Annotated in this window: 62 protein-coding genes (1 of these 62 only partly in view); 32 read left to right on the forward strand and 30 right to left on the reverse strand. The window is 41.4% G+C overall.

The features are described 5' to 3' along the window. Positions 1–35 precede the first annotated feature (35 nt). Genes J3P37_RS16945 through J3P37_RS16955 form a run of 3 tightly spaced genes read left to right on the forward strand, consistent with a single transcriptional unit; the run spans position 36 to position 2,024 of the window. The gene (locus J3P37_RS16945; protein WP_256012541.1) at positions 36–467 is read left to right on the forward strand and encodes a nuclear transport factor 2 family protein; all 432 of its coding nucleotides are present in this window, start codon (positions 36–38) and stop codon (positions 465–467) included. 6 nt (positions 468–473) lie between these two features. Beyond that, a complete protein-coding gene (locus J3P37_RS16950) occupies positions 474–1,424 on the forward strand; it encodes a D-2-hydroxyacid dehydrogenase (RefSeq protein ID WP_256012542.1) in 951 nt (316 codons plus the stop codon). A gap of 51 nt (positions 1,425–1,475) precedes the next feature. Then, a complete protein-coding gene (locus J3P37_RS16955; protein ID WP_256012543.1) occupies positions 1,476–2,024 on the forward strand; it encodes an acyl-CoA thioesterase in 549 nt (182 codons plus the stop codon). 144 nt (positions 2,025–2,168) lie between these two features. On the opposite strand, the gene J3P37_RS16960 is transcribed toward J3P37_RS16955, so the two are convergent. Then, entirely contained in the window at positions 2,169–3,506 is a 1,338-nt protein-coding gene (locus tag J3P37_RS16960) for a dihydroorotase (protein ID WP_256012544.1), read from the reverse strand. Between the two features lie 87 nt (positions 3,507–3,593). Here J3P37_RS16960 and J3P37_RS16965 point away from each other — a divergent pair, with 87 nt between their 5' ends. Genes J3P37_RS16965 through J3P37_RS16980 form a run of 4 tightly spaced genes read left to right on the forward strand, consistent with a single transcriptional unit; the run spans position 3,594 to position 6,031 of the window. After that, the gene (locus tag J3P37_RS16965) at positions 3,594–4,973 is read left to right on the forward strand and encodes a DEAD/DEAH box helicase (protein ID WP_256012545.1); all 1,380 of its coding nucleotides are present in this window, start codon (positions 3,594–3,596) and stop codon (positions 4,971–4,973) included. 38 nt (positions 4,974–5,011) lie between these two features. Beyond that, entirely contained in the window at positions 5,012–5,266 is a 255-nt protein-coding gene (locus J3P37_RS16970; protein WP_256012546.1) for a hypothetical protein, read from the forward strand. Between the two features lie 4 nt (positions 5,267–5,270). Further along, positions 5,271–5,606, forward strand: coding sequence for a gliding motility protein GldC (gldC, locus tag J3P37_RS16975; RefSeq protein ID WP_256012547.1), 336 nt, complete (start codon positions 5,271–5,273; stop codon positions 5,604–5,606). 2 nt (positions 5,607–5,608) lie between these two features. Further along, positions 5,609–6,031 carry a hypothetical protein gene (locus J3P37_RS16980; RefSeq protein WP_256012548.1) on the forward strand — a complete coding sequence of 141 codons (423 nt, stop codon included), beginning with the start codon at positions 5,609–5,611 and terminating at the stop codon, positions 6,029–6,031. Here the strand turns inward: J3P37_RS16980 and J3P37_RS16985 are convergent. Beyond that, complete coding sequence (locus J3P37_RS16985) at positions 6,021–6,500, reverse strand: methylated-DNA--[protein]-cysteine S-methyltransferase (protein ID WP_256012549.1); 480 nt, start codon at positions 6,498–6,500, stop codon at positions 6,021–6,023. The two genes, J3P37_RS16980 and J3P37_RS16985, sit on opposite strands and share 11 nt — an antisense overlap. A 75-nt stretch (positions 6,501–6,575) precedes the next feature. Here J3P37_RS16985 and J3P37_RS16990 point away from each other — a divergent pair, with 75 nt between their 5' ends. From J3P37_RS16990 to J3P37_RS17010, 5 genes are all read left to right on the forward strand, one after another. Further along, entirely contained in the window at positions 6,576–7,235 is a 660-nt protein-coding gene (locus J3P37_RS16990) for a heme exporter protein CcmB (RefSeq protein WP_256012550.1), read from the forward strand. A gap of 336 nt (positions 7,236–7,571) precedes the next feature. Beyond that, positions 7,572–9,221 (forward strand): L,D-transpeptidase family protein, encoded by a 1,650-nt coding sequence (locus J3P37_RS16995; RefSeq protein WP_256012551.1) that lies wholly within the window; start codon positions 7,572–7,574, stop codon positions 9,219–9,221. Between the two features lie 7 nt (positions 9,222–9,228). Next, entirely contained in the window at positions 9,229–9,960 is a 732-nt protein-coding gene (locus J3P37_RS17000; protein WP_256012552.1) for an FRG domain-containing protein, read from the forward strand. Next, positions 9,957–10,679 carry a phosphatase PAP2 family protein gene (locus tag J3P37_RS17005; protein WP_256012553.1) on the forward strand — a complete coding sequence of 241 codons (723 nt, stop codon included), beginning with the start codon at positions 9,957–9,959 and terminating at the stop codon, positions 10,677–10,679. The genes J3P37_RS17000 and J3P37_RS17005 overlap by 4 nt, the downstream gene beginning before the upstream one ends. 37 nt (positions 10,680–10,716) lie before the next feature. Continuing rightward, the gene (locus tag J3P37_RS17010) at positions 10,717–10,872 is read left to right on the forward strand and encodes a hypothetical protein (protein WP_256012554.1); all 156 of its coding nucleotides are present in this window, start codon (positions 10,717–10,719) and stop codon (positions 10,870–10,872) included. An 85-nt stretch (positions 10,873–10,957) separates the two neighbouring features. On the opposite strand, the gene J3P37_RS17015 is transcribed toward J3P37_RS17010, so the two are convergent. Next, positions 10,958–11,902: a Smr/MutS family protein gene (locus tag J3P37_RS17015; RefSeq protein WP_256012555.1), complete on the reverse strand. Its 945-nt coding sequence runs from the start codon at positions 11,900–11,902 to the stop codon at positions 10,958–10,960. Positions 11,903–12,109: 207 nt separating this feature from the next. Between J3P37_RS17015 and J3P37_RS17020 the strand changes: the two genes are divergently transcribed. Next, entirely contained in the window at positions 12,110–13,921 is a 1,812-nt protein-coding gene (locus tag J3P37_RS17020; RefSeq protein ID WP_256012556.1) for a MutS-related protein, read from the forward strand. Between the two features lie 182 nt (positions 13,922–14,103). Here the strand turns inward: J3P37_RS17020 and queG are convergent, their stop codons facing one another. Further along, positions 14,104–15,039 (reverse strand): tRNA epoxyqueuosine(34) reductase QueG, encoded by a 936-nt coding sequence (gene queG / locus J3P37_RS17025; RefSeq protein ID WP_256012557.1) that lies wholly within the window; start codon positions 15,037–15,039, stop codon positions 14,104–14,106. 128 nt (positions 15,040–15,167) lie between these two features. Here queG and J3P37_RS17030 point away from each other — a divergent pair, with 128 nt between their 5' ends. Further along, positions 15,168–15,842 (forward strand): lipid-binding SYLF domain-containing protein, encoded by a 675-nt coding sequence (locus J3P37_RS17030; protein ID WP_256012558.1) that lies wholly within the window; start codon positions 15,168–15,170, stop codon positions 15,840–15,842. A gap of 100 nt (positions 15,843–15,942) precedes the next feature. Here J3P37_RS17030 and J3P37_RS17035 read toward each other — a convergent pair whose 3' ends face one another. Together J3P37_RS17035 and J3P37_RS17040 are read right to left on the reverse strand one after the other, a co-directional pair. Continuing rightward, the gene (locus J3P37_RS17035) at positions 15,943–16,272 is read right to left on the reverse strand and encodes an RNA recognition motif domain-containing protein (protein ID WP_256012559.1); all 330 of its coding nucleotides are present in this window, start codon (positions 16,270–16,272) and stop codon (positions 15,943–15,945) included. Between the two features lie 233 nt (positions 16,273–16,505). Continuing rightward, positions 16,506–16,721 carry a hypothetical protein gene (locus J3P37_RS17040; RefSeq protein ID WP_256012560.1) on the reverse strand — a complete coding sequence of 72 codons (216 nt, stop codon included), beginning with the start codon at positions 16,719–16,721 and terminating at the stop codon, positions 16,506–16,508. A 235-nt stretch (positions 16,722–16,956) separates the two neighbouring features. Here J3P37_RS17040 and J3P37_RS17045 point away from each other — a divergent pair, with 235 nt between their 5' ends. Further along, positions 16,957–17,748 carry a TIGR00266 family protein gene (locus J3P37_RS17045; RefSeq protein ID WP_305121181.1) on the forward strand — a complete coding sequence of 264 codons (792 nt, stop codon included), beginning with the start codon at positions 16,957–16,959 and terminating at the stop codon, positions 17,746–17,748. Between the two features lie 260 nt (positions 17,749–18,008). On the opposite strand, the gene J3P37_RS17050 is transcribed toward J3P37_RS17045, so the two are convergent. The 3 genes from J3P37_RS17050 to J3P37_RS17060 are packed head-to-tail and all read right to left on the reverse strand — an operon-like array spanning position 18,009 to position 20,327. After that, positions 18,009–18,665, reverse strand: coding sequence for a uridine kinase family protein (locus tag J3P37_RS17050; RefSeq protein ID WP_256012561.1), 657 nt, complete (start codon positions 18,663–18,665; stop codon positions 18,009–18,011). Next, on the reverse strand, positions 18,658–19,545 hold the full coding sequence (locus J3P37_RS17055; protein ID WP_256012562.1) for a septal ring lytic transglycosylase RlpA family protein: 888 nt from the start codon (positions 19,543–19,545) through the stop codon (positions 18,658–18,660). Before J3P37_RS17055 ends, J3P37_RS17050 begins: the two co-directional genes overlap by 8 nt. Positions 19,546–19,556: 11 nt before the next feature. Further along, positions 19,557–20,327 carry a DUF4905 domain-containing protein gene (locus tag J3P37_RS17060; protein ID WP_256012563.1) on the reverse strand — a complete coding sequence of 257 codons (771 nt, stop codon included), beginning with the start codon at positions 20,325–20,327 and terminating at the stop codon, positions 19,557–19,559. 51 nt (positions 20,328–20,378) lie between these two features. Between J3P37_RS17060 and J3P37_RS17065 the strand changes: the two genes are divergently transcribed. After that, entirely contained in the window at positions 20,379–21,716 is a 1,338-nt protein-coding gene (locus J3P37_RS17065; protein WP_256012564.1) for an NfeD family protein, read from the forward strand. 55 nt (positions 21,717–21,771) lie between these two features. Beyond that, complete coding sequence (locus J3P37_RS17070; RefSeq protein WP_256012565.1) at positions 21,772–22,251, forward strand: Dps family protein; 480 nt, start codon at positions 21,772–21,774, stop codon at positions 22,249–22,251. Positions 22,252–22,253: 2 nt separating this feature from the next. On the opposite strand, the gene J3P37_RS17075 is transcribed toward J3P37_RS17070, so the two are convergent. After that, complete coding sequence (locus tag J3P37_RS17075) at positions 22,254–23,726, reverse strand: tetratricopeptide repeat protein (protein ID WP_256012566.1); 1,473 nt, start codon at positions 23,724–23,726, stop codon at positions 22,254–22,256. A gap of 96 nt (positions 23,727–23,822) precedes the next feature. Here J3P37_RS17075 and J3P37_RS17080 point away from each other — a divergent pair, with 96 nt between their 5' ends. Together J3P37_RS17080 and J3P37_RS17085 are read left to right on the forward strand one after the other, a co-directional pair. Beyond that, positions 23,823–23,981 carry a hypothetical protein gene (locus J3P37_RS17080; RefSeq protein ID WP_256012567.1) on the forward strand — a complete coding sequence of 53 codons (159 nt, stop codon included), beginning with the start codon at positions 23,823–23,825 and terminating at the stop codon, positions 23,979–23,981. Positions 23,982–24,042: 61 nt separating this feature from the next. Beyond that, entirely contained in the window at positions 24,043–25,416 is a 1,374-nt protein-coding gene (locus tag J3P37_RS17085; RefSeq protein ID WP_256012568.1) for a dipeptidase, read from the forward strand. 50 nt (positions 25,417–25,466) lie between these two features. Here J3P37_RS17085 and J3P37_RS17090 read toward each other — a convergent pair whose 3' ends face one another. Beyond that, positions 25,467–25,859, reverse strand: a complete 393-nt coding sequence (locus J3P37_RS17090) for a hypothetical protein (protein ID WP_256012569.1) — start codon at positions 25,857–25,859, stop codon at positions 25,467–25,469. 97 nt (positions 25,860–25,956) lie between these two features. Here J3P37_RS17090 and J3P37_RS17095 point away from each other — a divergent pair, with 97 nt between their 5' ends. The 3 genes from J3P37_RS17095 to J3P37_RS17105 all read left to right on the forward strand — a co-directional run bounded on the left by J3P37_RS17095 (position 25,957) and on the right by J3P37_RS17105 (position 29,607). Further along, positions 25,957–28,443, forward strand: coding sequence for an AsmA family protein (locus J3P37_RS17095; protein ID WP_256012570.1), 2,487 nt, complete (start codon positions 25,957–25,959; stop codon positions 28,441–28,443). An 89-nt stretch (positions 28,444–28,532) separates the two neighbouring features. Next, entirely contained in the window at positions 28,533–28,856 is a 324-nt protein-coding gene (locus tag J3P37_RS17100; protein ID WP_256012571.1) for a hypothetical protein, read from the forward strand. Between the two features lie 67 nt (positions 28,857–28,923). Beyond that, positions 28,924–29,607: a DUF421 domain-containing protein gene (locus J3P37_RS17105; protein ID WP_256012572.1), complete on the forward strand. Its 684-nt coding sequence runs from the start codon at positions 28,924–28,926 to the stop codon at positions 29,605–29,607. Positions 29,608–29,622: 15 nt separating this feature from the next. On the opposite strand, the gene J3P37_RS17110 is transcribed toward J3P37_RS17105, so the two are convergent. The 4 genes from J3P37_RS17110 to J3P37_RS17125 form a co-directional block, all read right to left on the reverse strand. After that, the gene (locus J3P37_RS17110; protein ID WP_256012573.1) at positions 29,623–30,771 is read right to left on the reverse strand and encodes a M28 family metallopeptidase; all 1,149 of its coding nucleotides are present in this window, start codon (positions 30,769–30,771) and stop codon (positions 29,623–29,625) included. 16 nt (positions 30,772–30,787) lie between these two features. Next, positions 30,788–31,369: an HPP family protein gene (locus tag J3P37_RS17115; protein WP_256012574.1), complete on the reverse strand. Its 582-nt coding sequence runs from the start codon at positions 31,367–31,369 to the stop codon at positions 30,788–30,790. Between the two features lie 103 nt (positions 31,370–31,472). Then, positions 31,473–31,922 carry a hypothetical protein gene (locus J3P37_RS17120; protein WP_256012575.1) on the reverse strand — a complete coding sequence of 150 codons (450 nt, stop codon included), beginning with the start codon at positions 31,920–31,922 and terminating at the stop codon, positions 31,473–31,475. A gap of 128 nt (positions 31,923–32,050) precedes the next feature. Further along, on the reverse strand, positions 32,051–34,333 hold the full coding sequence (locus tag J3P37_RS17125) for an ATP-dependent helicase (protein WP_256012576.1): 2,283 nt from the start codon (positions 34,331–34,333) through the stop codon (positions 32,051–32,053). A gap of 135 nt (positions 34,334–34,468) precedes the next feature. On the opposite strand from J3P37_RS17125, the gene J3P37_RS17130 reads away from it, so the two are divergent. Then, complete coding sequence (locus J3P37_RS17130; protein ID WP_256012577.1) at positions 34,469–35,908, forward strand: M48 family metalloprotease; 1,440 nt, start codon at positions 34,469–34,471, stop codon at positions 35,906–35,908. 16 nt (positions 35,909–35,924) lie between these two features. On the opposite strand, the gene J3P37_RS17135 is transcribed toward J3P37_RS17130, so the two are convergent. After that, complete coding sequence (locus J3P37_RS17135; RefSeq protein WP_256012578.1) at positions 35,925–36,566, reverse strand: AlbA family DNA-binding domain-containing protein; 642 nt, start codon at positions 36,564–36,566, stop codon at positions 35,925–35,927. A gap of 35 nt (positions 36,567–36,601) precedes the next feature. Then, entirely contained in the window at positions 36,602–37,066 is a 465-nt protein-coding gene (locus tag J3P37_RS17140) for a DUF4442 domain-containing protein (RefSeq protein WP_256012579.1), read from the reverse strand. Positions 37,067–37,192: 126 nt separating this feature from the next. Between J3P37_RS17140 and J3P37_RS17145 the strand changes: the two genes are divergently transcribed. The 5 genes from J3P37_RS17145 (at position 37,193) to J3P37_RS17165 (ending at position 40,980) form a co-directional block, all read left to right on the forward strand. Further along, a complete protein-coding gene (locus J3P37_RS17145; RefSeq protein ID WP_256012580.1) occupies positions 37,193–37,471 on the forward strand; it encodes a hypothetical protein in 279 nt (92 codons plus the stop codon). Positions 37,472–37,596: 125 nt separating this feature from the next. Then, positions 37,597–38,823 carry an MFS transporter gene (locus J3P37_RS17150; RefSeq protein WP_256012581.1) on the forward strand — a complete coding sequence of 409 codons (1,227 nt, stop codon included), beginning with the start codon at positions 37,597–37,599 and terminating at the stop codon, positions 38,821–38,823. Between the two features lie 55 nt (positions 38,824–38,878). Continuing rightward, positions 38,879–39,775 carry an oxygen-dependent coproporphyrinogen oxidase gene (gene hemF, locus J3P37_RS17155; RefSeq protein ID WP_256012582.1) on the forward strand — a complete coding sequence of 299 codons (897 nt, stop codon included), beginning with the start codon at positions 38,879–38,881 and terminating at the stop codon, positions 39,773–39,775. Between the two features lie 197 nt (positions 39,776–39,972). Next, positions 39,973–40,386 (forward strand): EVE domain-containing protein, encoded by a 414-nt coding sequence (locus J3P37_RS17160; protein ID WP_256012583.1) that lies wholly within the window; start codon positions 39,973–39,975, stop codon positions 40,384–40,386. Between the two features lie 105 nt (positions 40,387–40,491). Then, positions 40,492–40,980 (forward strand): hypothetical protein, encoded by a 489-nt coding sequence (locus J3P37_RS17165; RefSeq protein ID WP_256012584.1) that lies wholly within the window; start codon positions 40,492–40,494, stop codon positions 40,978–40,980. A gap of 42 nt (positions 40,981–41,022) precedes the next feature. On the opposite strand, the gene J3P37_RS17170 is transcribed toward J3P37_RS17165, so the two are convergent. Continuing rightward, entirely contained in the window at positions 41,023–41,505 is a 483-nt protein-coding gene (locus J3P37_RS17170) for an acyl-CoA thioesterase (RefSeq protein ID WP_439648974.1), read from the reverse strand. 198 nt (positions 41,506–41,703) lie between these two features. Between J3P37_RS17170 and J3P37_RS17175 the strand changes: the two genes are divergently transcribed. After that, on the forward strand, positions 41,704–42,261 hold the full coding sequence (locus J3P37_RS17175; RefSeq protein ID WP_256012586.1) for a hypothetical protein: 558 nt from the start codon (positions 41,704–41,706) through the stop codon (positions 42,259–42,261). On the opposite strand, the gene J3P37_RS17180 is transcribed toward J3P37_RS17175, so the two are convergent. Continuing rightward, entirely contained in the window at positions 42,236–43,183 is a 948-nt protein-coding gene (locus J3P37_RS17180; RefSeq protein ID WP_256012587.1) for a sterol desaturase family protein, read from the reverse strand. The two genes, J3P37_RS17175 and J3P37_RS17180, sit on opposite strands and share 26 nt — an antisense overlap. An 84-nt stretch (positions 43,184–43,267) precedes the next feature. Beyond that, positions 43,268–43,735 (reverse strand): universal stress protein, encoded by a 468-nt coding sequence (locus J3P37_RS17185; protein WP_256012588.1) that lies wholly within the window; start codon positions 43,733–43,735, stop codon positions 43,268–43,270. A gap of 81 nt (positions 43,736–43,816) precedes the next feature. Between J3P37_RS17185 and J3P37_RS17190 the strand changes: the two genes are divergently transcribed. Further along, complete coding sequence (locus tag J3P37_RS17190; RefSeq protein ID WP_256012589.1) at positions 43,817–44,593, forward strand: C40 family peptidase; 777 nt, start codon at positions 43,817–43,819, stop codon at positions 44,591–44,593. Positions 44,594–44,605: 12 nt separating this feature from the next. Here the strand turns inward: J3P37_RS17190 and J3P37_RS17195 are convergent, their stop codons facing one another. The 9 genes from J3P37_RS17195 to hisG are packed head-to-tail and all read right to left on the reverse strand — an operon-like array spanning position 44,606 to position 52,900. Then, complete coding sequence (locus J3P37_RS17195; protein ID WP_256012590.1) at positions 44,606–45,514, reverse strand: WD40 repeat domain-containing protein; 909 nt, start codon at positions 45,512–45,514, stop codon at positions 44,606–44,608. A gap of 48 nt (positions 45,515–45,562) precedes the next feature. Continuing rightward, on the reverse strand, positions 45,563–46,150 hold the full coding sequence (gene hisIE, locus J3P37_RS17200) for a bifunctional phosphoribosyl-AMP cyclohydrolase/phosphoribosyl-ATP diphosphatase HisIE (RefSeq protein WP_256012591.1): 588 nt from the start codon (positions 46,148–46,150) through the stop codon (positions 45,563–45,565). Beyond that, entirely contained in the window at positions 46,150–46,953 is an 804-nt protein-coding gene (hisF, locus tag J3P37_RS17205; protein WP_305121182.1) for an imidazole glycerol phosphate synthase subunit HisF, read from the reverse strand. Before hisF ends, hisIE begins: the two co-directional genes overlap by 1 nt. A gap of 32 nt (positions 46,954–46,985) precedes the next feature. After that, the gene (locus J3P37_RS17210; RefSeq protein WP_256012592.1) at positions 46,986–47,735 is read right to left on the reverse strand and encodes a 1-(5-phosphoribosyl)-5-[(5-phosphoribosylamino)methylideneamino]imidazole-4-carboxamide isomerase; all 750 of its coding nucleotides are present in this window, start codon (positions 47,733–47,735) and stop codon (positions 46,986–46,988) included. A 33-nt stretch (positions 47,736–47,768) separates the two neighbouring features. Then, a complete protein-coding gene (gene hisH, locus J3P37_RS17215; RefSeq protein ID WP_256012593.1) occupies positions 47,769–48,389 on the reverse strand; it encodes an imidazole glycerol phosphate synthase subunit HisH in 621 nt (206 codons plus the stop codon). 28 nt (positions 48,390–48,417) lie between these two features. After that, positions 48,418–49,617 (reverse strand): bifunctional histidinol-phosphatase/imidazoleglycerol-phosphate dehydratase HisB, encoded by a 1,200-nt coding sequence (gene hisB / locus J3P37_RS17220; protein ID WP_256012594.1) that lies wholly within the window; start codon positions 49,615–49,617, stop codon positions 48,418–48,420. A gap of 1 nt (position 49,618) precedes the next feature. Continuing rightward, positions 49,619–50,671, reverse strand: coding sequence for a histidinol-phosphate transaminase (gene hisC, locus J3P37_RS17225; protein ID WP_256012595.1), 1,053 nt, complete (start codon positions 50,669–50,671; stop codon positions 49,619–49,621). A gap of 46 nt (positions 50,672–50,717) precedes the next feature. Then, on the reverse strand, positions 50,718–52,013 hold the full coding sequence (gene hisD, locus J3P37_RS17230; protein WP_256012596.1) for a histidinol dehydrogenase: 1,296 nt from the start codon (positions 52,011–52,013) through the stop codon (positions 50,718–50,720). Between the two features lie 35 nt (positions 52,014–52,048). Then, positions 52,049–52,900 (reverse strand): ATP phosphoribosyltransferase, encoded by an 852-nt coding sequence (hisG, locus tag J3P37_RS17235; RefSeq protein WP_256012597.1) that lies wholly within the window; start codon positions 52,898–52,900, stop codon positions 52,049–52,051. A 330-nt stretch (positions 52,901–53,230) separates the two neighbouring features. On the opposite strand from hisG, the gene J3P37_RS17240 reads away from it, so the two are divergent. Both J3P37_RS17240 and J3P37_RS17245 read left to right on the forward strand, forming a co-directional pair. Continuing rightward, positions 53,231–54,418 (forward strand): BaiN/RdsA family NAD(P)/FAD-dependent oxidoreductase, encoded by a 1,188-nt coding sequence (locus J3P37_RS17240; RefSeq protein WP_256012659.1) that lies wholly within the window; start codon positions 53,231–53,233, stop codon positions 54,416–54,418. Between the two features lie 62 nt (positions 54,419–54,480). Next, on the forward strand, positions 54,481–54,882 hold the full coding sequence (locus J3P37_RS17245; RefSeq protein WP_256012598.1) for an META domain-containing protein: 402 nt from the start codon (positions 54,481–54,483) through the stop codon (positions 54,880–54,882). Between the two features lie 59 nt (positions 54,883–54,941). On the opposite strand, the gene J3P37_RS17250 is transcribed toward J3P37_RS17245, so the two are convergent. Beyond that, on the reverse strand, positions 54,942–55,170 hold the end of the coding sequence (locus tag J3P37_RS17250) for an amidohydrolase family protein (protein ID WP_256012599.1). Its footprint extends 2,999 nt past the window's final position; the window shows 229 of its 3,228 coding nt (coding positions 3,000–3,228); the start codon falls outside the window, past its right edge; it ends in the stop codon at positions 54,942–54,944.

The following is a 55,170-nucleotide window of genomic DNA, read 5'->3' on the forward strand; positions in this document are numbered from 1 at the left end:
TATTTTAGCGACGATTGCCAATAAACAAGTATCAAATGAAACCATTTTTCTATTCTCTGATCCTCTTCATTACCATAAGTCTTTGCACCAATGCTCAATCCAAAAGGGAAAAACAGGTGGAAACAGCCGTTGAAACTCTAAAAAAAGCCTTGCTGGAAGGTAAGAGGGAGCAGCTTGAAGCTATTGCAGCTGAGCAGTTAACCTATGGTCACTCTGGTGGTAAATTAGAAAACAAAGCAGAATTTGTTGAAGCCCTTGCCAGTGGTAAATCAGATTTCCTTAGCATTGAGCTAACTGACCAAACTATAGAGGTATCGGGTAAAACAGCCATAGTAAGGCATAAGTTATCAGCTCAAACCAATGACAGCGGCGTACCAGGTAACGTCAATCTTTATGTTTTATTGGTTTTTCAGAAACAAGGAACCTGGAAATTGCTTGCCCGCCAGGCTGTTAAGCTCCCTAAATAATCAGACATGAATATTATAGCAACAGACGGATTTGCTCTTAATCCTGGTGATCTGAACTGGGATACTATTGAGCCGCTTGGTAAGCTGCGGATTTTCGATCGTACTAGTGTTTCTGAAATTGAGGAGCGATGCATAGATGCAGATATTATACTAACTAATAAAGTTCCTTTTAACCGTGAGACCCTTGAAAAGCTTCCTAAACTAAAATGCATCTGCGTTTTAGCGACTGGGTTCGATATTATTGATATCAAAGCAGCTGCAGAGAAAGGGATAATGGTGTGTAATGTGCCTGATTACAGTTCTTCTTCAGTTGCCCAGCATACCTTCGCTTTTATTCTTGAACTTTGCACACAGGTAGGACTGCATTCTGCTTCAGTACACAAAGGTGACTGGGCTAAATGTCCGGACTTTAGTTATAGTTTAAGTCCGCTAACAGAGCTGGATGGCAAAACACTGGGGCTCGTTGGTTTTGGAAATATAGGCAGGAAAGTTGCCGGTATTGCCCGCGCTTTCGGGATGGAAGTATTGTACCATACACCTTCTCAGAAAGAGACTGAACTGGCTGAGTATACCGATCTGGAGTCCCTTTTTCGAAAAAGCGATATCGTATCCTTGCATGTTCCCTTAAGGCCGGAGACTAAACACTTTGTAAACAGTGCTTTGCTTTCAACGATGAAGCCAACTGCATTTCTTATTAATACAGCACGTGGCTTGTTAATAAATGAGCAAGATCTGGCAGATGCTTTAAATGAAGGAATAATTGCAGGGGCGGGGATTGATGTATTATCTGTAGAACCTCCAGATCCGGATAACCCCCTGCTTAGGGCTAAAAACTGTTTCATTACCCCTCATAATGCCTGGATGAGCAAAGAAGCAAGATTGAGGATAATGGATACCACTTTTCGAAATATTACGGGTTTTATCGCCGGCAGTCCGGTGAATGTGATAAAACCCTGATCCGGGCCTGGAAAAAGCCAGGCCTCTTTTGATTCTAATTGAAATAGACTTATGCAATCTTATGATTTTTTGCCGGTCAGGCATTCTGAAACCGTGCTTGCTGAATTAATGATTCCGTCGTATGCAAACTTCGGGGGTAAAATTCACGGGGGCTTGATATTATCCTTAATGGACAAGGTAGCTTATGTGTGCGCTACCAAGCATGCTTCGGCTTATTGCGTAACTGCCTCAATCGATACTGTCGATTTCAGGCAACCGGTAGAAGTCGGCGAGCTGGTGACCTTGATGGCATCGGTAAACTATGTAGGTGCAAGCTCAATGGTTGTAGGTATAAGGGTGGTCTCGGAAAACGTTAAATTGCATACTATCAAACATACCAATACCAGCTACTTTACTATGGTCGCTATAGATGACGATCATAAACCACTAAAAGTACCAGGTTTGATATTGGAGAACGAGGAGCAGGTAAGGCGCTTTGCTGAGGGAAAACGAAGAAAAGAGCTGAAGATACAGCATAAAGAGGTGGTAAAGGAAGTATTACATTCCACTGGTTCTGATAAATCATTTTTGGAGTTGGAACGGTGCAAGATTTCTTTTTAGAGACTTGTAGCACACCAACCAGTTACTTTCACAAAAAAAGGTGCCTTTTCAAACACCTTTTTTAAACCAAACACCCTAAATCAATAATTCACTATGAATACTGTCGTATACGAATTTAGGATCAAGGGGTTACATGCTATTTTTTTATTTCTGGTTAAACAGAAGTCTTTTTCCCGTTCCGGCTTCCCGGATAACACCATTCTCATAAACCAGCTTGCCGGATACTATGGTATGGCTGATAGAGGAGCCAAATGTATATCCTTCAAATGGACTCCAGGCACATTTGGATAAAATGTTCTCTTTCTTTACAGGGTACTCTGTGCTAAGGTCAACTAAAACCAGGTCAGCCCAATAGCCTTCGCGTATAAAACCACGCTTCTCTATATTAAAACATAGGGCCGGGTTGTGTGCCATTTTTTCCACTACAGCTTCCATGGAGATCTTGCCTTGTTTACTGAATTCGAGCATGGCTAACAAAGAATGCTGAACCAAAGGACCTCCTGACGGTGCTTTCAAATACGTTTGTGTTTTTTCATCAATGGTATGAGGCGCATGGTCGGTAGCTATCACATCGATCGTTCCATCCAGCACGGCCTGAAATATTGCGTCTCTATCAGCCTCTGATTTTACTGCGGGATTCCATTTTATCCAGTTTCCCTTTGTTGCGTAATCTTTGTCTGAAAACCACAAATGATGAATACATGCTTCGGCAGTGATCTTTTTATCCTTTAGAGGGACTGAGTTATCGAATAATGCAATCTCTCTCGCCGTAGATATGTGCAGAATATGCAAACGGGTCCCGTGTTTTTTTGCCAGATCAACTGCGAAAGATGAAGACTTATAGCAAGCCTCAGCGTTCCGGATAAGAGGATGCATCTCCGGAGTGATCTGATCCCCGTATTTGTCTGTAAATGCTGCCATATTGTTTCTGATGGTTTGCTCATCCTCACAATGGGTTGCAACCAGCATGGGTGTGGAGGAGAAGATCTTCTCCAGTACTGTTTCGTTGTCGACAAGCATGTTCCCTGTTGAAGAACCCATAAAAACTTTTATCCCGCATACTTCTTTAGGGTTAGTCTTTAATACTTCATCAATGTTATCATTGGTAGCTCCCATGAAGAATGAATAGTTTGCCAGTGACTTATGAGCAGCTATAGAATATTTATCGGCAAGTAATTGCTGAGTAACCGTATTGGGAACTGTATTTGGCATTTCCATAAATGAGGTAATGCCTCCTGCAACTGCTGCGCGACTTTCTGTGAATATTTCTGCTTTATGGGTAAGTCCCGGCTCCCGGAAATGCACCTGGTCATCAATACATCCAGGTAGAAGGTATTTTCCTTCAGCATTGATCTCAAGATCTGCAGCGATGTTCAATTCTGCTCCTATTTGTGCTATATAGCCATCCTTGACGAAAACATCGGCGGTATACTGGCGACCCTCGTTTACTATGGTGGCGGATTTTATAATGGTTGAAGACATTTAACTAATATTGAACCGCGAAAATAATTATTAGTAATGGATTTATGATGAATTCTCTAAACTGTATATTAAGGTTATCTTTGCAAGATGGTGCAATCTTTTGAAGATTTTAAATTAAACAGGCAGATTCTTAATGCAATTGCTGATGCTGGTTATACCCAACCAACTCCCATTCAGCAAAAGGCCATTACGCCAATTCTTGCCGGTCAGGACATAATGGGAATTGCTCAAACCGGGACAGGTAAGACGGCGGCGTTTGTTTTGCCGATGATCATGAAGCTGAAGTATGCCCAGGAAAAGGAACCGAGGGCTTTGATCCTTGCCCCGACGCGGGAGCTTGCTATGCAAATTGAGGAAAATATTAAACTATATTCTAAATACACAGATCTGCGTTCGGTAGTCTTGTACGGAGGCCTGGGGCCAAAAGCTCAGATTGCCAAACTGGAGGAAGGTGTAGATATTATTGTTTCTACCCCGGGCCGTTTTTTAGATCTGTACTTAGAAGGGCATATTTCTACCAAACTACTCCAGTTCCTGGTAATGGATGAGGCAGATAAGATGATGGATATGGGCTTTATTGGATCAATCCATCGCATTTTGGAGGTTGTTCCGCGAAAGCGTCAGAATTTGTTATTTTCTGCTACCATGAGTGAGCTGGTGCATAAAATAGCCGGCGATTTTCTTAAGCATCCCACGGTGGTTGAAGTTGATTCGCAGGCGACACCTGCGGTCACTGTGACTCAAAGTCTATATCCAGTACCAAATCTTAAAACGAAGATAAATTTGTTGCAGCATTTACTGAAGGATGAGGTTGATTTTAACAGGCTGATCGTATTCTGTAAGACAAAGACGGTTGCTGATAATATATTTAAATTCCTGGAACGGAGGTATGGGGAAGGAGAGGTGCGTGTGATCCATGCAAATAAGGGACAGAACACCAGGATAAACTCGATCAATGCGTTTAAAGAAGGAGATGTGAGGATATTGGTGGCAACGGATGTTGCTGCACGGGGACTGGATGTAAGCGACGTGAGTCATGTCATCAATTTTGATGTGCCTATAATCATTGAAGATTATGTGCATCGCATTGGGCGTACAGGTCGTGCATTTAAGACGGGGGCTGCCATTACCTTTTGCAGCCCTGCAGAAGAATATTATGTCCGCAAAATTGAGAAACTTATTCGGCAGCAGATACCTCTTTCTGAAATACCTGCAGACGTGCATATTGAAGAAACTCCTTATGAAGAACGGCAGGCTATAGCCAGGGCGATTGACGATCAGAAACGCCGGGAGGATCCCGAGTTTAAAGGGGCATTCCATGAGAAGAAACACGCGAAAGCGATCGCTCAGAAAGCCGCAAAAGAAAAACGTGCATCATCCGCCGAAAAGACATCGGGTAAATTTAAAGGGAACAAAAAATCGAGTACCGTAAAAGGTGGCTTTCTTGGTAACAAAAGGAAGTACTAGCTGAAGTTTAAATAACTTATAACTTACCACTTTATAAGATGAAACTTAAGCTCAGTCCCTTAAATATTCTTACTTCTGTGTCGCTGGTTAGCTCAGTGTATCTGCTTCTTTTTCCGGACGCGTCTGGCTGGAGGAAATTAGGTGCCATTCCATTGCTGGGAGTAGGGTTGCTCTCTTTCATAATTGACGTTTTCTTTAAAACTTACATTAAGGATATAAAACGTATTTGGATTGTAGAGCTCGCTTTTCTCATCTTTGCCGCCGTATTACTTATATTTATAAGAAGAATTTAACAACATGAAGAAAGCTGAAATTAAACTTACAATAGAACTGGACGATAATAATGTTCCTGAAAATATTACCTGGGAGTCAACAGACGGTGAAAATAAAGAGGCCCTGCCTGTGAAATCGATGATGCTGGCTCTTTGGGACCATAACTACAAAAATTCGCTCCGTATAGATCTTTGGACTAAAGACATGCCTGTCGACGAAATGAAGCGTTTCTTTTACGAAACGCTGCAAACTATGGGTGACAGCTTTTTAAGAGCAACAGGTGAAACCAATATTGTTGAAGATCTTCGGGATTATTGTGCACATTTCGCAGAAAAAATGGAGATTGCAGAAAATAAATAAACATGAGATCGACAAATTACACTGGTATTATCGGAGCAATTTTAGTCATTGCAGGCGGTTTTTGCCCAATGCTGCGCTTGCCTATTATAGGTAACTGGAATTATTGGGACCTGGAGATTGTTCTTGCATCAATTGTTTACCTGTTTGCTGCGCTGGGATTGTTCGCTTCAGTATCCGGGAAACCGGGCCTATTAAAGTTCAGCGGCTGGGCAGCTTTGATTGTGATTGTATTCACTCTTGTTGCCGTGCATTTTAAAGTGAATGATTCTTTCAGTTTTATCCCATTTAAAAAGCTTGCGGCTTACGCAACCCGCCTTGTTAAGTACAAATGGCTAGGATGGAGCCTGCTGGCCCTGGGTGCAGTACTGATGATCTTCGCAGGCAGGAAAACAGCTGTTGAAGACGTTCCGGTAGTTAAAAATTAAGAACCGACTGCCCGGTGTTCATCATCCGGGCTTCGTGTTCTAATAGCCATTTCTTTCGCCATAGCTCTCCCGCATAACCAACAAGTTTTCCGGAACTACCGATAACCCGATGACAGGGAACGGCAATCATTAACTTGTTTTTGCCGTTAGCAGAGGCGATTGCTCTAATCGCCAGCGGATTGTTCATTTGTTGCGACAGCCTGGCGTAACTGATGGGGTACCCGGCTTTTATTCCTACAAGCTCTTTCCAAACCAGTTGCTGAAAATCTGTGCCCGCCTGCTTCATTGGAAAATCGAAATCCGGGTGTTGCCCGCTAAAGTACTCTTCAAACTGGCTTTTAGCCAGCTCTGTCAAAGCATTAGGTAGCTCTTCAAAATCGGCCCTGACAAACGTAATGCAGGTTACATATTGCTGATCAGCTTCTATCAAAAGTAATCCGATGGGAGTGTTGAGCTTTCCTTTAAACATGGCTAAATTTAAGAAATTTACTCTAACGTGTACCAGCCTGTATTGTTGATCACTAAACTCTTATCTTTGTTCAAAATGAACTTATCTGGTCAGGTTAAATTTTTAGTTCGGAAAGACATAGTTTTAGAATGGCGGTCCAAATATGCCTTTAACGGGATTTTGCTGTATGTCGTTTCCACCATATTTGTCTGTTACCTCTCGTTTAAGCGGGTTGATCCCATAACCTGGAACGCTTTATTCTGGATCATCATGTTATTCGCCTCTGTAAATGCAATTGCAAAAAGCTTTATGCAGGAAAGTAAGGGCAGGCAATTATATTATTACAGTTTAACCAGCGCCCGGGCGATAATCTTATCAAAAATCATTTATAACGTATTGCTAATGTTACTGCTGTCTGCAATTGCAATATTTTTTTATGCATTGGTCTTTAAGAATCAGATAGGGGATGTGTGGTTTTACCTGCTGGCGGTTTTCATTGGCAGCTTAAGCTTCGCCTCGGTATTCACCATGATTTCGGGTATTGCTTCTAAAGCAAGTAATAGCGGAGCCCTAATGGCTGTTCTAAGTTTTCCGGTTATTATTCCATTGCTGATAGTTCTTATCAAGTTTTCAAAAAATGCAATGGACGGGTTGGATCGGTCGGTAAGCTATAATGAAATAGGTGTGCTGTTAGCAATTAACATCATAGTGATTACTGTATCCCTTTTATTATTTCCTTTCCTTTGGCGTGACTAAACTATCACGTGCCGGGTTAGTAATAAAACGAATATAAAATGGTCAGGCACAATCCAACGAGTAAGAGTACCAGAAAAGAGTCTCGTATTCCTTTAAGAAAGTGATCCAATTCAGAGCTATCTTGATTTTTCATGTTATTTATATACAGGAAACAATCAATGAGCGTTTTGGTTTTTCCATGCGCCGCCGCAAAGCGTGCTCTCTTTTCTGTACGCATTTGTAGATTATCGCGCTAAAATCTCGCGTAAAACGTCGCTTTCCTTCGCTTTTCCAGCAAAAAAACGGCTGGTTTAGTTTTTGATGTTTATCTGATACACTTAGATTAAACCAACATTTATGAGATTGAAACGATATGCTTTTTTAAATTTAAACTCCACACTATTTCTTATTGTCATTATCGGGCTATTTAGCGCCGGTTGCGGAAAAACAAAACTTGGCGCACAGCCTCTGCTCGATAGTGTTTACATCACCAGTTACATGAATGCTGAACCCCGGTTCAAAGATGAACTGATCTGGGCTAAGAACTTCTATAGGGAACGTGGATTTAAGCTGGGGTGGTTTAAAGACCATGAAATAGTTCCACAAGCGGAGAAAATGTTAGGAATAATTAATAAAGCCTATGAGGAAGGACTTGATCCAAAAGATTATGAGGTCATAAACTTTGAAAAAAAATTTGCTGCGCTAAAAGATGCCAGAAAAGATACTACGAAATTTAAGGAACTGGAGAAGGAAATTGATCTCGCCTTGTCGGCTACCTATTTTAATTGGGCATCTGATTATTACAGGGGCCTGGTAGTTCCTCGCGAGAATAAAGCCGTAGAATGGGATGTTAAACGAAATAAGATTAAGCTGCATAAAGCACTGATGACAATTTTAGGAGAGAGAGAAAGCAAGTACCCATATGCTGAGTTCAAGCCCCTGCATCCCCAGTATTCCAATCTTAAAAAAGCACTTGCCCGTTATCGTGATATTCAAAAGAACGGAGGCTGGCCTCAAATACCTGCTGGTACAAAGTTACAACAGGGAAAAAGCTCCCCGGTAGTGCCACTTTTGCGTAAGCGGCTGGCAGATTATATGGATTCTGCTGCGGTTGATACAACAAGCGATATATTTGATGCCTCGCTTCAAAACGCACTTAAAGCTTTCCAGGAGGCAAATGGATTGAAAGCTGATGGGGGAGTAGGCCCGAATACTATCTCTAAACTGAATATTCCGGTCGAAAACCAGATCCGGCAGATCATCATAAACATGGAAAGATGGCGCTGGATCCCTAAAAGTTTTGAACCTGATTACTTACTGGTGAACATTCCAGAGTATAAACTTCGTGTGTTTGAAAAATCGAAAGAAGTAATGACTATGAAGGTTATTGTTGGAAAGGAGATGCATTCAACGCCCATCTTTAGCGATAAAATGGAATATATTGTACTTTCTCCATACTGGAATATTCCACCAAATATATTGAAGAATGAAATAGCACCGCAGGTTATGTCGAATCCTGGCTTTCTGGATGCATTAGATATGGAGGTGATCACCACCAAAGGAAGCCAGGTTGATCCATCAAGCGTGGATTGGTCGGCTGCTGGCAATAAGGGTTTTCCCTATATCGTCCGAAGGAGACCTGGACCAAAAAACGATCTCGGGGATGTGAAATTCATCTTCCCGAATACGGATAATATCTATCTGCACGATACCCCGAACGACGAGCTTTTCAGTCAGGCAAAGCGAGGCTTCAGCCATGGCTGTGTCCGGGTGGAGCGGCCTATCGATCTTGCCGAATATTTGCTGAGAAATACGGGATGGAGCCGTTCAAGGATTGAGAGCCAGATTAGTACCCGGAAAGAAAAGTTCGTTCCCTTAAAGGCGAAACTTCCTGTATATCTTGTCTATTTCACTGTCTCGGCAGATGAGAATGGCAAAGCAAGCTTCTTCGAAGATATCTATGACCACGACAGACAGCTTGCATCCATGTATTTTAGTAAGTTGTAGAAAAGAAATGATTGGAGAAGAAGAGATAGTTAGTGTTGCTGAATATCTGAAAGTGATTAAGGAGTATAAAGAGCAAACCAATCACAAAGGTAATCAGGAAGGCTTTGTATTCAGGGGACAAGCAGGTGACCATCCCCTTATCCCTAAAATCGGCCGCCTTAAACCGAAGGGAGATCTGTTAAGTACTGAACATCTTCTTCTCCAGGAATTCAAAAGAACAAATCCCTTGTTAATAGAGGCGAGGAGACCTTACGACGACTGGGACTATTTGACACTTGGACAGCATTTTGGCTTGCCGACGCGGCTGCTCGACTGGTCGAATAATGCCCTGACCGCTTTATGGTTTGCCACAGACACCAGTAAACAAAGAAATGATTCTGACTACGCTGTGGTTTGGGTGCTGATTGCTGATAAAGATGATTATGAACTGAACATCGGCGGGTACCATCCTTTTGAAATTAAAGAAACAAAAATATTCCAGCCGCGGATCATAAAACAGCGGATCAATAACCAGTCGGGTGTGTTTTCCATACAAACAAGCGCAGAGGTTGAATGTAAAACAGAGCTTGATAAAACCGATTCATTTTCACAAAAAGTATTGAAAATCAAGCTGAAGCAGCAGGTTTTTCCTGGAATCAGAGACGATTTGAACACTTTGGGCGTGAATGCATTCACCATTTTTCCCGAGCTTGAAGGTTTATGCAACTACCTGCAATGGAGATATTTTGTTGACGAATGATTGGATTAAAAAAAATATATCGTCGTACGCTTGCCGGCGTTATGCTTTTCACCACAGAAGCGGCCCTGGCAATACTATTATTCGGAGCAGCATTATTTGTGTTTTTGGCATTGGCCAAGTATGTGTTTCTTGATAACAAAGTCGATTTCGACACAGCTGCATTTTTATTTATTCAGCAATATATCAGTGAGAGTACAACCCGCATAATGCAATTTTTCACGGTGTTCGGAAATTACCAGGTGCTGGTAACCGCAAATTTGCTTTTGATCTGCTATTTCCTGTTCGTGAGAAAACATAAATGGTATTCCATAAAGATACCCGCCATAGCGCTAAGCAGTGTGATTGTGATGTCTCTTTTAAAACTATTTTTTAACAGGTCGCGTCCCTTAAGTCCTTTGCTTGAAGCAGCCCGCGGTTTAAGTTTTCCAAGCGGACACGCAATGAGCAGCGTTACTTTCTTCGGACTGCTGATCTATTATGTATACCGCAATCAAAAGAATCCTGTATGGAAGTTTTTGCTTATTCTGACTTTGGTATTTCTGATAAGTATCATTGGGTTCAGCCGGGTATATCTCAGAGTGCACTATGCAAGTGACGTGCTTGCCGGCTTTTGTGCTGGCATCATTTGGTTGATGATCGCTATTCGAGTTCTGAGAAAAATTGAAATGTATAGTAAGAGAAAACTTAACAAAGTGGTAGAACAAAGCCAAATCATCTGAGTTAATATTAAAGTTTTAATAAAACACAACCTGGAATATGTTAAACGAAATTGAAAAAAACGCAATGAGCTCACCGGATAAGGAACGCGAGGATCATGAAGTTCGCGAAGGGATAGAAACTGTAGTGCCTGATACAGAGAATCCTGAGCCAGGACCAGACGAAGAAGACGAACAAAATAAGGAAGAAGAATAATAACCAGCGGGTCTCTTTTAACCACAGTGGACACAGAATATATAAAGTTCTGTGCCCATCTCTGTTTTCTCTGTGGTGAATCGATTTATTTCAGCACCGCTTCTGTTGCGCCGTAGCCAAATTTCTCTTTATAGGCATCTAAAAAGGTTTTTACTTGCTGGTGTTTACTTAAGATCTTATGGATCTCATGCTTCAAGGTGCCGTTGCCTACACCATGAATAAAGATAACAGACGGCAGTTTATGTACGATTGCAGCATCCAGGGCCTTACGAAAATGATCGAGCTGGATCTTAATAATCTCGCTGCTGTTTAAAAAATGGTGGTCGTCGCGTAGTTTCTCAATATGTAAATCCACTTCTTTTTGTGGCTTATCTATTTGTTTTTTTTCTTCAATGGGTCTATAAAAACTCTCCTTCAATTTTTGGGCATCTACTATTAACTCTTCTTCGTCAAGACGGATGAACCAGCCTTGCTGATTAATTACCGGTACCAGCTTTTTGGAACCGGAAAAATCCTTTGCCTTGAATTTCTCTTTGAAAATCAGAGGTTTAGCAAGATCAGCTTCTTGTAATGCATGATAGAGGATATGAAATTCGAATGAAGGCCAGTTAGTCAGTTCTGTTAGAGTGGCCGTGTACACCTTGATACTCGATTCAGGAGCTAAGATGCCGGCATAAAATCCTTTATATTGGCCGTTTTTTTCAGTGTTTAATGACAGCAGTAATTGATACGAAGTGTCGTTTATAAGATGAAAGTTTACCACAGAGCCTTTATTAGGGTCGGATATGACCGCAAGAAATACCCCTTTTGTTTTAAAGTTCTCAGCGGCAATGGTTTTTTGTTCAATAACCTGGCTTTCAACCCCTTCTTCCATTCTGCCATAAACGCGCGTGACCTTACTCGCAAGAACAGGGATCTCGAAATCGTCATCACCCGTAACTCCGATCATTTCCTCATTAATAATCCGGGTAATATATCCTTCCCTTTTTTCCTCAACAAAACGAACGAACTCCCCTAATTTATATTTCATAGATTAATTAGTAATTGAATTCCTACGAAGTTAAGTGGAATAATTATTAATATCCGGTTTTTTTTAGGCTTTAATGAGCTCGCTTATGTTCGTTTTGTTTTTTGATGATATTGGGCTTTCCTGTACAGCAGATTTATTATTTGTTGTCGGTTGTCGGTCAACATGAGGGTTTTATTATAAATTCGACTTTTGAAAATTGAATATTTCATGAGTGAAGATATCTTAGCTTATTACAGGGAGGGGAGACAACTAGCTGCAGCGTCATTAAAAAAATATGACCGTTTAATTAACACTTATTCTTTTTTAAGATTATTTGTATTGCTGTCCGGCGGATTTGCTTTATACAAGAGCTTAGAGTTTGAAATGATCTGGCTTACTGAATGTGCTTTCTTTTTCATAATAGTACTTTTTGCCTGGCTCGTAAGCAAACAGGCTAAGTTCGAAGAAAGGAAACGCTTTTATACAGCTTTATTGTCAGTACATGAAAATGAAATCAATAGCATCCAGGACCAGGAAAATATGTACCAGGATGGTACCAGCTATGCGGACGATGGACATATCTATACTTCTGATCTGGATATTTTTGGAAAGAGATCTTTATTTGCACTTTTAAACCGGGCAGCAAGTATCCAGGGCTGCGACAGACTTGCCGGGTGGCTGCGTGAAAAGGCAGAAACAGAAGATGTTTTAGCGAGGCAGGAAGCACTGAAGGAACTAAGTCAGAAACGTAAATGGCTGCAGGACTTTAAGGCGCTTATGTTGTTTGCAAAAGACAATGCTGAAAATGAGGTGCGAAATTTATATAAATACCTTGAAGTACCGCTGAGCCTTCATTCACTGATAAAACTGTATGTCAGATATCAGCCCTTCGTATTCTTTCCTGCAGCGGTGATGTCTTTTTATGTTCCTTCAGTCGCGATACTTGTAGTCGTTATGGCAATGCTGAACTTTGGGCTGGTAAGTGCTCAAATGAGAAAGGTGAATACGGCCGATCGCTTGTTGGGAAAGGCCGGCAGGGTTCTGTATCATTACTCTCAGCCTTTTAAACTACTGGAAAACGAGGCCTTTAATTCAAAACTATGCAAACAGCTTAATTCGGTAATAGAAGATGAAAAGGGCGGAAGCTTTTCCCATAAAATAAAGCAGTTGTCGAAACTTTTGAATCGCCTTGAATACCGCTTGAATGTTTTCGTTGGCCCACTTTTAAACTTTTGTCTGGCCTGGGATCTGAGACAACTGATAGCTATCGAACAATGGAAACAAGCAAATAAAATTCAGATAGCCGAAGCCTTCAATTCACTTGCTGAATATGAGGCTTTAGTAAGTCTTTGCAGTCTTCACACAAACTACCCTGACTGGTGTTTCCCCGAAATAGTTGAGGGAAAAGCTTATACTTTTAAAGCCAAAAAACTTGGCCATCCCCTTATACCCGCTAAAAGCCGTGTAGAGAATGACTTTGTTTTAGAAGATGCTTTTAAGGTAGACATTATAACAGGTTCTAATATGGCTGGAAAAAGCACCTTCCTTCGCACAATAGGCATAAATATGATTCTTGCTTTAGCGGGCGCTCCAGTATGTGCTGCCCGGTTGACATTAAGTAATATGCATGTTTTTACTTATATGCGAATTAAGGACTCATTAAACGAGAATACATCGACCTTTAAGGCCGAGCTGAACCGTTTAAAACTCTTGCTGGAAACTCTGAGGGCAGATAGCAAAATATACTTCCTGATCGATGAAATGTTGAGGGGAACAAATTCGGTTGACAAATATCGTGGTTCGAAAGCCGTAATAGAAAAGTTAATCGGACAGCAGGCAGTGGGAATAGTAGCTACTCACGACCTACAGATAGCCCGACTGGAAGATAAGTATCCCCAATACGTAAGGAACTATTATTTTGATATCCAATTAAACGGTGTGGATATGCATTTTGATTATAAGCTGAAAAATGGAGAGTGTACTACCTTTAATGCTTCACAACTACTGAGGCAACTCGGTATTGAAGTTGAGGAGGGATAAAACCTGAAAGAGCTTTTAACAGGCTCCACGGTGCCTTTTTAAAATATCATAAAAAAAGGAGCAAAAATGCTCCTCAATTACTCATCGAACTATATAATGTATTTTCAATCGCTTTATATACAGTGTTTAACGTGCTGTACTCTCGGGAGGTTACAAGAAAGATAAAAAAGCTCACCGGATACTTATGATCTTTTCAGGAAGTCGATATTCCGCTTCAAACCTGAAAATTTGGTGCGTTTGACTGCCGAGTTTTTGAAAACTCTTTGAAATACCTCTTCAGTAAGATCTTCCCAGTCGCTTTTTTTCATATCCGGAAGGCTGGGATGAGGATTAAAAGCGGCTTCATTGTGCAGGGTGGAAAAACGGTTCCAGGGACAAACATCCTGACATACGTCACATCCAAACATCCAATTATCCATCTTTTGGCTGAATTCTGCCGGGATCTCGTCTTTCAGTTCTATGGTGAGGTATGATATGCAACGGCTTCCATCAACTATATAAGGAGCAACAATAGCATCAGTTGGACATGCATCTATACATCTGGTACACGTTCCGCAGTGGTCTTTCGTAGATGGTGTATCGTATTCGAGCTCGAGGTCAATAATAAGCTCAGCAAGAAAGAAGAACGACCCTGCATTTTTGTTTAAAAGATTTGCATTCTTCCCAATCCAGCCGTTACCAGATCTTTTTGCCCAGGCTTTGTCAAGTACCGGAGCTGAATCAACAAAAGCACGGCCAGATACTTCTCCGATCTGATCTGTGATCGATGCCAAAAGCAATTTAAGCTTGTTTTTAATCACGAAATGATAGTCGTTTCCGTAAGCATAACGTGAAATTTTTGGTGCTTCGGGATCAGACTGCTGCGGCTCGGTAAAGTAGTTAAGGCCAAGAGAAATAACTGATCTGGCATTATCAACCAATTTCCTTGGATCGAGCCTTTTGTCGAAATGGTTTTCCATATAGGTCATCTTTCCATGATAACCTTTATTCAACCAATCCTCCAAACGCGGAGCTTCGTCCTCCAAGAACTCCGCTTTAGATATGCCACAAAAAACGAAGCCAAGCTTTGAAGCCTCTTCCTTTATCAATTGGCTATATCTAACCTTGTTACTCCACATTTCGTTACAAAAATACACAATTGCATAGCATTATACGCACTACTGATACTTCCTAATTATGGCCGGTTTATTGTATAATCATCTATATAGATCAGAGAAACTCTTATAACACGCAATATTTAAGTACTATGAAAACAAAAAAGAATACACTTGCGGTCTTGTTAGCAATGATAATGGCAGCAACAGCGCCTGTTCAGGCGCAGGAAAAGCAGGAAGACAAAATTGCCAAATCTGCTGAGATACTTACAGATTTCAGAACTATGAAAGAGTCGATCCCTGAACAGCTGATCCAGCAAGCGGAAGGTATGGTCATTATTCCAAGTCTTATCAATGCGGGGCTCGGAATAGGCGGGAAAAGAGGGAAGGGCATTGCAGTGGTGAAAGACGCCAACGGGCAATGGAGTGATCCGGTGTTCGTAACGCTTACAGGCGGAAGCTTCGGATTGCAGGCAGGTGTGCAGTCGGTAGACCTAGTACTAGTATTTAAAAACCGGTCTACCCTAATTGGTGTTGGCAAAGGTACTTTTAACCTTGGTGGCGATCTCTCCGTCGCAGCCGGTCCGGTTGGACGAAGTACCACCGCAGATACTGACTACAAGCTTGAAGCAGAAGTGTACTCCTATTCAAGAAGCAAGGGATTGTTTGCCGGCATCAGTCTTAATGGCTCAGTTCTTAGTGTTGACGAAAACGCCAATTCTGCCTTTTACGGAAAAAAAGTTACAGCAACGTCTGTATTTGCAGCTCCTAACGATGCACCAGCATCTTCTGTAAAGTCGTTAAGAACCGCCCTTGACGCATTCTAGATGAATGCAACTAAGAGGGTAAGAGGTTCTTTGCGGCATTTAAACCAAAGACCATTCATAAAAAAGGCAAACCTCTAAGTTTGCCTTTTTTATGAATCATTTATCTATTGTTAAAATGTCCGGATCTGTTGTTCCCACCGCCATTACGGTTGAAGCCACCGCCGCTACCACCACGTGGCGCAGGACTTCCGTCTTCTTTAGCCTCAGTAACCATAATTTTTTGACCGTAGTAATCACCTCCGTTCATATTCCTTATAGCTTCTTTAGCCTCAGCATCGTTCGGCATTTCAACAAACCCAAAACCTCTGCTTTGGCCTGTCTCACGGTCTTTTACAATTCGTAATGACCTTACTTGCCCGAAGTCACCGAAGACTTCCTTTAATTCAGGCTCACTTACTTGAAGTGGGAGCCCTTTAATAAAAATTTTCATTAATATCTAAAAAATTTGATGTATGTGAGTTTCTGACGACTCAATTCGATAAAGCACTCATTACAGATGAACGCCTTTTAATTAAATCAAATGAATCTACGGATTGGACAGTAGAAAACTTAAATAAAAAGCCGTTTTCTATAATGTCTGCAAGTTACGCATAATAATTAACAAAAGATGTTAATTAGTGCATTCTTATATTTAAATGACTAATTACACACTCTGTTTCACAGTTATATTCCCGCGGAAGCAGAATGTGGCACTACGCTCGTAAAACGACCATCTATGTTTATCACATTGATAGGGTTGACCCTATAATACCGGTTGTTGTTTGAGCCGATATAATACTCGCCAAACCGCACTTTGTCTCTCTTTATTTCAGCCTGGTCATTTTCTGTTAAATTACCCAAAATGCCGGCTGCCTCCGTCTCAGATAGAATTTTTTCCATATATGTGGTATTTTAAAGTGATTCCATATCACCTAACGAATATTTTACAATTAGTTTGCCAAACTATTACGAAACCTAATTTTTATTAAATTAATATTCGTATATACATGTTAGACCAGCCTGCTTTGAAAAGGCTTAATTGTATAGTATACGTAACTTGTTATAAATAGATTCTTCTATTTTTTGAAATGTAACAAAGTCTAGTAATTAGGGTCAAATCCAAAAATTAGAACGAATGATTAATAACCATGAAATAGATTACCAGATACATGGTGAGGAAATGCAGTATGTAGAAGTGGAGCTCGATCCACAGGAAACAGCAATAGCCGAAGCAGGCGCCTTTATGATGATGGAGGAAGGCATTCAGATGGAAACAATTTTTGGTGACGGAAGCCAGCAGCAAAGCGGTATTCTTGGAAAATTGTTTAGTGCAGGAAAGCGGTTGCTGACAGGTGAGAGCCTATTTATGACAGCCTACACTAATGTAGCTTATGGAAAGAAAAAAGTCAGCTTCGCTTCTCCATACCCCGGAAAGATCATTCCATTAGATCTGCTTCGTTTAGGCGGAAAGATCGTATGTCAGAAGGATGCATTTTTGTGTGCAGCTAAAGGGGTAAGTGTGAGCATCGAATTTCAGCGTAAACTGGGAGCCGGTTTCTTTGGAGGTGAGGGTTTCATCATGCAAAAGTTAGAAGGCGACGGCCTGGCTTTTGTTCACGCAGGAGGACACGTCACAGAAAGGGAGCTTCAGGCCGGAGAGTTGCTTAAGGTAGATACAGGTTGTTTAGTAGCCTTTACCAGGGAAGTGACTTATGACATTCAGTTTGTTGGTGGAATAAAGAATACACTTTTCGGAGGAGAAGGAGTGTTTTTTGCTACTTTAAGAGGGCCGGGAAAGGTATGGATACAAACTCTGCCTATCAGCAGACTCGCAGGACGGATACTTCAATATGCTACAACGAATAGAAAAGAAGAAGGAAGTATCTTAGGAGGCTTGGGTAATCTTCTGGATGGTGATGGAAGATAGCTTTTAAGTGATAAGTTTTAAGTTGAGGATTTAAGGTTAAATTGACAATTAGCCGTTGGGGCACTTCTTGCAGCGCTTGCCTTTTTTATATTTTTTGCAGCACTTTTTATAATCACAGCAGGAAATCATAGAACAAATACCCTTCATAAACTCGGGGTCGGTAGGCAATGCTTTCTTTGAATCGTCCTCGTAACTTACTCTTACACAATCTTCCATTTCGCTGCAAAGATAGTTGTTTAGAATTGGTCCAAACAAATGTTTTATTTTTTTTCTGGGGAAGTGGTATCATGAAAGATACTACTCCTTAGTTCTTGTGATAGCTCCCTTGTTACGGCTATGATGTCATCTGCTACGTGAGCATTATTTAAAATCACCCTGTCCGCAGTGTCTTTGTAAGGCAACAGATATGAATTATATGCAGGTATAACATGGTTTAACCATTGGTACATGATCATATCCCTGGTATACCCCCGCTCGACGGTATCTCTTTTTATCCTCCTGTTAAGTGTCAACTCTTCGTCGGCATCCATAAAGATCCGCATATCGAAAAGTTCAGCTACTTCCTGAAAGTGAAATATAAACAAGCCTTCTACAATGATAATAGGAGATGAGCGGATTGTAAGCATCCGTGCTTTCTCTTCGTTTACGTTAAAGGTATATTCTTTTTTTTGAATAGTGCCTCCAGATATCAGTACTTTAAGATCGTCAAGAAGCTTATTATCTTCAATGCATACCGGTAGATCAAAGTTTATCCAGCCGTTTTCATCAACAGGCTGCACTTCTTTAGGCTTATAGTAATCATCCTGGGAGATCAGGCAAATCTCCGAGTCTGAGAAATGGTTTAAAAAACAGTTTAAAAAAAATGTTTTGCCTGAGCCGCTTCCACCTGCAACCCCTACTACGAATGGCTTATTCATTGGGCATACCGTAGTCAATATTTACCTGAAAGCGTTTATCTAATGCTCCCAACAGATCCGCAGTGGCTTTTGTAAGAACGATTATTACGTCTTTGGTAGTTTCGTTTTCAGTAAACTTTCCCACTACCTTCGCAAAGGTGGTTCGATCTGTCATCGGATTGGTAATTTTGATGACCGTACCTACGGGTGCAGTCCGGTGTAAGGCAAGCATTTTGGTTGCATCCAGGTTTTCATCTGCAATCCATACGGCCACACCCCGCTCAGACCGTTCGGTAACGCCAAGCCTGCTTGTCGCTATTTTCGGTCTTTCCACATGGAAGGTATCTCCAACGCTTGAGTTTACTACAGAATTACCAATAGCTGCTGCAACCGGGTTTTGAGTGTAAGTAGCGGTCGTCCCTCCCGGAACTTTTAATACTTGTCCCACACTGAGGCTGTTGCTTCTCAAATTGTTTAAACGCCGGATCTCTTCGATAGTAGTGTTAAATTTCTGAGCGATCCGATAAAGGGTTTCTTTGGGTTGGACTGTATAGTCTCCAAGAGGTTCTGTCTTCGATTCGGCATCAGATTGTTGCCGGGACTTATTCTCAGACTTTGGCGTAGAGAAAGGTCTTTGAGTAGGTACTTTTAGCAATATGCCAATCTGAAGGGGGATATTATTATTGAGAGCTATTATGTCCTTTGGTGGAACACTGTAAAGGCGGCCTATAGAATAGTAAGATTCTTTTGGAGCAACTTTATGTACGATGACCTGGTTGCCATTACTGTTTTCTACGCCTACAGAGTCTATTCTGTTACTGTAGGCTGAAGCCTGTAAGGTAAAGATGGTGCATAGAACCGCCAATATAGAACGCATTTTGCTATAATCTCCGTTTGTCATTAAGTGTGCAATTATACTAAATAGGAAACAATTTCCCGTTTCTCACCACGTATACAGAATAAATTGTGTCGAGATATAAAGAACGCTTCAGGATTGAGCTTTTGTATATTTTCTTCCAAATTATCCTGAATTAAAATATTATTACCTTGCGATATAATGAGTTGCTGTGTAAGATTGCCCCCTTTTTTTATATGATAGGCGTAGCAATTTTTGTCGTCAATAGATAAAACCCATACCGGGCCTTCCACATTAGCAGGGAAGAAGGAGGGCAGTTCTTTCGAATTGTTGATGATATCGGGTAAACGGATGTCCTGCTCATAAGAGGTATAGTGTTGTATGTTATTTGCAATCGGCATTCCATTTTCGGGCTTAAGCAATTCAAGCCGCCTGGGCTGAATTCTGGGGTCATAGGTAACCAAACCATCCACGGATACTGCCTGTAAAGTTTTATTGTATTGCTGCCATTCAAGGGCTCCGTTTCGGTTTAAGGCAATTATCCCTTTATGTTCCGGACTCTGTTCTGATATATAACTATGCAGGAATATCAGGCCCTCATGTGCTTTATCAAGGCTCCATAGCCAGCTGTCTTCAACACTTTGCTCCTTAAAAAGGCAGGTTCCTGTCTCGAAATTGTAAGCAGAGTATTCGGAAATATGATTTTCCGGATCCCTGGTTTCAACTGCTATGACAGGTTCTTGTTCATCCAATACTACTTTCCAGATAATTCCCCTGAACTTTTCCTTTAGAAAAGGCTTTAATGTATATTTATCATCAGAATGCATTTTTCAAACTTAGATAATTCATTTTAATATCCTTAATTTAATAAATCTCTTATGCGATACCTAAAACAGTATATTTTCTTCCTCTTAGCCTTGAGTTACATTTCTGCAAATGCACAGCGAAAGCCTGTATATGTTTTCGAAATGAAGGATGAAATAGGCCCCGGAGCCTGGCGTTTAACCCAGAAAGCTTTCACGAAGGCCAGGGAAGCCAATGCAGGAACAATACTTATCAGGATGAATACCTATGGGGGCATGGTAGACTATGCTGATTCCATACGTACAAAGCTTCTACAGTCGCCAATTAAGACAATTGTATTTATAGATAATAACGCCGCCTCGGCAGGTGCACTGATCGCTATTGCTTGTGACCGGATTTATATGGCAAAAGGAGCAGGAATAGGGGCTGCAAGTGTTGTCAATCCAAAGGGGGAGATCATGCCTGAAAAATATCAGTCATTCATGCGTGGTTTGATGCGTTCCACCGCAGAGGCTAAAGGTCGTGATCCTAAAATCGCTGAAGCTTTTGTTGATCCTGATGTAAGTATCCCTGACGTATCGCCCAAAGGAAAAGTGCTTACGCTTACGAGCGCAGAGGCCATAAAAGTGGGATATTGTGTTGCCGAACTTAACGATGTGGAGGCGGTCTTAAAAGCCGAAGGTTTGGATGGAAGTTCTGTGATCCAACATCATGTTAGTGTGATGGATAAGGTTCTTGCCTTCCTGATAAGTCCTGCAATAAGCGGGATCCTGATCCTTCTGATTATTGGGGGTATTTATTTCGAAATGCAAAGTCCTGGAATCGGATTTGCCCTACTCGTCTCAGTGGTTGCTGCATTACTATATTTTGCGCCATTATATCTTGAGGGGCTTGCCGCCCATTGGGAGATCGGATTGTTCATTCTCGGGATCATTTTATTACTTCTCGAACTGTTTGTGATTCCCGGATTTGGCGTCGCCGGAATTTTGGGCATTATTTGTATAATAGCCGGATTGGCTTTGAGTTTAGTCCTGAATAATTGGTTTGACTTTACCGTTACAGGATCTGAAAAACTTACCAGTGCATTAATATTGGTACTTGGGGCGATGGTGCTTTCGGTCGTAGTGTCGGTAGTACTGGGTAAATCCATCATGCGTACGCCTGTATTTCAACGTCTGGTTTTGCAAGACGAGCAACGGGCCAGGCTGGGATATGTAAGTGGTAAACAATCAGGAGATCTCGTAAACAAAACGGGCATCGCGAAAACAGATATGAGACCATCAGGTAAGGTAGAAATCGATGGCAAGTGGTATGATGCGGTCGCTCTTGATGGATATATTGAACAGGGCAGAGGAGTATTGGTTGAAAAACAGGAGAATTATAATGTATTTGTGAGGAAGATAAACAGCTAAAACCTTTATTCCTGAATAGGGTTTTGTATGAATCAGATTAAAATCTAATAGATATATGAAAGCAGAAGAAATCGGACTTGAAGAAGTAAAAGTCAAACCTATAGTTGACCATTTGAATGACCTTTTGGCTAACTACCATATCCATTATCAAAAATTGAGAGGCTGTCACTGGAATGTAAAAGGCAAGAGCTTCTTTACACTGCACGCAAAGTTTGAAGAACTTTATACTAATGCTATAGCAACTATTGATGAACTTGCAGAGCGCATTCTAACCTTGGGTAAGGCTCCGATAAGTACCTATAAAAGTTACCTGGAGGTGTCAAGGATCAAAGAAATAAATACGGAAGGAGTGGAAGATGTGCAGCTTGTGAGTGCTATTCTTGATGATTTTTCCGCACTGATAGAGATTGAAAGGGAAATTATGGAACTTACCTCTCAGTCCGGCGATGACGGAACGAATGACATGATCAATAAATTCATGCAGTTCAAAGAAAAGAATACCTGGATGTTAAGAGCTTTTTGCGGTAAAAACTAAAATTACTCCCCGGAAGGTGGCACATCGTTGTCACCTTTTTCAGAAATTACAAAAGTCTTATACTTAGGATTATGAAGCATATGGTTGATATTCATAAGTTTATTGTCGATATCTTCAATGCTTTTTCTGATTTCCTGAATGAGCTCCTTATCTTCCATCAGATCTTCCTCTTCAAGGATTAACAGCCCCTTAATTGTTGCTATAGGGCTTCTTATTTCATGGGAGAGGTGAGAAGAGTACTGTGATAATTTAAAGTTCTTGTCTTCAAGGTCCTGTGTTCTTTCTTTGATGATCAGCTCCTGATTTTGATTTACCCGGTTTAGATTTTCGCGCTGCAAGGAGATCTCTTCGTTCAGTTCTCTGAGCTGTCGATAAGTTTTCGCTCTCTTCTTTGACTGCAGCACCAGTAGGGTAATCACCACGAGGGATAAAAGGAGCACAATAGCCGTTGCTGCAAAAATTACACGGCTGGTTTTTTGTCGCTCAAGAAGGATCTCCGTTTGTTTCTGTTGTTCAATGAATTTAAACTGTTCCTGGTGGAGGGTTATCTTTTTGCTTTCGACGCTGTTCAGTGCAATGCTATCTATCTTAAACTTCTTTCTCAAGTGCATTAATGCCTGCTCATAGTTTTTCTTTGCAAACTCCAGCTCGTATGATGTATGTATGTAATCTTCTTCTAATTTTTTATCCTGAGATAACCGGGCGTTTTGAATCCCTTCGTTAATTAGGTCTTGTGCTTTTTGGTAGTTTTTTTCCCTGATGTAGATTGATGCCAGCGTCAGATTTATACTTCCGACATTATTGTAAAACTTCTTCTTTTTTGCGAGTTCATTTGCCCTGGTAAGTAAATCTTTAGCCTTGGCGTGCTGGTTGAGTTTTTCATATATTATGCCTTCATACTGAAGTATCAAAGCTGTCCCAACACTGTTCTTTGTTTTTTGAAAGTATTCGTGACTCTGGTTAAGGGTTTTTAATGCGAGATCATATTTTTCCTGTTTGATTTGAATGTGGGCAATATTGATGTAACAACCAGCGGTCAATTCTTCCAGGTTAAGTTTTTGTGATATTTTGAGGCACTTTTGAAAATAGTTTAATGATTTTTCAACATCATAGTACTTATAAAGGTTGCCAATATTATTATAAACCTTAGCTTCGCCCTCCCCGTAGCGGGTTGTTTTGAACAGACTCAAAGCCATTGAATACTTCGCTATCGCAGTGTCATTCTCTCCCAAGTACGCGTAGCCGATTCCTATAACGCGGTAGGCTTCAGCCATGCCAAGTTCAAAATTTATTTTTCTTGCAACTTCTAAAGCTTGTTTTCCCGTATTAATGGTTTTTCGCGGGTCGGTTAAGCGGATTTTGTACGAAAGAGCATTTAAATTTTCTACCTGCAAACTATCAGCGCGGTATTGTTGTTGACAATAAGCCGTACACTGATTAAGAAAATATAGAAAAAGTAGAAGTTTTATTTTCATTTGAAATAATGGCTTAAAATACAAAAAATTTATCCCTCTTTTGTAAAATATTTTATTTTTATAAATTACATTTTATTTAACGCAACTTTAAGAATTATGAAAAAAGTTTTATTTGCAGCAATCGCTATCAGCATTGCTTTCGCCTCATGTAAAAAGGAATCTGATGAAGTTAAACCGGCCAAGATTGAGAAAAAGGTGCTGGATGGTGAAGAAGATGGTGGAGACAAGAAAACAGGCGGAAACGGTTGGGATTAATTTTTAATCCCATTAAATCCACCTGCATATCCTCTTATATTTGTAAAAAAAATCGGATAATATGCAGGAAATTAAACATTACGCAGAAGCAAACAAGCAGCGCTTCTTAGAAGAGCTGTTTGAATTGCTTCGTCTACCTTCCGTAAGCGCTGATCCCAAATTCAAAGATGATGTTTTGAAAACAGCGGATTATGTTGCTGAAAAACTAAGCGCAGCCGGAGCTGATAACGTAGAGGTTTGTACAACAGCTGGTTATCCCATTGTTTACGGCGAAAAGATCATCGATCCTTCGAAACCCACAGTGCTTGTATACGGGCACTATGATGTGCAACCTCCCGATCCTCTTGAGCTCTGGGTTAGCCCTCCTTTTGAACCTACAGTCAGGGATGAAAAGATCTTTGCAAGGGGTGCCTGCGATGATAAAGGGCAATTCTTCATGCATGTTAAGGCATTTGAATTGATGATGCAGACAAATACACTTCCCTGCAACATCAAATTTATGATTGAAGGGGAAGAAGAAGTAGGCTCTGATAATTTAGGCTCCTTTGTGACCGAAAATAAAGAACGCTTGAAGGCTGATGTGGTACTTATTTCTGATACCGCAATGATCAGCCTTGAAACACCTTCCCTGGAAACAGGATTAAGAGGCCTGTCTTATCTGGAAGTTGAAGTTACGGGTCCCAACAGAGACTTGCACTCCGGTGTGTACGGGGGCGCAGTTGCTAATCCGGCAACTATCCTTTGTCAATTAATTGCTTCATTACATGACGCGAATAACCATATTACCATCCCCGGATTTTATGACGATGTGGAACATTTGAGTGAAGAAGACCGCGAAATGTTAAATGCTGCGCCTTATGATGAAGAAGAATTTAAGAAAGATTTGGCGGTTGACGAATTATGGGGTGAACAAGGATATTCCACCATAGAAAGGACAGGCACAAGGCCTACCCTGGAAGTGAACGGAATATGGGGAGGCTATATCGGAGAGGGGGCTAAAACGGTTTTACCTTCCAAAGCCTCTGCAAAAATTTCTATGCGGTTGGTACCAAACCAAAGTTCTGCAAAGATCACTGAACTTTTTATCAGGCATTTTGAGAGCATTGCTCCAAGATATGTAAAAGTGAAAGTTACGCCGCATCACGGAGGTGAACCTGTGGTAACTCCTACAGACAGTATAGCCTTCAAAGCTGCGGAAAAAGCCATAGAAGAGTCTTTTGGTAAAAAGCCCATTCCCACACGGGGGGGAGGAAGTATACCGATCGTTGCACTGTTTGAAAAAGAACTGGGTATAAAAACCGTATTGATGGGTTTCGGTTTAGACAGTGATAATCTTCATTCGCCTAACGAGAAGTTTGATATTGCTAACTACTTCAAAGGCATCGAAACTATTCCTTTATTTCATAGATATTTTGCTGAGCTGAGTAACAAATAGGCAACAAATAGAGGTACATAACTGAGTGGGCTTTTATTAGTAACAGAAGCTCATTCAGTTAAATTCTCAGCTTTTTTTTCTTCGATCTTTGTTATAATTCTGCCCTTCTTTAAATCGATCCTTATAAGTGCATACAGGCTCATATAGATGTTTGCAATCCATACAAGTGAGAACCCGGCAATGAGATATCCTCTCCAGTCTGTGTAAAGTAATTTGTATCCCGTTATCAACAAGAACAGGATGGTAACATAATGACTAAAACAATATTCGCAGGTAAACAGATAAAAGAATTTTCGCTGCAGCAGGCGTCTGCCATTTTGTGACCTTTTCACACAAAATTCTCTCGGTTCTTTAAAAACTTCTTCATGGGTTACTGTCCATGCTATACAGGCAATAGGTATGGCAAGTAAAAATAGGTGAATAATTTGTTCCGAAAGTTCCATTATCACTTAAGTACAGTGATAGCGTGCAATTGTTTTACGCTACCCTGGCATACTCTGCAAAGAAAGTTTAGTCAGGAAATTTTGGAGCATATCGAACATGTTTGGTTTAGAACTGTTTGACATCCATACTATTGATTTTGGAAGAACTATGAACCGGCCTTTAAAGATTACTTTAATAATCATTGGAACAATATTAGGGCTGGTTGCTCTCATCTGGCTCGGAGTTGCTGCCTATGTAACAACACACAGGGAAAAAGTGCTGAATACGATAACGGCGCAGCTAAATGAAAATATCACCGGAGTTTTGGCTGTTGAAAAAATGGAACCTTCATTAATACGTGGGTTTCCCGGCGTCTCGGTATCGCTTAAGAATGTTTTACTTAAAGACAGTTTATTTGATGTTCATGGACACAACCTGTTGAAAGCGAAGGAAGTTTTTGTATCTGTAAATGCCTTTTCGATCATAACGGGCAAGCCAAATATACAGACGATCAGAATAGACGACGGGGACATTTATTTATATACTGATAGCTCCGGATATCGAAATACCCAGCTTTTCAGATCGACGACAGCATCATCCGGAAATAGCAGACCCAAAAGAAGGATAAGTGGAATTTATTTGAACCGGGTTCGCGTTACCCTCGATAACAAATTTAAGGGAAAGCTCTTCAGCTTCGATGTTCATCAGCTTTCCGCGAAATTAAAATACAAACGGCATACCTGGATAGCCAATGTCAAGCTAAAAAGCTTTGTAAAAGCACTGGCATTTAATATTGAAAAAGGAAGTTATCTAAAAGATAAAATGCTTCAAACAAAACTCAATATGGAATATGACCACCGCTCGCATATATTATCAATTCCTTTGCAGGAAATGATCATCGATAAGGACAAATTAAAAATAGGAGGTAATTTTTCGTTTGCACCGTATTCCTCCAACTTTATATTAAATATCGAAGCGCCCAGCTTGAGTCTTAGTTTCGCCCGAACCTTGCTCACGCCGGGGCTTTCAGGTAAACTAAGCATGTATAATCTTGAAAAGCCAATTGAGGTGAATGCATTGATAAAAGGAAGATTAAAAGGGAAGAACATACCCTTAATCAATATAAAGTGGAATGTGGTGAATAATACGCTTATGCTGCCTGGCGAAACAATCACTAACTGCAGTTTTAAAGGGAGTTTTAGCAACGAGTTCCAAAGGGGGCAACCTCGCACTGATCCGAATTCAATAGTCAGTATTTATAAACTGAAAGGGAAATGGTCGGGGATTGGCTTCCAGGCGGATACAGTTAAGGTATGGAATCTGCAGAAGCCTATAATAGAAGGGAGATTTAGTTCAGATTTCCAATTGTCGAAGTTGAACACCTTAACGGCTTCCGAAACGTTTAATATAACGAAAGGGCGGGCCAGACTAAACTTGCTGTACAGGGCACCGTTTGCACAGAACGCGGAGGTTGAACCTTATATTTTTGGAAGTATCAGAATCAACGATGCGGGGCTGATATATGTGCCAAGGGGAGTAAGGTTTGCTAACGTTAGTGGGCTTGTTGAATTTAAGGGACAGCATCTTTTTCTGAGAAATATGAAGATGCAAAGCGGTTCAACCAAACTGGATATGTACGGTTCCGTATTGGATTTCGTGAATTTATATTATTCTAATCCAGGAAAAATGTTGCTCGACTGGCATGTGCAGAGCCCCAGGATCAATCTTGGTGAATTTGTGGCTTTTCTTGGTGCCCGTAGTGCAGGACCATCTGTACGCAACTCCCGAAGCGGGATAAGGAAGGTCTTCGGACAGCTGAACAACGTCTTAAATCAGGCCAATGTCAAAGTAGAGCTCCAGGCACATGAACTGCTTTATAAACGATTTTTAGGATCAGATGCATATTCCAGCCTTAGCCTCAATCAATCAAACATATCGCTGAACAGGGCGAGCCTTCGCCATGCTGGCGGTTCTTTAGACCTTAAAGGGAATATAGATCAGGGTAGCAGCGTGAATAAATTTGCGCTGGACGCCACCTTGAAGAATGTCGACATTCGCAAGCTTTTCTACGCTTTTGAGAACTTCGGACAATCAGGTATCAGTTACGAAAACCTCATTGGCAAGCTCTCAGCCAGGGCAAAAGTGCGCGGATTGATAAGAAATACCGGCCAAACCGTCCCTAAATCTTTCTTTGGAAAAGTAAGCTTTAACCTGCAGCAGGGAGCACTTATCAACTATGAACCGATGGAGAAGATCGGGAACTTTGCCTTTCGAAAAAGGAACTTTTCAAACATTACCTTAAATAGCCTCAGTAATGAATTGGATATCCGGGGAGACAAGGTTTATATCCCACGGATGGTCATACAGTCAAGTGTTCTAAATTTAATTGTAGAAGGAGTGTACGGTATTCCTACTGGCACAAATATCTCCTTATCTATTCCGATCAGAAATCCCGGTAAAGACGTTTTTTTATCGGACAGTCTTAAAGAAAAAAGATTAAAGAGGGGAATCGTAATCAATCTGAACGCTGTAGATGGCGAAGATGGCCGGGTAAAATTTAAGCTTGGCAAGTCAAATGATGATGATGATGATGATGCAAACTAACATCAGGCAATATTCGGTCTCATAAACAGCCCTAAAGCAAACACTTAGGGACTGAACTTGTTAAGACTGGTAAATTTAATCACATATTTATGAGAAAGTTCGTTTTTACTCTTACCACAACCGTTCTTTTGGGCTTTAGTGCTCTAACCTCTGTAGCAGCGGTAAGCGATAAGGCGCCCAAAAAGGAGCATGCTTTAACCGCAGAACAAGAAATTAAACTTCAGAGAATCGAGAACCGGGTTCTTGAAATTAAGAATATGGATAAATCAGATCTGTCCCGTTCAGAGCGCAAAGCTTTAAAGAAAGAACTTCGCGACATGAATCAGCAGGCAAGAGCAATCACAGGAGGAGGCGTTTACCTTTCTGTGGGTGCGATTATCATAATCATCCTTTTATTAATTCTTATACTTTAAGAAATAATTATTTCTGTAAAACAAAGAGAGCCACGTAAGTGGCTCTCTTTGTTTGTTAATTTTAAATATGGATATTGAATGGGACTCCCTTTTTCTTGGCGATGAACCTGCCGGTTTTTTGTTGGAGGTTTTGCTCAGGTCATTCGTGATGTTTTGCTGTATTCTCATTGCTCTGCGAGCTTCTGGAAAACGGGGAATTAAGCAGCTTTCTATTTTTGAGCTGGTGATCATTATTGGTCTGGGTTCGGCGGCTGGAGATCCTATGTTTTATAAAGACGTTGGGCTCTTACCGGCCTTCCTGGTTTTCATTGTTATTGTTGGTCTTTACCGCCTAGTTACCTGGTTTAGCGGGAAGTCGCAGAATTTTGAGCATCTGTTGGAGGGCAAACCTCTCTACCTCATACGCGATGGCAAATTTTCCATCTCTGACTTTGATAAAGAAGACTTGTCTCAGGACGAGTTTTTCAGCGAACTAAGATTGCAGCAGGTAGAACATCTGGGCCAGATAAAAAGTGCTGTTATGGAAACAACAGGGGAGGTGAGCTTGCTTTTTTATCCGGATAAGGAGGTGAAATACGGCTTGCCGCTCTACCCGGACCTGTATCAAAAAAAGAGTTCGGTGATCCATAAAGCTGGTTTATATGCCTGTGCGTATTGCGGAAATACACAGGAACTCGAATCTGCCCGGGCTTGCGATATTTGCGGCCATATTGAATGGGTTGCCGCTATGAATACCACGAGGATAGCCTGATTAGAAGAAAACTGCTTAGTTAGAAAGTAGTTTGCTATTGAAGTCGACAATTAATTTAAAAAGATTCTCGTATGCATTTAGGGGGAGGGTAGATGCTATATCGTAAACATCGTGGTATGCTTTAATGCCCCCCATTGTGTATATAAAAAATGATGGAATACCCATCTGGCTAAACCAGTAATGATCGCTGTTTGCCGCCTTACCCCGCGAATTGATCCTGGTTAAATATCCTGACCGGGTGTTTATTTGTTTCAGCAGATCAAATTCTTTTTTAAACTCCGTGGCATTAACTACCGTGATTCCTTCATTGCCTGTCCCTGTAAGGTCCATATTAAGTAAAAAGCGAATATTGCGCAGGTCGAATGGAGGCTGTTCGCTGAAGTGTTTTGAGCCAAGGAGGCCTGCTTCCTCTCCGGAGAAACATATAAAGGCTACCGAATAAGGAAGAGGGTTTTGTGCATAATATTTTGCCAGATCTAAAAGCAGGGAGATACCGCTTGCATTGTCATTTGCTCCGGGAAAGTAGGTGTCGGCTCCCATGCCTCCCAAATGATCATAGTGGGCTGTCAATACAAGGATTGAATCAGGCTCGGTAGTCCCCCTTACTATCCCGCAAACATTGGAGGCTTTGAAATCTTTTACAAACTGGTTCTCAATGTTCACGTTCAGACTAACAGGCCGCGTATTTATCCGGCCTCTGTCTATCTTTATTACTGTAGGCGCCACAACTTCCTCCGAAACAGACCATGTTAATTTATTCTCTAATGAGACTAATATGTTGCCTTCCCGATCTGTAAAATGGATGCTGTCTTTTTGGATCAGTGTGACGGACGACTTTATTCCCGGGCTTGCTGGTCCAACTATAAAGTCCTTTCCCGGTAATAGTTTGCTGCCATTTAGTTCCACATACATTTTGCCCGGAAAGGTGTTTACTGGATAGCTGTAGTCCTGAAAGTACGATCCCTTGATCAAAGGAGCCACACCATAGGCTTTGAATTCTTTCATCAAAAACAGGGCAGCCTTTTGCATGCCGTCCCTGGTATAACCCCTTCCCCAAAAATAAGGCGACGTTAAAGTGTCCACCAGGTTACGCGCAAACTGTAGATTTTGAGCAAATGCAGAGTTTAATAGCAAACATAAAAGAGCAGTGACTGATGTTTTCATTCTGTAGATCCAGGATTTATCTTTTATACCGGCGCCATATCTGGTACCAGTTCTTATTTGCGGGATAGTTTCTATGCGAGGTGCTGTTATTCACTATCAGGGCTACCGATAACAATATCAGAACGCCTGATAAGACAGGGTTAATGAGGTATAAATATCCTAAATTCTTTATTTTTTCCGAGCCAATGTTTGCAATAAGTGCTGTAGCTCCTCCGGGCGGATGGAGGGTCTTGGTAATTTGCATTAAAACGATCGACAGTGATACAGATAGTGCGGAAGACAGCCAAACCTCCTGGGGAATTAAACGATGAACAGTAACCCCTACAAAAGCACACACAAGATGACCTCCCACCAGGTTACGCGGCTGGGCCAGGGGACTGTTAATGATTCCATAGATCAGTACTGATGATGCTCCGAAGGAACCGATTAAAAATAAGTTGTCGACCGAACTAAATCGTAAACTGTTCAGCAAGCCGATAATCCCAATGCCGATAAATGAGCCTAGAAATGTCCAGAAGTGCTCTCTGAAGTCAACCAGAGTTTCTTTATAGAATATATAGCGGGTAATTCGTGCATGTCTCTTAATTCTTTGTCTCATATCCCTTATAAAAGCGCAAAAATAGACAAATGGCTTTTATCCGGTAAAAGAATAATTATAAACCATCCCTGACATCGTTTTTTGAGTCAGAGATGATCTAATATTACAGTTTGTTTTCCGCTTCAACAACCTGATCTTTCTGTTCAAGGTCTTGTGCTTGTGGATTCTGATCGCCTATAGAAGGCGAGTTGGAGATCACGGGTTTTTTAGAGCCCCTACCTTTGCTTTCTCCTTGCAGCGTTTGACCAGTCTTAACCTGATCTTCGGGAAGTGGTTCCGGAGTGCTGAAATCGGCTGCATGTCCTTCTTCAGGACTGGTTTCAGTTGAAGCTTTCTTTATTTCCTGAACGATGGTTTTATCTATCCTTACTATTCCTGCAAGTTTTTTAGCTAACTGTTTAGACGCCTTGTTTATCTCTTTAGTAACTTTTTTCGATTCATGCCCAAGATTGCCGATTACCTCTTTAAGATGAGCGTTGATGTTTACTTCCAGTTCTTTCCTGGTGTTTTTTCGGGCGCTTTTAATCAGTGTTTTATTTTTTACTTTACTCATTGTGATGTAGCATTTATCAGTCAAAGCTACATTAACTTTAAATTGAAGGTGCATTATCTTTATGTTAAGAGTCTTTGGCTTCATAACATAAACAACACTTGTTTACATAAGTTTGCAAGCCCGTCGAATCAGTTAACAATCCTCAATTTTGCAAATTTAAGAAGCAGTTGTTTCTGGCCAAGACCCTGAAAAAAGATAGTAGCTTTCATTTCAGGCTTGTTACCTTCCAGGTTGATCACCTTTCCAAAGCCAAAGCGTTCATGCTCAACCTCCATGCCTACCTGCAGGTTACTGGTATCGGAAGGGGCGAAACCTTCAGTCGGGACGTGTGCTTTGGGCAGTATAGAAGTTGTTTTAGGTGCTGCCGGTTTAGGTTTAGTAAAGGCATCTCCGGAAGTGGAAGGCTTGCTGCTCCAGGCAGTACGTTCTTCAAAGAATGGATTTCCTGCCGGTGATTTTTGCGGTTGCTTGAAGTCCAATTCTAAATATCTTGCATCGATCTCGTCAATAAATCTGCTCGGTTCACAACTTGTTAGCGAACCCCAGCGGTATCTGGAAGTAGCATACGAAACAGTTAACTTCTTTTCTGCCCGGGTGATGGCTACATAAAATAGACGCCTTTCCTCCTCAAGGTCCGACCGTGAGTTGAGTGACATTTGTGAAGGAAACAGGTTTTCCTCAAGACCCACGACATAAACGTGCGGAAATTCAAGTCCCTTTGCAGAGTGAATAGTCATCAATGAAACCGTATCTGCATTGGGATTTTTGTCGTTATCATCATTAGTTAAGAGAGCGACATCCTGCATGAAGATATCAAGAGTTCTTTGGTCGATGTCTTCGCGCTCACTAAATTCTTTGATACCATTCATCAATTCCTGGATGTTCTCATATCTGCTCAAGCCTTCTACTGATTTGTCATCATATAAGTCTTTAAGCAAGCCTGAATGTTGAGCGATGTGTAAAGCAGCATCGTAAGCTGAGCTATTTTTTGCCATCACCTGGAAGCTCTGGATCATAGTTCCAAAATTAGCAACAGGGCCTGCGCTTCTTGGTTCAATGTATTTATGAGCATCAATGATCGTTTCCCATAAGGTCAGGTTATTTTTGTCGGCAGCTACAATGATACGTTCAACCGTTGTGTCGCCTATGCCTCTTTTGGGATAGTTTATTACCCTCTTTAAAGCTTCCTCATCGTTTGGATTAAAAGTGATCCTGAAATAAGCTATCAGATCTTTAATCTCCTTACGTTGATAAAAAGATAATCCCCCATAGATCTTATAAGGTACATTCAACTTTCTCAAAGCCTCCTCCATTGCCCTTGACTGGGCATTAGTGCGATAGAGTATAGCGAAATTCTTGTAGTCCATTCCCCTCACAGCGCGCTCCTGCATAATACTTTCCGCTACAATCTTTCCCTCTTCATTATCGCTGAAGGCTCTTGCAATTTTTATCTTGTCACCTTCTTCATTTTGAGAAAAAACATCTTTTTTGAGCTGGTTTTTATTATTGGCAATGATGCTGTTGGCTACATTTACAATATTCTGCGTTGAACGGTAGTTTTGCTCCAGCTTAAATACCTTAAGATCCGGGTAGTCTTTTTCGAAGTTCAGGATGTTCTGAATATTAGCACCCCTGAATGCATAAATACTTTGTGCATCGTCACCAACTACGCAAATGTTTTCGGTAATGGCGGCAAGTTTTTTTACTATAAGGTATTGGGAATAGTTAGTATCCTGGTACTCATCTACCATCAGGTATTTAAACTTGTTCTGATATTTATACAGAACATCAGGATGTTCTCTTAACAGAACGTTTGTTTTAAATAAAAGGTCGTCGAAGTCCATGGCACCTGCTTTGTAACAACGTGCCGCGTAGATCTGATATATCTCACCCATGCGCCCTCTTCCGGTCGAAAAATCTTCAGCCTGGATGTGTTCGTTTTTCAGGTATTCAGCAGGAGATATCAGGTTGTTTTTTGCAGATGAAATGCGGCTGTATACAAAGTTCGCATTGTATAATTTATCATCCAGCTGTTGCTCTTTCAATATTGCCCTGATCAGGCTCTTGCTGTCATCAGTATCATAGATGGTAAAATTGCTTGGATAACCTATTTTTTCGGCCTCCACTCTTAATATTTTTGCAAATACAGAGTGGAAAGTTCCCATCCATATGTTTTTTGCTTCTGTGCCAACTACGCTGGTGATCCTGTCACGCATTTCCTTGGCAGCTTTATTGGTAAAGGTTAAAACTAGAATGTTGAAAGCGTCAACACCTGATTTGATAAGATGTGCTACCCGATAGGTAATCACCCGTGTTTTACCTGATCCGGCACCCGCCACAATCATCACCGGCCCTTTAATCTGCTCTACCGCTGCCCTTTGAGTGGAATTTAATCCCTTTAAATAATCCAAACCTGCTCCTTATTTTGAAAACGCTAAATTAAAAAATGAGGGCCATATTAGGAGTATTTTTTTGACCATCATAATCGGGTTGAAGTTTCTGAAGGTTTCTATATATTGGCTTAAATTTTGTTTGTTAAGATAATTATGAGAAAATTTATAACTATCGGCGTACTTGCAGCTACAGTCGCACTGTTTGATATGTGTGCGGTGAATCCGGTAACTGGAAAGAAGCAGATTGTGTTAATGTCTGAGGAACAGGAGATTGAACTTGGCAAGCAATCCGATCCTGAAATTATACAGCAATTTGGCTTATATGAAGATAAGGCATTGCAAGAGTTCATTAATCAAAAGGGCAAAGAGATGGCGGCGGTATCGCACCGGCCCGATCTTCAATACCAGTTCCGAATCGTCGATTCTGACATATTGAACGCTTTTGCTGTGCCGGGAGGTTATGTTTACTTCACCAGGGGCATAATGGCCCATTTTAACAACGAAGCTGAATTTGCTGGTGTGTTAGGGCACGAAATAGGGCATATTACAGCACGCCACTCCGTTATACAGCAGCGAAATGCAATGCTCGGGCAGATTGGATTAATAGCAGGCATGGTGATAGCGCCTGAATTAACCGACTTTGCTCAAACAGCATCTCAGGGCATGCAGTTGTTGTTTTTAAAGTTCGGACGCGATGATGAAAGGCAATCAGACGATCTTGGTGTAGAATATTCTTCCAAAATTGGCTATGACGCTCAGCAAATGGCGGGCTTTTTTAATACCCTTAAGCGTAAATCGGCACAAACCTCGTCGGAGGAGTTACCTGCATTTTTATCAACACATCCAGACCCGGGCGACCGTAATGTGGCTGTTTCAAAACTAGCATCGCAGTGGAAACAGCAGCTGAATCTCTCGGTTCCAAAAGTTAACCGTGATACATATCTGCGACGGATCGACGGCATCATTTACGGAGAGGATCCTAAACAAGGTTTTGTTGAAAATAGCATTTTCTATCATCCTGTTCTAAAGATCCAGTTTACTATACCTTCCGGCTGGGCGTCCCAAAATTCGCCTCAAACGTTTCAGATGGCTTCTAAAGACGGAAAAGCCATGATGCTGCTGAATATGGCGCCGGGTAAAACGTTGAAGGAAGCTGCGGATGCTGTGCTTAAACAATATGGTCTTACCTTGACAGGATCATCTGAAACTACTGTAAACGGGCTGCCTGCTATCAGGATACAAGCGAATCAGGTCTTAGAGCAGGGAACATTAAGCACTCTTTCATATCTTATTCAGCACGGGGGAAATATCTATCATTTGATAGGAGTAGCGGCACAAGCTGACTATAATAACTATGCTTCTTTATTTGCAGGCAGTATGCAGAGTTTCAGAAACCTTACAGACGCATCAAAACTAAACCGTAAGCCGGAAAGGGTTCGCATTAAAACGGTCAAACAAACCGGAACACTTGAGCAGGCTCTTAAAAGTTATAATGCGCCTGTAAAACGATATGAAGAACTCGCCATTTTAAATGGAATGACTCTAAAGGATAAAGTCCAGCAAGGAAGTTTGTTTAAAGTGATAGAGCAATAGAATTTCGATCAGGGGCTTATGATGCCGCAGTATAAAATTCTTCTTTTTCAGAAGTATGGATGTGAATCACCCCTGATAAAACCAGGTTAACCAATATCCTTTGAGCCCTTCTCCTCGATAAGTTGAGTAATTTGCTATATTCTTTTGCTGTAATTCGTTCGTTGTAATCAAGGTATTCCAGGAGAGATTTCTCTTTTGATGAGTATTCTATTAAAACACCGTCCTCTTTCGAGCTGCCTTTCAGAACATCAACCACAATTTTGCTCGCCAGAAGGCTTTTATCTTTGACCCTGATATAAACCCACCATTTTTTGTCTTCGCCCAGAGCGTAGTGAGGTTTTGTATCGCTCTCTTTAATTTCTGCAACGAGAACAATTTTATCGTCTATATACACTTCTTCAAAGATGGGCTCAATAACCGGTCGGCAAAAAAAAGTCCCCGCTTTCTCAAGCATAAATTTTTCTTCTTCTTCAGCTTTGACGCCTTTTATAGTGCCGTTGTCGAGTACGCCCACCAATAGTTTCCCCCCTTTATTGTTAGCAAAAGCCACCAGGGTCTTTGCTATTTTTTCGCAGGATGTTATCGTCTTTTTGAAGTCAAGATTAAAACCTTCTCCTTCAAATATTAGTTGCTTAATGTGATATGGTTTCAAATTCATCAGGTATTTAATCCTGTATCAAACATTTTTGTTTGTTAAGCTTCAATTAAATGGCGGATATAAATCTCATTCTTAACTAAAGCGCATAGCTGGCCATTCTTATCAGAAACTTCCGTAAGATACGTTTTCAAAAATTTCTCCCCGGATTGTAAGACGGTACACACTTCTTCAATATCTTCCTTAGATAAACGGATTTCAAAATACAAAGAAGTTCGGCCCGGCTTAATAAAATCAACCTCGGTATGCTTCACCCAAATCCTGGTCTTGTAACCCCTTCTCAACAATATCTCATGAAATAAAATAGGGTAAAACGGATCGGCCGCACAAAATATGGTACCTCCAAATATAGAACGATTATAGTTGATGTTTAATATACTCCGCGCAATTTTTACATTTACCCCCATAAAGCCTTTATGGAATTCCATCACCCAAATTCTTTGCAGGAGCAGTGGCGGATAGATACGCATCGCCCATTTTAGTGCTCTTTCTGAAACTACCATACCTCACGAATATCAACTTTAATTAAAAAAATAGCAATTAAATAATTTTGTGCTTAAACATTTTTTAAGAAATGAAGTTGAAACTTTTGAGTATTAAAAACTTAAAATAAAAAAAGCTAGCTGCTTATGAAAACGAAAAATTTGAAGATCGCTTTAGGAATGGCAGTACTTGCCTTCGCTATGGCATGTAACTCCGGCAAAAATGAGTCTGATTCAACAGATTCGATGATGGATTCGGATACGATGATGATGGATACCTCTGGCACCATGGGTACCGATACCATGGGTATGGGCACTGGAACCGGTTCTGATATGGGTACAGGTACAGGTACCGGTACAGAAACTGGTACTGGAACAGGTACAATGGGTTCGGATACCGCAAGTACGCAAACTCCGGCTCCTTAGATCAATTAAAGGGACTATCAAATAAACTCTAAACAATCATTGTCATAGCAGAATTTGTTAGTCCCTTAAAAAATTATTTCCCTGATCGAACTTTATTCGTAGTTTCAGCCTCCCAATCTGAAAATATGATTAAAACCAATTCTTCTCCCAAGAGTGTAATTTTCCTGGTAATTGTCGCCGCCCTTGGATACTTTGTGGATATCTATGATCTTGTATTATTTTCGATAGTTCGTATTGAGAGTTTTAAAGATCTGGGCATTGCAGATGAAGATATGCGGGTTATGGGTGAGTATGTGATCAACATGCAGATGGGCGGCTTGCTTTTAGGAGGCATTTTATGGGGGATCATAGGCGACAAGCTGGGGCGGATTAAGGTATTATTTGGTTCGATATTAATGTATTCGCTTGCTAACATTGCCAACGGACTGGTAACTGACATCAATGCTTATGCGATTATTCGTTTCATTGCCGGTATTGGCCTCGCCGGCGAGCTGGGCGCTGGAGTGACACTGGTGAGCGAAACAATGTCTAAGGAGAATCGCGGTTATGGAACCATGATAGTAGCGGGAGTAGGGTTGTTTGGTGCTGTTTTAGCGAATACCGTCCACGAGCTTTTCACCTGGCAAACGGCCTATTTCGTAGGAGGGGGACTTGGCTTGTTACTGCTTTTTTTACGGATCGGAACCTTTGAATCGGGAATGTTTAACGAGGTTGCCGGCAAGGATATTTCGAAAGGAAATGTGATGATAATCCTGGGAAACAGGAAAAAATTTATTAAATACTTACACTGCATCATAATTGGTGCTCCTTTATGGTTTGTGGTTGGTATCCTGGTTACCCAGTCGCCTGAATTTGGAAAGTTTCTGGGCGCCCCGGAACCACTGAGTGCCGGAAAAGGAATTATGTATACCTATATCGGAATTGCCATAGGTGACGTTTTTGCAGGCTTATTTGCGCAGTTTACTAAATCCAGGAGACTGACGATGCTGGTATTTCATTTGCTTTCAATTGTCAGTGTGGTATTTTACCTTAGCAGTTATGGTATCACCCAATCCCAATTTTTAATCCTCTGTGTCTTCATTGGATTCTCTGTAGGTTATTGGGCGACTTTTGTAACGATTGCTTCTGAGCAGTTTGGAACTAATATCCGGTCAACCGTGACCACAACGGTTCCGAACTTTGTACGGGGCGCATTAATCCCGATCACTTTTCTTTTTGAGTTCTTTGTACACCGGTATAATATTATTACTGCAGCCTATATACTTACCTTCTTTCTTTCAGTAATAGCGCTGTTCTCTCTGAGCCAGCTTAAAGAAACCTTTGGAAAAGACCTGGATTATATAGAGGAATAATGCTTTTCTTGATGTTTCCATTGAATCTTAGAGTTTTTCAGTTCATCTTTGCGGTATGATTAGCAAAGAACAAATCGCCTCAGAATACCAGCTCATACAGAATGAGATCTGTGCCGGCCTGGAAATGCTCGATGGTAAAGCAAAGTTCAGCGAAGAACTATGGGAACGTGAAGGTGGAGGAGGTGGAAAAACAAGAGTTCTTGAGAACGGAAATGTTCTGGAAAAAGGTGGTGTAAACTTCTCCGCGGTGCACGGTCAGCTACCGGTACTGCTAAAGCAGTCTTTCAAGGTGAACGATAATCGGTTCTTTGCTACAGGAGTATCCATCGTAATACACCCCAATCATCCAATGGTGCCTATTATTCATATGAACATTCGTTATTTCGAAATGAATGAGAATATCAGGTGGTTTGGCGGCGGTATTGATGTTACCCCTCATTATGTCTTTGAAGAGGATGCCCGTTTTTTTCATCAACATTTAAAAGCGGTTTGCGACGACTACAATGATCAGTTCTACTCAAAATTTAAAAAATGGGCCGACGATTATTTTTTTATCAAGCACCGCAATGAAACACGAGGTATAGGCGGTATTTTTTACGACCGTTTGAACCCGGAAAGTGCGGAAATCTCCTGGGAGCAGATCTTTGAGTTTTCTAAAGCTGTAGGACGTTCTTTTATTCCAATATACAGCGAATTGGTCTCCCGGAACAGAAACAAGCAATATGATGACTTGAATAAACAATGGCAATATCAGCGTCGCAGCAGGTATGTCGAGTTTAATCTTGTATACGATGCGGGTACAAAATTTGGCCTGGAAACCAACGGCCGGATCGAATCAATCCTGATGAGTCTTCCACCACAGGCAAACTGGGCTTATAATTTTCAACCAGCAGAAGGCAGTGAAGAAGAGAGAACTGTAAGCCTGTTGCAAAAGGGTATAGACTGGGTTTAATTCAATGCCGGGCTTTATCTGTTTCTTGCCAGCCAGTTGAATTTGGTTTTATATCGCTTGCTGGCGCACACGTGCCGCGTGTGCTAAAGGAAACTTCTAACAGGAAAGATCCTGAATGGGGAGCCGATAATTGTGCTAACATATCGCCTAATCCTTGAGATTTGCTAGTTTTGTTGCGGAATATAACAACAAAACGCATGAATTATTTTTTAGTTAAATCAGAACCGTTCAAATATAGCTGGGATAAATTTAAAGAGGATGGGCGGACCTTCTGGGACGGTGTAAGGAACTTTCAGGCGAGGAATAACCTGAAGGCAATGAAAGAAGGCGACCTGGTTCTATTTTACCATAGCAATGAGGGTAAAGCTGTTGTTGGTATTGCAAGAGTTGTTAAGGAATTTTACCAGGACCCTACCACCGAAGATCCCAACTGGGTTGTTGTTGATCTTGAACCCGTGGAAGCTTTAAAAAGGCCGGTTACCCTGGAAGAAGTAAAGTCAGATGCCAGGCTAAACAACATTGGCCTGGTGCGACAAGGGCGGCTTTCTGTTATGACGGTGACCCGCGAAGAATTCGATAGGATTGTTGAGTTAGGCTCTTGCGGGCAATAATATTGTTAAATATCAGGTCAGATTTTTTAATTATAGCGAATTAGTTTTTTATTCCTGTTTTAAATCCCGAAACTAGTTTACATATTTGCTGAAATAACGCTTTATATGAGAATAACATTACTTGCTTTAATTCTTTCTATCTTTTTTACAGCTAACTCTGTCCAGGCGAAACGTAAGGACAAAGTTTACACCGCCAAGGTGTACTCTGTTGATAAAAAAGTATTCCGTGGCACCCTGCAGTCAGCCGATGATAAAGGTGTGTACCTTACAACCAGATCAACGCCTGAAGGGCAGCTAATTGCACTTGACCGGATAAAGTCGATCAAAATTAAATCTAAAAGAGCTGTTAACACTGGTTTTACAGTAGGCTTACTTACAGGACTAGCCGCTGGAACAGCCGGAGCGGTTATTCTGCATTCAGACGATAAGCTTCAAAACACCGGCCTTATCGTTGGAGGCTTATGGGTAACGTTCCTTGGCGGAGTTATCGGTGGTAAGATAGGAGGACGTCCTAAAGAAAAGATCAGCATAAATGGTAGCAGCCAGGTTTATGCTGAGAAACTTTCTGTGATAAAAAATTATACGCAAAACTAGAATTCAAAAGATATAAAAAAGCAGAACCCCGGTTTTGCTTTTTTATATCTCCGGGAAAAATAGAGCTTTCAATTCAGTAGCGTCGTCGGGTTTCATTTTCCCGGCCAATATTAACCTTAATTGCCTTCTCCTCAGGGCGCCGTCAAATAATTGCATTTCTTCCTCAGTCTCCGGAATTAATTCAGGGATACGCATTACCTTGCCATTTTCATCTAAAGAAACAAACGTATAAAAGGCTTCGTTACTTTTGGCTTTAGCGCCGGTTGATATATTTTCAGTCCAAACTACTAAACGTACCTCCAAAGAACTATGAAAAGTTCTGGAGACTTTTGCTTTTATAGTAACTACGTCCCCGAGTTTTATAGGTTGTTTGAAAGAAACGTTATCTACAGATGCGGTGGCAGCTATGCGATTGCAATGTTTCTGTGCAGAAATGGAGGCTGCAATATCCATCCAATGAAGTAATCGGCCCCCCATCAGGTTGTTCAGGGCATTGGTGTCGTTGGGCAGAACTAACTCGTTCATTATGGTTAATGATTGCTCTGCTGTTTTTGCATTAATAGTCATTACAACAAAGGTAGCCTAAATGTTATTTTTCACATCATTTTTGTGTTAATTCTGTTTCACATAATAAAAATTGAGTGCACAATACGTTTTGTCGTTTAAAAAATTAAAACTTATGATTTGCACATCGGTATATATAGTTGAACAAAAATCCTATTTATGAACAAAGTTCTAATTACAGGCGAAACAGAAGATGAAATTTGGAGAAAGATATCGGATGATCTAGGTCAGAACGAACCATTGGATTATCAGGTGTATATTGAAAGTCAGGGCCGTCAAATATCTCTTAATATCGATATTGATCTTGGTGGAGGATTTGAGGGAGGATATGCCGTAACCTCTTTTAGTTCCTTACTTCATAAAAACGATGATTTCCGCTTTGCAATACACAGAGAAGATTTTATCGATGAGATCGGAAAGTTTTTCGGGATGCAGGACGTGCTGATCGGATATCCTGAGTTCGACAACAAGATGATCATCAAAACCAATGACGAAGCCAGAGTTAAATTCATTTTTTCCGATCCTGGAAGTCGCCAGGTGTTTCAATCACTTGAAAACTTCTCTTTCGGCGTGGCGCATCATCACGTTGCTGATTCTGAATTTAAAGAACCTTTTTTAGAACTGATCATTGAAGACGGTATTACAGAGGTAGCAGCATTAAGGCAGATCTATAATGCATTCACTGAAGTACTCACGAAGATGGATCCACTGGGCTAGTCTCTCTTGCGAGTCCTCTGCTGATTTCTTGTTTTTTCTCAAAGGCAATCCGTGAAGGACTTCCGAAAATATAGTACCACTTCTTCTTAAGGCCCCTGGCCATCTTAACATCATGAAGGATATCCAGATATTCGTGAAAGTTGAGGTAAACGGGGTTTAATTTAACATCGAGCTTGGTAGTAAGTCCGTAAGTTGGCTTCTCTTCTTCTATTTGATATGAACCGAAGAGCCTGTCAAATATAATAAACGTAGCCGCGAAATTTTTGTCCAGATACTTGTCATTGGATCCATGGTGTACCCTGTGATTAGAAGGGGTGGCAAAAATATATTCGACGATTGGATGCAGCTTTCCTATATATTCAGTATGAACCCAAAACTGATAAAGTACCGATAATTGGTTCGATATGAAAAAGATTACCGGGTGAAAGCCCAGGAAAGCCAGAGGAAGAAAAAATATCAGTTTAAAGTGTTGTACCCAGCTCTGTCTGAATGAAACGGTAAGGTTGTAATGCTCGCCCGAATGATGCACCACGTGGGCTGCCCAGAAAAAGCGGTGAAAATGCGAAAGGCGGTGCGACCAGTAGCTGCTGAGGTCGTAAAGAACGAAGCAGGGGATCAATGTCCACCAACTGAATGCCATTCTCCAGGGCACCAGGTTATAAATCCATATAGCGCCATAGAGCAACACAATTTTCAAAAGCATGTTTACAACCAGGTTTCCTATGCCGATAAAGACAGAACCTATAGTTTCCCGCAGATCGTAATTCTGTTTATGCGAATACAGGGAGAAAGCGATTTCAAGCAGCGTTAATGCGGCTACGGCGGGCAAGGCGTATAAAATGATCTCAGGCGAACTTTTTTCTATCTGAGCTAAGTTTTCCAGCGAAATTTCAGGTGCACCAAATAATTTAAATATATACATTAATCAGGTTTACAGGCGATGTGCCTGAAAAACGTACAATTCCGGTCTTTGTTTAGATATTGACAGCAAATTGTTCCCAATAACTTATTCTTTATTTGGAATAATCAGCACAGGACATTTTGCTTTTCGTATCACCTTCTCGGCAACGCTTCCCGAAATAAAATGGTCAAATCCGGTACGTCCATGTGTTCCCAGGATGATCATATCTGCATTCCATTCTTCTGCCGTGTGTAATATTTCATCACGCGGATTTCCAACTTTATGAAAAGAGTATATAGTTGCTTTCCCAAAATAGGTATCGGCTATTCTGTCCAATAATTTTTTGCTGGCTTCTTCCTGCACGTTTATTAATTCAGGCATCATTACAGGAGGTTCATTTAGCAGGGGATCTGCGACAAAAGGAGTTCCGGTAGGAACTTCGTTGACGTGGATCAAGCCAACATCTGCACCTAGTTTCTGAGCCAGCTCAAAACCATAGCTTGCCGCACGCTCTGAATATTGGCTGTCTTCAACTGCTATCAGGATTTTGTGAACTTCATTTAGTGTTTTCATATAGTTAAAACAGTATTGGTGTTGGTTAAGTTTTTAACGTTTAATTTCTCTTAATTTTTCAGTTCATTTGTATAAATGATCATGCAATACGGAATTTGTAATTTATCGCTCGTCCCTTTGCGCGCAGAGGCATCAGATAAGAGTGAAATGCTCTCCCAGCTGCTCTTTGGCGATAGCTTTATCATACTCAATACTACTGAAAAATGGGTAAATATCAAAACATCGTCAGACGAATATGTGGGCTGGATCGATTCAAAACAATACCAGCCTGTCGATGAAGAATACTATGAAAAACAAAAAAATGCAAGGATTCTTGGGCCGGTATTTGCCCAGGCAATAAAGAAAGGAAGCATCGGAGAATTGATCCACCTTGCTGCCGGAAGCAGCATTCCTGAGGAAGCGCAGGGTTCTTTCAGCCTTGGTACAGAACGTTATTTTTACGACTCAGATCTGGTATTTGGAAGTAGGGGTATCTTTCAGCAGCAGGTGATAAACTATTCCAGGTTTTTCCTGAACTCACCATATTTATGGGGAGGGAAATCTGTTTTTGGAATTGATTGTTCGGGACTAACCCAGGTGGTTTTCAAAATGCTGGATATCTCCCTGAAAAGAGATGCCTGGCAGCAGGCAGAGCAGGGAGAAGTTGTTAATTTTTTACAGGAAGTGAAGCCGGGGGATCTTGCATTCTTCGATAATGCGGAAGGACGGATTACCCATGTAGGTATTATGCTCAATGAGCATCAGATCATTCATGCCTCCGGCAGAGTGAAAATAGATCCCATTGATGATCAGGGTATTTATAGCCTGGACCTGAAAAAACATTCGCATAAACTAAGGATCATTAAGCGTTATGTTTAGTAAAATCCTGGTTTAAAAACTCACTTCCCAAACCATAACATTCTTGTCGTCGCTGACGGATATAAGTGCGCCTGATTCCTTATCCCAGCCCAGTTTATTTATAGAATGACTATGACTCTCCATGCCCTTTTCTCGGCTGATGATCTTCCTTAGCTTAAAGCTGTCAGCATCCCATATCTTAATGCTTTTATCCTGGCTTGAGGTGGCAAAATAGGGAAGGGCCGGATGGAATTTAATATCATATATAGAAAACATATGAGCCACAATGCTTTCCTTCAGGCTGAAATCTCCGCTATTCCAAATGTTGAGCTTCGCATCCCTGCCGCCGGAAAGAAGGTATTTGCCATCAGGAGAAAACTGCACTGAGGTTAGCGGATGTGTATGTCCGGCTAGTTGAGTAACATAAGAGTAATCCTCTATGTTATAGATATAGATCACACTGTCCTTACATCCAAAAGCTACCAGTTTTTGATCCGGACTAATAGCAATGCAACGAATCGTTTGGTCTGATACCTTAAAGTTGTAAAGCAAATTAAAGGTCAGCAAGTCTACAACAGATACAGTGCCGTCTTCGGAAGCCGCAAGTAATTCTTTTTTATGAGGAACAGAGTTTAGTGCGAAAACCGGCAACTTATGATGATTGAAAACAGCCGTGATCCTCTGCTCTTCAAAGTTAAAAAGGCTGACCTTCCCGCTTCGTTCGGCCACTGCAAGAACCGGCGCGAAATCCGGGGAATGCAGGGAATATACAGAGCTCGACACGGGCATAAGAACCTTAATAAAAGAAAGCTCTCTGGAGCTCCACTCAACAACTCCCTTATCATTGCCTGCCGTAAAAAAGATACCAGGTTTCTGCGACGGTTCAAGGGCATAAATCGGATTCTGATGCCCTGTCAATGATGTTTTCCTAACTACCTCCATACTAACACGCTGTTTTACTCTTCTGCAAGACCAAAAAATAAAGAAGAATTATTTATGCCTGCTCTCCAGGTTCCTGGCAATAGTTTCAAGGCTTACATTCTTCTCTTTCAGGAGAACAAGCAAATGAAACACAAGGTCAGAAGCTTCGTTGATCAGATCATTCTCAGTTTCATTCAGAGCGGCGATCACGGTCTCTACACCTTCCTCACCAACCTTTTGAGCAATTTTATTTAAACCTTTTTCTCTCAGCCGGTTCACATACGAACCTTCAACAGGGTTCTTGTACCGGTCGTTAATGATCTCCGACAGCTTAAAGATGAAGTTTTGGTTATATTCCGTTTTAAAACAACTGCGGGATCCGGTATGACAGGTTGGGCCAACGGGGCTTGCCTTTATAAGGAGAGTATCATTGTCGCAATCAATATGGGTCGAGCTCACGAACAGAAAGTTACCGCTTTCCTCGCCCTTGGTCCACAAACGGTTCTTCGTCCTGGAAAAGAAGGTCACTTTGCCTTCAGATTGGGTTTTCTGAAAAGCCTCCTCATTCATGTATCCCAGCATAAGCACCTCCAGGGTTTGCTCATCCTGGATAACCACCGGAACGAGGCCGTCCGATTTTGAAAAATCTATAGTCATTATAACCTTACTTCAATAGTGTGTTTTCTTAATTCTTCTTTTAGCGACGGAATCAATATTTCTCCATAATGAAACACAGATGCTGCAAGTGCTGCGTCCACGTTACTTTTCTGAAATACGTCAACAAAGTGCTGCATACTTCCCGCTCCGCCAGAGGCAATCAGAGGAATAGATATGGAATCATTTATTTTTTTGAGCAGGAAATTGTCAAAGCCAGCTTTGGTTCCGTCGTGATCCATAGAAGTCAAAAGTATTTCGCCAGCGCCTCTTTCTTCTGCTTCTTTGATCCATTTTTCGGTCTCGAGCTCGGTAGCAATGCGTCCGCCATTTAAGTGTACCAGATTGGTGTCGCCAATAAATTTGGTATCTACAGCAACCACTACAAACTGTTTACCAAAAGCCATTGCCAGCTCGTTGATCAGTTCCGGATTACGCACAGCGGCCGAATTAACAGATATTTTATCTGCACCAGCATTTAAAAGGATATCAGCATCCGCTATTTCATTGATTCCACCTCCGATAGTGAAAGGAATATTTATTTGCCGGGCAACGGCTTTCACCAGCTCGACCATAGTTTTGCGACGCTCATGAGTTGCGGTTATGTCGAGAAAGACAAGTTCATCAGCACCTTGTTGAGAATATTGCCAGGCAAGCTCTACAGGGTCACCTGCATCACGAAGATCAACGAAATTGACTCCTTTAACCGTGCGGCCGTCTTTAACGTCAAGGCAGGGAATAATGCGCTTGGCAAGCCCCAGGCCCCCTGTTGGGGGACTTTGTAAAGCGGCTTGAATAGTACTCAAATTTTGTATGTTTTGTATGTTCTTTAAACCAATTAGAATGAAATCAAGGATTTCAGGTTCCAGTCTTTAATTTCTTCAATGGTAATATGCCCTTCATAGATAGCTTTACCTACTACGCAAGCTTCTACTTTTATTTCCTGAACTGCACGGATATCGTCCATTGAACTGATACCTCCTGAAGCAATTAACTTGATAAACGGAGAATGATCTAATAATTTCTGGTAAAGTTCTACCCCTGCACCCGCAAGCTTACCATCTTTGTTGATGTCTGTACATAAAAAACGGAAAAATCCAAGGTTAAGACAACGGTCAACGTAGTCCATTAATTTAATAGGAGAGCTTTCCATCCATCCTGAATACTTGATAACCTCATCAAGTACATCGATAGCCACAACGATCTGGTCTGAGCATTTTTCTTTTCCGCACAGATCCTCACTTAACTGAGGCAAAAAGTCGGGATTGGTGATCGCCTGGGTTCCTACAATGACGCGGTGGATGCCAGCATCAAGCAACTCTTTTACTTTGTCAATACTTCTCACACCACCACCATACTGCACTTTCATCTCTGTTTTCTGGATGATGTCAAAAAGATATTCCTGGTTACTAAAATCGCCTTTTGCGCCGTTTAGGTCTATGATGTGAACGAACTCAGTACCGTTCGACTGGTACTTTTCAATCATTTCCTCTAAAGTTACATCGTATAATGTAGCTTCGTTGTAGTTTCCTTCACGCAAACGGACAACTTTTTTGTCCAAAATATCAATTGCCGGAATAATGTACATAGTTTATTTATTTATGTTCAAGGATCAATAAGTCTAGAGTGATCCTTCAAGTTTCAATGATGCAAAGTTTTTTAACAGTTGTTCGCCAGCTTCCCCGGATTTTTCAGGATGAAACTGAACCCCATAATAATTATCCTTTTGCAATGCCGCCGAAAATTTAATTCCATGTTCGGCAAAAGCGATTGTAAAAGTAGGATTAAATTCTATAAAATAGGAATGTACAAAGTAAAAGTACGATCCCTCATTTATATCCTTAAATAATTCATTATCAAGTTTATCATTAAAGCCGGAACTAACTCTGTTCCAACCCATATGAGGGATTTTTAGTTTTATATTTTCTGAAAAATGACACGTTTTTAATGGGGCGATTCCAAGCAGGTGCGCATTTCCCTCTTCTGAAAAGTCTGTAAGCAGTTGCATACCCACACAAATACCCAGAACTGGTTTGGAGGTTGCCTTGATTTTTTCGACCATTCCGCTTTCTTCAAGTTTCTTCATTGCAGCCCCTGCATGCCCTACACCCGGGATGATGTAGCGTTCATACTTGTCAAACTCGTCGACTGAATTGATCATCTCATAAGCAATATTCTGCCTGTCGAGGGCTGCTGTTAATGAAAAGATATTCCCCGCGCCGTAATTAACTATCCCTATCATGAATTAAGCTCTTATTAGAATAAAAGTATTATAAAAGTCCCTTAGTACTTGGCAGCTGCATGTTATTTACGTCTCGCTTTGCTGCAACTTTAATGGCTTTGGCGAAAGCTTTAAATATAGCCTCAATCTTATGGTGCTCATTCTGGCCCTCAGCTTTTATATTCAGATTGCTTTTTGAGGCATCGCTGAACGACTTGAAGAAATGGAAGAACATCTCAGTAGGCATTTCTCCAACTTTTTCACGCTTAAATTCTGCATCCCATACAATCCAGTTCCTGCCGCCAAAGTCGATCGCTACCTGCGCAAGGCAGTCGTCCATGGGGAGACAAAATCCATAACGTTCGATTCCGCGCTTATCGCCAAGAGCCTTCGCAATTGCTTCACCCAAAGCAATACCAGTATCTTCAATGGTGTGGTGCTCATCGATATGCAGATCGCCTTTGGCGTTTATCTCTAAATCGATACTGCCATGCCTTGCAATTTGATCAAGCATGTGATCAAAGAAATGTAATCCCGTGGATATTTTAGCCTCTCCTTTTCCATCAAGATTCAGCTTTATATAAATGTCGGTCTCCTTTGTGGTACGTTTATGCTCGATCTCCCTTTTACCAACCTTCAAAAACTCATATACATCTTTCCAGTTTGCGGTGTCTAAAGCGATATATGACTTTAGTTCAGCAGCCTGTTCTGTAATTTCATCCAGGCCGAGAGTCGCATCGTGTTTCAGCCAGATAGCTTTAGATCCAAGGTTCTTAGCAAGTACAACATCCGTGATCCTGTCTCCAATAACGAAAGAATTCGTCAGGTCGTATCTTTCAGTATCAAGATAATGTGTAAGGAGAGAGGTGCCCGGTTTGCGGGTCGGAGCATTTTCATGAGCAAACGTCTTGTCAATAATAACCTCTTTAAACTGTATCCCTTCGGCTATGAAAGAGTCGATAAGAAAGTTATGAACAGGCCAGAAATTAGCTTCCGGATGTGAATCTGTTCCCAGGCCGTCCTGGTTAGTTACCATAACAAGGTCAAAGTCCAGCTCTTCCGTAATTTTTGTCAGGTATTTGAATACTCCTGGATAGAACTTAAGCTTCTCGAAAGAATCTACCTGGTAATCTTCAGGTTCCAGACAGAGTGTACCATCACGGTCGATAAATAACACTTTACGTGGGGCAGCATTGCCGGCCTCATTCAAAGAAGATGTATCCGCTGTATTTTCTTGTTCAATTCCCATTTTAGGATTGATATTTTGTTAATGTTTCTATTAAGATCTTGTTTTCAGCAGGTGTCCCTATCGTAATACGAAGGCTTCCCTCACATAACTCCACTTTTGAGCGGTCGCGAACAATGATTCCCCTTTCTACAAGGAAGTTATAGATGCCTTTCGCATCACTGGTTTTTGCCAGGATAAAATTAGCATCCGAAGGGAACACTTTTATTACAAACGGAAGCTGCAGTAGCCCGGTAACTAGTTTTTCGCGTTCTACTATGGTTTCTTTGATCCACTCGTTTACTTTTTCAAGGTTGCCTAAGGCTTGCAGAGCAAGCTGTTGCGATGCCTCATTTATGTTATAAGGGGGTTTTACCTTGTTGAAAACCTCTATGATCTCCTCGCTGGCAAAGGCCATTCCGACGCGCAAAGCTGCCAGTCCCCAGGCTTTTGATAAAGTTTGAAGGATAACGAGGTTACTGTACTCGGTAAGCTCCTGGATGAAAGTCTTCTGGCGCGAATAGTTGATATACGCTTCATCGATAACCACCAATCCGGGGAAGTTTGCTAATACAGTTTCAATATCATCCCTGTGGATTGAATTTGCAGTAGGGTTATTCGGCGAACAAATAAATATAAGCTTAGTGTTTTCGTCAATGGCCTCAGCAATACCCTCCAGATTTAATTGATAGTCCGGTGTCAGGGGAACCTTCTTAATCTGGACATCATTGATGTTAGCTGATACCTCATACATTCCGTAGGTAGGGGGTACGGTGATCACATTGTCAATGCCCGGACGGCAAAATGCTCTGAACAGGATATCAATGGCTTCGTCGCTTCCGTTTCCGAGAAAGATGTTTTGCGGTGGAACCCCCTTTATTTCGCTTAAGCGTTTCTTTACCGACCATTGAAGCGGGTCGGGGTAACGGTTATATTGTCTCTCAAGCGGAGAACCGTAGCTGTTTTCGTTAGCATCCAAATAAACAGATGCTTCACCCTTGAACTCGTCACGGGCTGAAGAGTAGGGTACCAGATTTTTTATGTTCTCCCGTAAAATATTGTTTAAATCAAAACTCATCTTAGCGTTTGTTATTTTAAGCTACAGCTTTTTATTATTTGATTTACTAAGTCAATGAAGACTTTCTAACAGTTACAGCGTTTTTGTGGGCCTGTAAACCTTCCAGTTCTGCAAGGATCTCGACGGTATTCCCCAGGTTATTTATTCCCTCGGGACTAAGATGCTGAAACGTGATTTTTTTTATGAAAGAATCCACCGAGACGCCGGAATAGGAGCGGGCATAAGCGCTGGTTGGAAGAGTATGATTGGTTCCCGAAGCGTAGTCGCCTGCACTTTCAGGCGTCAGGTTGCCCAGGAATACAGAGCCTGCATTGCTGATCCCGGCAGTTATCTTCTCCCAGTTGTCAGTAGCCAGGATCAGGTGTTCTGGTGCGTATTTATTACTGAACTCCATAGCTGTATTAAGATCCTGAGCGAGGATGGCGTAAGAGTTTTCAATTGCCTTAGCGGCAATTTCTTTCCTCGGGAGTTCTTCCAGTTGTTTTTTTAACTCTTCGATCGTTTGCTCAATAATTGAAGAAGAGGTTGATACCAATACAGCCTGCGAATCAGGACCATGCTCAGCCTGAGCCAGGAGATCTGCCGCAACAAAAACAGGATTAGCTGTTTCATCTGCAATAACCAGGACTTCGGAGGGGCCGGCGGGCATATCTATAGAAGTTTGAGTACTCGATTGAATGATGGTTTTTGCCCGGGTTACATACTGATTGCCAGGGCCAAAGATCTTGTCAACTTTTGTAATTGAAGCTGTTCCATAGGCCATAGCAGCCACTGCTTGAGCTCCGCCTACAAGGTAGATACGGTCGATCTCCAGAAGCTTTGCTACATAAGCGATATAACAATTAATTAAGCCATCCTTTTGCGGTGGCGAACAAACTATTATCTCCTTACTTCCGGCAATTTTCGCAGGAATCCCAAGCATCAGGAAGGTACTTGGCAGAACCGCTGTTCCGCCGGGAATATACAGGCCAACCTTCTCGATGGGCCGGGTTTCTCTCCAGCAGGTAACTCCAGGCATGGTTTCCACTTTCTGCTCTTGCTTGAGCTGGCTCTCATGGAACCTGTATATGTTTTGATACGCGGTATTAATGGCCGACTTTTGATCCTCGCCAATACTCTCCGCTATTCTGCCGATCTCGTCTCTGTCAAGATACAGGCGGCTCAGTTTTACTTTATCAAAAGCTTCCGCAAACTCCAGCAAGGCAAAGTCGCCCTTTGCTCTAACGGCAGCTATAATGGATTCTACACGTTCCCCAATGCTGTTGTTTTCGTCTGCATTGCGTGAAACCAGTTTATCTATAGCAGCCTCACTTAGTTCTGTATAAGTATAAGTCTTAAGCATAACATTAATTATTCCCCGAAAGGGGGATTTAAGGGCTAAAGAATTATCTTTTCGATTGGCATCACCACAATACCTTGCGCGCCTGCAGCCTTCAACTGACTTATCTTACTCCAGAAATCCTTTTCAGGAATTACAGTATGTACAGCTACCCAGCCTTCCTCAGCTAAGGGAACAACTGTAGGGCTTTTAATGCCAGGCAGTAAGGTTTTTATCTCATCCAAACGAGCTCTTTCCGCATTTAAAACCACATATTTGGTTTCTTTAGCTCTTAGAACAGACTGGATGCGCTGTATTAATTCAACGATCAGAGGATTCTCTTCTTCGCCTTTACGGCCGATCAGCACCGCTTCAGAATGTAAAACATCTCCGAACGGCTTTAATCCGTTGCTCTTCAATGTGCCTCCGGTAGATACCAGGTCGCAGATTGCATCGCTCAGACCTAAGCCTGGTGCAATTTCTACAGATCCGGAAATGGTTCTGATCTCAGCACTAATGTTATTATCGGTAAGAAACTTTTTGAGAATTACAGGATACGAAGTTGCTATAGCCTTTCCGTTAAGATCAGCAAGCACTTCAATCTCACCTTTATTTGGAATGGCCAGCTTTAAAGAGCATTTACCAAAACCAAGCTTTTGCAAATAGGCTACCTCTACTTCAGTCTCGCAAATAACGTTCTCACCCACAATACCTAAGTCGGCAATACCGTCCTGTACGTATTCAGGAATATCATCATCGCGCAGAAAAAGTATCTCCAGTGGAAAATTTGAGACTTGAGAGATTAGGGAGCTTTTATAGTTTTCGAAACTTAAACCGCAGTTCTTAAGAAGCTCAACAGATTTTTCGTTTAACCTACCCGATTTCTGGATAGCTATTTTGAGTGTTTTCAATATTTATAATTTTATAATCAGACCAACAAAAAAGTTCGGGGTATCAGTTTCACGTAGAAACATACATTTATATCTATCGCCTCAATGGCGATGATGGAAATGCATGTGATGAGTGAATACTGATGTCATACTTGTTGATATCCTGATTAAACAGGGAGCCGCAAATATAAGCATCCATATTATAAATTAAAATATATTTATTAGAGGATGAGAGTTTCAAGACGGCCGAATGCCCATTCAGGCACACGAGGCACGCGTGCCGCGTGTGCTAACCAGACCTTCAACCAAACCCGCCCCCCACCAATCATATTAAATGTTATTTTTGCAGCAATGTATGATGCTATAATTATTGGTGGAGGTGCTTGTGGTCTTATGTGTGCCGTCCAGGCTGGGTTTTTAGGCAAAAAGGTACTCGTCCTCGAAAAATCCGATAAAGCAGGATCAAAGATCCTGATTTCCGGAGGTGGCCGCTGTAATTATACGAACCTCTACGCCGGGCCGGCAAACTTCATATCCGAAAATGAACACTTCGCAAAATCAGCTTTTTCTCAATGGACAGTTGAGGATACCATCCAGTTCTTCGAAACATACGGCATAAAAGGCCAGGAGAAAACCCTTGGACAACTGTTCCCTTTAAGCAATAAAGCTAAAGACATAGTTGATGTGTTCCTGAATCTCTGTGATGACCTTGGCCAGGAAGTTTATTGTAGTGCAGAGGTAAGCTCTGTTAAAAAAGAGGAAGAAATCTTCATTATAAAATATCGGCACCAGGGATCAGAGAGGATACAAAAGTCGCCTAAAATAGTTATTGTATCTGGCGGTTTGCCCATCCCAAAAATGGGAGCCACCGACTTCGGACTTAATGTCGCCAGGCAATTTGGTTTGCGGGTGACTCCGACGGCGCCGGCACTTGTTCCTTTAACGGTCACAGGAAAAGATGCGGAATGGTTTGCCCACTTGTCTGGCAATAGTATCTTTTGCCGGGTAAGCAATTCAAAGATCAGCTTTGAAGAGAATATTCTGTTTACTCACTGGGGCTTAAGCGGACCGGCAATCCTTCAGATATCTTCTTACTGGAAGCCCGGTGAGGCCATAGAAATTGATATGCTGCCCAATCGATCTGTTACTGACTTGCTCGAAAAGGAGAAAATGGTGAATGGTAAAAAGACCTTGTTGACGGTTTTGGCTGGGATTTACACCAGGAAGTTTGCCGAGGCCTTAGCAAAATACCTGCCGGTAGATAAAAACCTGGCTTCACTCACACGTGAGGACCTGAATACGATCGACCGTTTTATTCACCAGTTTAAACTAAAACCTGCGGGCGATAAAGGATACGATAAAGCGGAAGTAATGCGGGGAGGGGTGGCCACTGATGAGCTTTCCTCCAAAACCCTCGAAGCCAAAAAGATCTCCGGATTATTCTTTGGAGGCGAGTGTGTTGATGTTACGGGCTGGCTGGGTGGATATAATTTTCAATGGGCATGGGCCAGCGGTTTTGTAATTGCTCAGAATATCTAGGATCAAACATCCATCACCACCCGTTGTTATCTATGTTTAAACTTATCGTATAAACCCGGATTATGAAATATTTTTTACCTTTAATATGCAGTTTAATATTAGGAAGCTGTAATGTTATTCAGCCTCAGCGGGCTCCTTTAAAGCTGGACGGTCAGCGGTGGACTTTGACTGCCATTAATCATAAACCAATTAGCAGTGATGGCAAAGCTTTTCTTGAATTTGAGGATAATCTCGATGTCAAGGGTAAGGCCTTTTGCAATTCAATCAGTGGAGGGTATGAACTAATGGGTAAAGATCAGCTAACCTTTCAGGAGCTAGTATCAACAAAGATGTTTTGCGACGGGGTAATGAATCTCGAAAATGAGATGATGACCAACCTGCAGAATGTTAGAAGATACGAAATTAAAAACGGTATGCTGTATTTGTACGGATCTGATGCCGTATTGCTGACCTTTAAAAAATAGAGCTACGAGACAAAATCCGGCTTTTTCAGCACACGCGGCACACTCGCCGCATGTGCTGATCAATCACATTCAGGATGAGTGTAAATGAACGTTTCCGATTGGGTTGAAAGGTTGAAACTTTCAGACCGTCCTGTTTGCCACCAGAATTTGCTTCTGATTTTTTCCAGGTTGCCCGTCTCATTCATCGTCTCGCCGTCAAACAACCTTCCATTTTGCATTACATACCTGATTTTTTCGGTGTTCCGAATATCTTCCAGGGGATTTTCATCTAAAACTATCAGGTCGGCA

Source organism: Desertivirga xinjiangensis (genome assembly GCF_024436435.1).
GTDB classification, from domain to species: domain Bacteria; phylum Bacteroidota; class Bacteroidia; order Sphingobacteriales; family Sphingobacteriaceae; genus Desertivirga; species Desertivirga xinjiangensis.

Excerpts from the sequence above, each read along its gene's own strand:
- J3P37_RS17245 (WP_256012598.1), top strand. The coding sequence starts at position 54,481 with ATGAAATATTTTTTACCTTTAATATGCAGTTTAATATTAGGAAGCTGT.
- J3P37_RS17175 (WP_256012586.1), top strand. The coding sequence starts at position 41,704 with ATGAACAAAGTTCTAATTACAGGCGAAACAGAAGATGAAATTTGGAGA.
- J3P37_RS17145 (WP_256012580.1), top strand. The coding sequence starts at position 37,193 with ATGAAAACGAAAAATTTGAAGATCGCTTTAGGAATGGCAGTACTTGCC.
- hemF (WP_256012582.1), top strand. The coding sequence starts at position 38,879 with ATGATTAGCAAAGAACAAATCGCCTCAGAATACCAGCTCATACAGAAT.
- J3P37_RS17045 (WP_305121181.1), top strand. The coding sequence starts at position 16,957 with ATGATTAATAACCATGAAATAGATTACCAGATACATGGTGAGGAAATG.
- J3P37_RS17015 (WP_256012555.1), bottom strand. The coding sequence starts at position 11,902 with ATGAAATATAAATTAGGGGAGTTCGTTCGTTTTGTTGAGGAAAAAAGG.
- J3P37_RS17055 (WP_256012562.1), bottom strand. The coding sequence starts at position 19,545 with ATGACAAACGGAGATTATAGCAAAATGCGTTCTATATTGGCGGTTCTA.
- J3P37_RS16950 (WP_256012542.1), top strand. The coding sequence starts at position 474 with ATGAATATTATAGCAACAGACGGATTTGCTCTTAATCCTGGTGATCTG.
- hisIE (WP_256012591.1), bottom strand. The coding sequence starts at position 46,150 with ATGACTATAGATTTTTCAAAATCGGACGGCCTCGTTCCGGTGGTTATC.
- J3P37_RS17000 (WP_256012552.1), top strand. The coding sequence starts at position 9,229 with ATGATTGGAGAAGAAGAGATAGTTAGTGTTGCTGAATATCTGAAAGTG.
- J3P37_RS17190 (WP_256012589.1), top strand. The coding sequence starts at position 43,817 with ATGCAATACGGAATTTGTAATTTATCGCTCGTCCCTTTGCGCGCAGAG.
- J3P37_RS17075 (WP_256012566.1), bottom strand. The coding sequence starts at position 23,726 with ATGAAAATAAAACTTCTACTTTTTCTATATTTTCTTAATCAGTGTACG.
- J3P37_RS16985 (WP_256012549.1), bottom strand. The coding sequence starts at position 6,500 with ATGTTTAAAGGAAAGCTCAACACTCCCATCGGATTACTTTTGATAGAA.
- J3P37_RS16955 (WP_256012543.1), top strand. The coding sequence starts at position 1,476 with ATGCAATCTTATGATTTTTTGCCGGTCAGGCATTCTGAAACCGTGCTT.
- J3P37_RS16960 (WP_256012544.1), bottom strand. The coding sequence starts at position 3,506 with ATGTCTTCAACCATTATAAAATCCGCCACCATAGTAAACGAGGGTCGC.
- J3P37_RS17050 (WP_256012561.1), bottom strand. The coding sequence starts at position 18,665 with ATGAATAAGCCATTCGTAGTAGGGGTTGCAGGTGGAAGCGGCTCAGGC.
- hisC (WP_256012595.1), bottom strand. The coding sequence starts at position 50,671 with ATGAGTTTTGATTTAAACAATATTTTACGGGAGAACATAAAAAATCTG.
- J3P37_RS17090 (WP_256012569.1), bottom strand. The coding sequence starts at position 25,859 with ATGGAACTTTCGGAACAAATTATTCACCTATTTTTACTTGCCATACCT.
- J3P37_RS16965 (WP_256012545.1), top strand. The coding sequence starts at position 3,594 with ATGGTGCAATCTTTTGAAGATTTTAAATTAAACAGGCAGATTCTTAAT.
- J3P37_RS17005 (WP_256012553.1), top strand. The coding sequence starts at position 9,957 with ATGATTGGATTAAAAAAAATATATCGTCGTACGCTTGCCGGCGTTATG.
- J3P37_RS17095 (WP_256012570.1), top strand. The coding sequence starts at position 25,957 with ATGTTTGGTTTAGAACTGTTTGACATCCATACTATTGATTTTGGAAGA.
- J3P37_RS16945 (WP_256012541.1), top strand. The coding sequence starts at position 36 with ATGAAACCATTTTTCTATTCTCTGATCCTCTTCATTACCATAAGTCTT.
- queG (WP_256012557.1), bottom strand. The coding sequence starts at position 15,039 with ATGTGGAGTAACAAGGTTAGATATAGCCAATTGATAAAGGAAGAGGCT.
- J3P37_RS17065 (WP_256012564.1), top strand. The coding sequence starts at position 20,379 with ATGCGATACCTAAAACAGTATATTTTCTTCCTCTTAGCCTTGAGTTAC.
- J3P37_RS17085 (WP_256012568.1), top strand. The coding sequence starts at position 24,043 with ATGCAGGAAATTAAACATTACGCAGAAGCAAACAAGCAGCGCTTCTTA.
- J3P37_RS17150 (WP_256012581.1), top strand. The coding sequence starts at position 37,597 with ATGATTAAAACCAATTCTTCTCCCAAGAGTGTAATTTTCCTGGTAATT.
- J3P37_RS17210 (WP_256012592.1), bottom strand. The coding sequence starts at position 47,735 with ATGTACATTATTCCGGCAATTGATATTTTGGACAAAAAAGTTGTCCGT.
- J3P37_RS17165 (WP_256012584.1), top strand. The coding sequence starts at position 40,492 with ATGAGAATAACATTACTTGCTTTAATTCTTTCTATCTTTTTTACAGCT.
- J3P37_RS16990 (WP_256012550.1), top strand. The coding sequence starts at position 6,576 with ATGAACTTATCTGGTCAGGTTAAATTTTTAGTTCGGAAAGACATAGTT.
- J3P37_RS17110 (WP_256012573.1), bottom strand. The coding sequence starts at position 30,771 with ATGAAAACATCAGTCACTGCTCTTTTATGTTTGCTATTAAACTCTGCA.
- J3P37_RS17030 (WP_256012558.1), top strand. The coding sequence starts at position 15,168 with ATGAAAACAAAAAAGAATACACTTGCGGTCTTGTTAGCAATGATAATG.
- J3P37_RS17135 (WP_256012578.1), bottom strand. The coding sequence starts at position 36,566 with ATGAATTTGAAACCATATCACATTAAGCAACTAATATTTGAAGGAGAA.
- J3P37_RS17240 (WP_256012659.1), top strand. The coding sequence starts at position 53,231 with ATGTATGATGCTATAATTATTGGTGGAGGTGCTTGTGGTCTTATGTGT.
- J3P37_RS17180 (WP_256012587.1), bottom strand. The coding sequence starts at position 43,183 with ATGTATATATTTAAATTATTTGGTGCACCTGAAATTTCGCTGGAAAAC.
- J3P37_RS17115 (WP_256012574.1), bottom strand. The coding sequence starts at position 31,369 with ATGAGACAAAGAATTAAGAGACATGCACGAATTACCCGCTATATATTC.
- J3P37_RS17020 (WP_256012556.1), top strand. The coding sequence starts at position 12,110 with ATGAGTGAAGATATCTTAGCTTATTACAGGGAGGGGAGACAACTAGCT.
- gldC (WP_256012547.1), top strand. The coding sequence starts at position 5,271 with ATGAAGAAAGCTGAAATTAAACTTACAATAGAACTGGACGATAATAAT.
- hisB (WP_256012594.1), bottom strand. The coding sequence starts at position 49,617 with ATGGGAATTGAACAAGAAAATACAGCGGATACATCTTCTTTGAATGAG.
- hisD (WP_256012596.1), bottom strand. The coding sequence starts at position 52,013 with ATGCTTAAGACTTATACTTATACAGAACTAAGTGAGGCTGCTATAGAT.
- J3P37_RS17195 (WP_256012590.1), bottom strand. The coding sequence starts at position 45,514 with ATGGAGGTAGTTAGGAAAACATCATTGACAGGGCATCAGAATCCGATT.
- J3P37_RS17100 (WP_256012571.1), top strand. The coding sequence starts at position 28,533 with ATGAGAAAGTTCGTTTTTACTCTTACCACAACCGTTCTTTTGGGCTTT.
- J3P37_RS17140 (WP_256012579.1), bottom strand. The coding sequence starts at position 37,066 with ATGGTAGTTTCAGAAAGAGCACTAAAATGGGCGATGCGTATCTATCCG.
- J3P37_RS17060 (WP_256012563.1), bottom strand. The coding sequence starts at position 20,327 with ATGCATTCTGATGATAAATATACATTAAAGCCTTTTCTAAAGGAAAAG.
- J3P37_RS16980 (WP_256012548.1), top strand. The coding sequence starts at position 5,609 with ATGAGATCGACAAATTACACTGGTATTATCGGAGCAATTTTAGTCATT.
- J3P37_RS17160 (WP_256012583.1), top strand. The coding sequence starts at position 39,973 with ATGAATTATTTTTTAGTTAAATCAGAACCGTTCAAATATAGCTGGGAT.
- J3P37_RS17070 (WP_256012565.1), top strand. The coding sequence starts at position 21,772 with ATGAAAGCAGAAGAAATCGGACTTGAAGAAGTAAAAGTCAAACCTATA.
- J3P37_RS17130 (WP_256012577.1), top strand. The coding sequence starts at position 34,469 with ATGAGAAAATTTATAACTATCGGCGTACTTGCAGCTACAGTCGCACTG.
- J3P37_RS17170 (WP_439648974.1), bottom strand. The coding sequence starts at position 41,505 with ATGAACGAGTTAGTTCTGCCCAACGACACCAATGCCCTGAACAACCTG.
- J3P37_RS17080 (WP_256012567.1), top strand. The coding sequence starts at position 23,823 with ATGAAAAAAGTTTTATTTGCAGCAATCGCTATCAGCATTGCTTTCGCC.
- J3P37_RS16995 (WP_256012551.1), top strand. The coding sequence starts at position 7,572 with ATGAGATTGAAACGATATGCTTTTTTAAATTTAAACTCCACACTATTT.
- J3P37_RS16970 (WP_256012546.1), top strand. The coding sequence starts at position 5,012 with ATGAAACTTAAGCTCAGTCCCTTAAATATTCTTACTTCTGTGTCGCTG.
- J3P37_RS17120 (WP_256012575.1), bottom strand. The coding sequence starts at position 31,922 with ATGAGTAAAGTAAAAAATAAAACACTGATTAAAAGCGCCCGAAAAAAC.
- J3P37_RS17035 (WP_256012559.1), bottom strand. The coding sequence starts at position 16,272 with ATGAAAATTTTTATTAAAGGGCTCCCACTTCAAGTAAGTGAGCCTGAA.
- J3P37_RS17040 (WP_256012560.1), bottom strand. The coding sequence starts at position 16,721 with ATGGAAAAAATTCTATCTGAGACGGAGGCAGCCGGCATTTTGGGTAAT.
- J3P37_RS17010 (WP_256012554.1), top strand. The coding sequence starts at position 10,717 with ATGTTAAACGAAATTGAAAAAAACGCAATGAGCTCACCGGATAAGGAA.
- J3P37_RS17105 (WP_256012572.1), top strand. The coding sequence starts at position 28,924 with ATGGATATTGAATGGGACTCCCTTTTTCTTGGCGATGAACCTGCCGGT.
- J3P37_RS17185 (WP_256012588.1), bottom strand. The coding sequence starts at position 43,735 with ATGAAAACACTAAATGAAGTTCACAAAATCCTGATAGCAGTTGAAGAC.
- hisH (WP_256012593.1), bottom strand. The coding sequence starts at position 48,389 with ATGATAGGGATAGTTAATTACGGCGCGGGGAATATCTTTTCATTAACA.